This window comes from Aminobacter sp. GW821-FHT11F06 (genome assembly GCF_058808215.1).
This window is the reverse complement of the sequence record NZ_JBXARL010000008.1, coordinates 1-55,258: the sequence shown is the minus strand read 5'-3', so window position 1 is coordinate 55,258 and position 55,258 is coordinate 1. Positions and strand designations below refer to the sequence as shown.

At 62.8% G+C, this 55,258-nt stretch carries 56 protein-coding genes and 2 tRNA genes (1 of these 58 cut by a window edge); 32 read left to right on the top strand and 26 right to left on the bottom strand.

Translation table 11 applies throughout. The features are described 5' to 3' along the window. From aceA to AC1RTB_RS19405, 3 genes are all read left to right on the top strand, one after another. Positions 1–980, top strand: partial view of an isocitrate lyase gene (aceA, locus tag AC1RTB_RS19415; protein WP_492880703.1) — the 3' portion only. Its footprint begins 310 nt before the window's first position; 980 of the gene's 1,290 nt are visible here — the last part of the coding sequence; the start codon falls outside the window, past its left edge; its stop codon occupies positions 978–980. A gap of 91 nt (positions 981–1,071) precedes the next feature. Then, positions 1,072–1,314: an SMc00767 family acetate metabolism repressor gene (locus tag AC1RTB_RS19410; protein ID WP_067965227.1), complete on the top strand. Its 243-nt coding sequence runs from the start codon at positions 1,072–1,074 to the stop codon at positions 1,312–1,314. Positions 1,315–1,555: 241 nt separating this feature from the next. Next, complete coding sequence (locus tag AC1RTB_RS19405) at positions 1,556–2,002, top strand: ANTAR domain-containing protein (RefSeq protein ID WP_492880702.1); 447 nt, start codon at positions 1,556–1,558, stop codon at positions 2,000–2,002. Positions 2,003–2,004: 2 nt separating this feature from the next. Here the strand turns inward: AC1RTB_RS19405 and AC1RTB_RS19400 are convergent, their stop codons facing one another. Beyond that, the gene (locus tag AC1RTB_RS19400) at positions 2,005–2,715 is read right to left on the bottom strand and encodes an HAD family hydrolase (protein WP_492880701.1); all 711 of its coding nucleotides are present in this window, start codon (positions 2,713–2,715) and stop codon (positions 2,005–2,007) included. A 140-nt stretch (positions 2,716–2,855) separates the two neighbouring features. Between AC1RTB_RS19400 and AC1RTB_RS19395 the strand changes: the two genes are divergently transcribed. Both AC1RTB_RS19395 and AC1RTB_RS19390 read left to right on the top strand, forming a co-directional pair. Further along, positions 2,856–4,289, top strand: coding sequence for a glutamine synthetase family protein (locus AC1RTB_RS19395; protein ID WP_492880700.1), 1,434 nt, complete (start codon positions 2,856–2,858; stop codon positions 4,287–4,289). A 109-nt stretch (positions 4,290–4,398) separates the two neighbouring features. Next, positions 4,399–5,685 carry an NAD(P)/FAD-dependent oxidoreductase gene (locus AC1RTB_RS19390; protein ID WP_492880699.1) on the top strand — a complete coding sequence of 429 codons (1,287 nt, stop codon included), beginning with the start codon at positions 4,399–4,401 and terminating at the stop codon, positions 5,683–5,685. On the opposite strand, the gene AC1RTB_RS19385 is transcribed toward AC1RTB_RS19390, so the two are convergent. From AC1RTB_RS19385 to AC1RTB_RS19375, 3 genes are all read right to left on the bottom strand, one after another. Further along, on the bottom strand, positions 5,654–7,138 hold the full coding sequence (locus tag AC1RTB_RS19385) for a sensor histidine kinase (RefSeq protein WP_492880698.1): 1,485 nt from the start codon (positions 7,136–7,138) through the stop codon (positions 5,654–5,656). The genes AC1RTB_RS19390 and AC1RTB_RS19385 overlap by 32 nt on opposite strands. Then, positions 7,135–7,809, bottom strand: coding sequence for a response regulator transcription factor (locus AC1RTB_RS19380; RefSeq protein WP_492880697.1), 675 nt, complete (start codon positions 7,807–7,809; stop codon positions 7,135–7,137). Before AC1RTB_RS19380 ends, AC1RTB_RS19385 begins: the two co-directional genes overlap by 4 nt. Positions 7,810–7,901: 92 nt before the next feature. Continuing rightward, the gene (locus tag AC1RTB_RS19375) at positions 7,902–8,285 is read right to left on the bottom strand and encodes a hypothetical protein (protein WP_492880696.1); all 384 of its coding nucleotides are present in this window, start codon (positions 8,283–8,285) and stop codon (positions 7,902–7,904) included. Between the two features lie 186 nt (positions 8,286–8,471). On the opposite strand from AC1RTB_RS19375, the gene AC1RTB_RS19370 reads away from it, so the two are divergent. Genes AC1RTB_RS19370 through AC1RTB_RS19360 form a run of 3 tightly spaced genes read left to right on the top strand, consistent with a single transcriptional unit; the run spans position 8,472 to position 10,126 of the window. Continuing rightward, positions 8,472–8,882 carry a DUF5602 domain-containing protein gene (locus AC1RTB_RS19370; protein WP_492880695.1) on the top strand — a complete coding sequence of 137 codons (411 nt, stop codon included), beginning with the start codon at positions 8,472–8,474 and terminating at the stop codon, positions 8,880–8,882. Further along, entirely contained in the window at positions 8,879–9,406 is a 528-nt protein-coding gene (locus AC1RTB_RS19365) for a plastocyanin/azurin family copper-binding protein (protein WP_492880694.1), read from the top strand. Before AC1RTB_RS19370 ends, AC1RTB_RS19365 begins: the two co-directional genes overlap by 4 nt. A gap of 27 nt (positions 9,407–9,433) precedes the next feature. Further along, complete coding sequence (locus AC1RTB_RS19360; RefSeq protein WP_492880693.1) at positions 9,434–10,126, top strand: RNA polymerase sigma factor; 693 nt, start codon at positions 9,434–9,436, stop codon at positions 10,124–10,126. A gap of 7 nt (positions 10,127–10,133) precedes the next feature. On the opposite strand, the gene AC1RTB_RS19355 is transcribed toward AC1RTB_RS19360, so the two are convergent. Beyond that, positions 10,134–11,258 carry a beta-ketoacyl-ACP synthase III gene (locus AC1RTB_RS19355; protein ID WP_492880692.1) on the bottom strand — a complete coding sequence of 375 codons (1,125 nt, stop codon included), beginning with the start codon at positions 11,256–11,258 and terminating at the stop codon, positions 10,134–10,136. Between the two features lie 109 nt (positions 11,259–11,367). Beyond that, complete coding sequence (locus AC1RTB_RS19350; protein ID WP_492880691.1) at positions 11,368–12,114, bottom strand: SDR family oxidoreductase; 747 nt, start codon at positions 12,112–12,114, stop codon at positions 11,368–11,370. Positions 12,115–12,371: 257 nt separating this feature from the next. Between AC1RTB_RS19350 and zwf the strand changes: the two genes are divergently transcribed. The 5 genes from zwf to AC1RTB_RS19325 all read left to right on the top strand — a co-directional run bounded on the left by zwf (position 12,372) and on the right by AC1RTB_RS19325 (position 17,128). Beyond that, entirely contained in the window at positions 12,372–13,841 is a 1,470-nt protein-coding gene (gene zwf / locus AC1RTB_RS19345) for a glucose-6-phosphate dehydrogenase (RefSeq protein WP_492880690.1), read from the top strand. Positions 13,842–13,846: 5 nt separating this feature from the next. Then, on the top strand, positions 13,847–14,542 hold the full coding sequence (pgl, locus tag AC1RTB_RS19340; protein ID WP_492880948.1) for a 6-phosphogluconolactonase: 696 nt from the start codon (positions 13,847–13,849) through the stop codon (positions 14,540–14,542). A 64-nt stretch (positions 14,543–14,606) separates the two neighbouring features. Beyond that, positions 14,607–16,430 (top strand): phosphogluconate dehydratase, encoded by a 1,824-nt coding sequence (gene edd, locus AC1RTB_RS19335; protein WP_492880689.1) that lies wholly within the window; start codon positions 14,607–14,609, stop codon positions 16,428–16,430. A 51-nt stretch (positions 16,431–16,481) separates the two neighbouring features. Further along, on the top strand, positions 16,482–16,733 hold the full coding sequence (locus tag AC1RTB_RS19330) for an AbrB/MazE/SpoVT family DNA-binding domain-containing protein (RefSeq protein ID WP_492880688.1): 252 nt from the start codon (positions 16,482–16,484) through the stop codon (positions 16,731–16,733). Next, positions 16,730–17,128, top strand: a complete 399-nt coding sequence (locus AC1RTB_RS19325; RefSeq protein ID WP_492880687.1) for a type II toxin-antitoxin system VapC family toxin — start codon at positions 16,730–16,732, stop codon at positions 17,126–17,128. Before AC1RTB_RS19330 ends, AC1RTB_RS19325 begins: the two co-directional genes overlap by 4 nt. Positions 17,129–17,134: 6 nt before the next feature. On the opposite strand, the gene AC1RTB_RS19320 is transcribed toward AC1RTB_RS19325, so the two are convergent. The 6 genes from AC1RTB_RS19320 to AC1RTB_RS19295 all read right to left on the bottom strand — a co-directional run bounded on the left by AC1RTB_RS19320 (position 17,135) and on the right by AC1RTB_RS19295 (position 25,407). After that, positions 17,135–17,485 (bottom strand): MliC family protein, encoded by a 351-nt coding sequence (locus AC1RTB_RS19320; RefSeq protein WP_492880686.1) that lies wholly within the window; start codon positions 17,483–17,485, stop codon positions 17,135–17,137. A 90-nt stretch (positions 17,486–17,575) separates the two neighbouring features. Beyond that, positions 17,576–19,102, bottom strand: a complete 1,527-nt coding sequence (locus tag AC1RTB_RS19315; protein WP_492880685.1) for an ABC-F family ATP-binding cassette domain-containing protein — start codon at positions 19,100–19,102, stop codon at positions 17,576–17,578. A gap of 309 nt (positions 19,103–19,411) precedes the next feature. Beyond that, a complete protein-coding gene (locus AC1RTB_RS19310) occupies positions 19,412–21,064 on the bottom strand; it encodes a vWA domain-containing protein (protein WP_492880684.1) in 1,653 nt (550 codons plus the stop codon). Between the two features lie 74 nt (positions 21,065–21,138). Continuing rightward, positions 21,139–22,101, bottom strand: a complete 963-nt coding sequence (locus tag AC1RTB_RS19305; RefSeq protein WP_492880683.1) for a GlxA family transcriptional regulator — start codon at positions 22,099–22,101, stop codon at positions 21,139–21,141. Positions 22,102–22,172: 71 nt separating this feature from the next. Then, positions 22,173–23,069 (bottom strand): bifunctional methylenetetrahydrofolate dehydrogenase/methenyltetrahydrofolate cyclohydrolase FolD, encoded by an 897-nt coding sequence (gene folD, locus AC1RTB_RS19300; protein ID WP_492880682.1) that lies wholly within the window; start codon positions 23,067–23,069, stop codon positions 22,173–22,175. Positions 23,070–23,181: 112 nt separating this feature from the next. Continuing rightward, positions 23,182–25,407, bottom strand: a complete 2,226-nt coding sequence (locus tag AC1RTB_RS19295) for a GNVR domain-containing protein (protein ID WP_492880681.1) — start codon at positions 25,405–25,407, stop codon at positions 23,182–23,184. Positions 25,408–25,570: 163 nt separating this feature from the next. On the opposite strand from AC1RTB_RS19295, the gene AC1RTB_RS19290 reads away from it, so the two are divergent. Then, positions 25,571–26,866, top strand: a complete 1,296-nt coding sequence (locus AC1RTB_RS19290) for a lipopolysaccharide biosynthesis protein (RefSeq protein ID WP_492880680.1) — start codon at positions 25,571–25,573, stop codon at positions 26,864–26,866. A gap of 3 nt (positions 26,867–26,869) precedes the next feature. On the opposite strand, the gene AC1RTB_RS19285 is transcribed toward AC1RTB_RS19290, so the two are convergent. Genes AC1RTB_RS19285 through AC1RTB_RS19275 form a run of 3 tightly spaced genes read right to left on the bottom strand, consistent with a single transcriptional unit; the run spans position 26,870 to position 29,696 of the window. Next, positions 26,870–27,760: a DUF6492 family protein gene (locus AC1RTB_RS19285; protein WP_492880679.1), complete on the bottom strand. Its 891-nt coding sequence runs from the start codon at positions 27,758–27,760 to the stop codon at positions 26,870–26,872. Then, positions 27,757–28,524 (bottom strand): WecB/TagA/CpsF family glycosyltransferase, encoded by a 768-nt coding sequence (locus AC1RTB_RS19280; RefSeq protein ID WP_492880678.1) that lies wholly within the window; start codon positions 28,522–28,524, stop codon positions 27,757–27,759. Before AC1RTB_RS19280 ends, AC1RTB_RS19285 begins: the two co-directional genes overlap by 4 nt. Further along, a complete protein-coding gene (locus AC1RTB_RS19275) occupies positions 28,521–29,696 on the bottom strand; it encodes a glycosyltransferase (RefSeq protein WP_492880677.1) in 1,176 nt (391 codons plus the stop codon). Before AC1RTB_RS19275 ends, AC1RTB_RS19280 begins: the two co-directional genes overlap by 4 nt. Positions 29,697–29,856: 160 nt before the next feature. Here AC1RTB_RS19275 and AC1RTB_RS19270 point away from each other — a divergent pair, with 160 nt between their 5' ends. From AC1RTB_RS19270 to proC, 4 genes are read left to right on the top strand one after another with little or no spacing between them, the layout of a single operon-like run. Beyond that, positions 29,857–30,855: a glycosyltransferase family 2 protein gene (locus AC1RTB_RS19270; RefSeq protein ID WP_492880676.1), complete on the top strand. Its 999-nt coding sequence runs from the start codon at positions 29,857–29,859 to the stop codon at positions 30,853–30,855. Further along, positions 30,824–32,137, top strand: coding sequence for an O-antigen ligase family protein (locus AC1RTB_RS19265; RefSeq protein ID WP_492880675.1), 1,314 nt, complete (start codon positions 30,824–30,826; stop codon positions 32,135–32,137). The genes AC1RTB_RS19270 and AC1RTB_RS19265 overlap by 32 nt, the downstream gene beginning before the upstream one ends. Positions 32,138–32,181: 44 nt before the next feature. Then, positions 32,182–33,297 carry a metallophosphoesterase gene (locus AC1RTB_RS19260; RefSeq protein ID WP_492880674.1) on the top strand — a complete coding sequence of 372 codons (1,116 nt, stop codon included), beginning with the start codon at positions 32,182–32,184 and terminating at the stop codon, positions 33,295–33,297. Between the two features lie 59 nt (positions 33,298–33,356). Beyond that, complete coding sequence (gene proC / locus AC1RTB_RS19255) at positions 33,357–34,172, top strand: pyrroline-5-carboxylate reductase (RefSeq protein WP_492880673.1); 816 nt, start codon at positions 33,357–33,359, stop codon at positions 34,170–34,172. Between the two features lies 1 nt (position 34,173). Here proC and AC1RTB_RS19250 read toward each other — a convergent pair whose 3' ends face one another. The 4 genes from AC1RTB_RS19250 to modA are packed head-to-tail and all read right to left on the bottom strand — an operon-like array spanning position 34,174 to position 37,166. Beyond that, positions 34,174–34,515: a winged helix-turn-helix domain-containing protein gene (locus AC1RTB_RS19250; protein WP_492880672.1), complete on the bottom strand. Its 342-nt coding sequence runs from the start codon at positions 34,513–34,515 to the stop codon at positions 34,174–34,176. A gap of 12 nt (positions 34,516–34,527) precedes the next feature. Next, positions 34,528–35,643, bottom strand: coding sequence for a molybdenum ABC transporter ATP-binding protein (modC, locus tag AC1RTB_RS19245; RefSeq protein ID WP_492880671.1), 1,116 nt, complete (start codon positions 35,641–35,643; stop codon positions 34,528–34,530). Next, positions 35,640–36,341 (bottom strand): molybdate ABC transporter permease subunit, encoded by a 702-nt coding sequence (gene modB / locus AC1RTB_RS19240; protein ID WP_492880670.1) that lies wholly within the window; start codon positions 36,339–36,341, stop codon positions 35,640–35,642. The genes modC and modB overlap by 4 nt, the downstream gene beginning before the upstream one ends. An 18-nt stretch (positions 36,342–36,359) precedes the next feature. Then, the gene (modA, locus tag AC1RTB_RS19235; RefSeq protein WP_492880669.1) at positions 36,360–37,166 is read right to left on the bottom strand and encodes a molybdate ABC transporter substrate-binding protein; all 807 of its coding nucleotides are present in this window, start codon (positions 37,164–37,166) and stop codon (positions 36,360–36,362) included. 278 nt (positions 37,167–37,444) lie between these two features. On the opposite strand from modA, the gene AC1RTB_RS19230 reads away from it, so the two are divergent. Continuing rightward, positions 37,445–38,296, top strand: a complete 852-nt coding sequence (locus tag AC1RTB_RS19230) for a sulfite exporter TauE/SafE family protein (RefSeq protein WP_492880668.1) — start codon at positions 37,445–37,447, stop codon at positions 38,294–38,296. Between the two features lie 58 nt (positions 38,297–38,354). Here the strand turns inward: AC1RTB_RS19230 and pcaF are convergent, their stop codons facing one another. From pcaF to AC1RTB_RS19215, 3 genes are read right to left on the bottom strand one after another with little or no spacing between them, the layout of a single operon-like run. Beyond that, complete coding sequence (gene pcaF / locus AC1RTB_RS19225) at positions 38,355–39,560, bottom strand: 3-oxoadipyl-CoA thiolase (protein WP_492880667.1); 1,206 nt, start codon at positions 39,558–39,560, stop codon at positions 38,355–38,357. Beyond that, positions 39,553–40,362 (bottom strand): CoA-transferase subunit beta, encoded by an 810-nt coding sequence (locus AC1RTB_RS19220; RefSeq protein WP_492880666.1) that lies wholly within the window; start codon positions 40,360–40,362, stop codon positions 39,553–39,555. The genes pcaF and AC1RTB_RS19220 overlap by 8 nt, the downstream gene beginning before the upstream one ends. Beyond that, the gene (locus AC1RTB_RS19215; RefSeq protein WP_492880665.1) at positions 40,359–41,216 is read right to left on the bottom strand and encodes a CoA transferase subunit A; all 858 of its coding nucleotides are present in this window, start codon (positions 41,214–41,216) and stop codon (positions 40,359–40,361) included. The genes AC1RTB_RS19220 and AC1RTB_RS19215 overlap by 4 nt, the downstream gene beginning before the upstream one ends. 143 nt (positions 41,217–41,359) lie before the next feature. Between AC1RTB_RS19215 and AC1RTB_RS19210 the strand changes: the two genes are divergently transcribed. Next, entirely contained in the window at positions 41,360–42,133 is a 774-nt protein-coding gene (locus tag AC1RTB_RS19210; protein ID WP_492880664.1) for an IclR family transcriptional regulator domain-containing protein, read from the top strand. A gap of 2 nt (positions 42,134–42,135) precedes the next feature. On the opposite strand, the gene scpC is transcribed toward AC1RTB_RS19210, so the two are convergent. Together scpC and AC1RTB_RS19200 are read right to left on the bottom strand one after the other, a co-directional pair. After that, a complete protein-coding gene (gene scpC, locus AC1RTB_RS19205; RefSeq protein ID WP_492880663.1) occupies positions 42,136–43,650 on the bottom strand; it encodes a succinyl-CoA:acetate CoA-transferase ScpC in 1,515 nt (504 codons plus the stop codon). Positions 43,651–43,770: 120 nt separating this feature from the next. Beyond that, on the bottom strand, positions 43,771–44,547 hold the full coding sequence (locus tag AC1RTB_RS19200) for an endonuclease/exonuclease/phosphatase family protein (RefSeq protein ID WP_492880662.1): 777 nt from the start codon (positions 44,545–44,547) through the stop codon (positions 43,771–43,773). A 172-nt stretch (positions 44,548–44,719) separates the two neighbouring features. Here AC1RTB_RS19200 and AC1RTB_RS19195 point away from each other — a divergent pair, with 172 nt between their 5' ends. Both AC1RTB_RS19195 and AC1RTB_RS19190 read left to right on the top strand, forming a co-directional pair. Beyond that, complete coding sequence (locus tag AC1RTB_RS19195; RefSeq protein ID WP_492880661.1) at positions 44,720–46,270, top strand: phospholipase D family protein; 1,551 nt, start codon at positions 44,720–44,722, stop codon at positions 46,268–46,270. 176 nt (positions 46,271–46,446) lie between these two features. Then, positions 46,447–47,433 (top strand): DUF535 family protein, encoded by a 987-nt coding sequence (locus tag AC1RTB_RS19190; protein WP_492880660.1) that lies wholly within the window; start codon positions 46,447–46,449, stop codon positions 47,431–47,433. A gap of 120 nt (positions 47,434–47,553) precedes the next feature. On the opposite strand, the gene AC1RTB_RS19185 is transcribed toward AC1RTB_RS19190, so the two are convergent. Both AC1RTB_RS19185 and AC1RTB_RS19180 read right to left on the bottom strand, forming a co-directional pair. Further along, positions 47,554–48,312 carry a hypothetical protein gene (locus AC1RTB_RS19185; RefSeq protein WP_492880659.1) on the bottom strand — a complete coding sequence of 253 codons (759 nt, stop codon included), beginning with the start codon at positions 48,310–48,312 and terminating at the stop codon, positions 47,554–47,556. 577 nt (positions 48,313–48,889) lie between these two features. Next, a tRNA-Thr gene (locus AC1RTB_RS19180) sits at positions 48,890–48,964 on the bottom strand. A gap of 158 nt (positions 48,965–49,122) precedes the next feature. On the opposite strand from AC1RTB_RS19180, the gene AC1RTB_RS19175 reads away from it, so the two are divergent. The 10 genes from AC1RTB_RS19175 to AC1RTB_RS19130 all read left to right on the top strand — a co-directional run bounded on the left by AC1RTB_RS19175 (position 49,123) and on the right by AC1RTB_RS19130 (position 55,022). Beyond that, positions 49,123–49,311 (top strand): hypothetical protein, encoded by a 189-nt coding sequence (locus AC1RTB_RS19175; RefSeq protein WP_492880658.1) that lies wholly within the window; start codon positions 49,123–49,125, stop codon positions 49,309–49,311. A 130-nt stretch (positions 49,312–49,441) separates the two neighbouring features. Beyond that, entirely contained in the window at positions 49,442–50,731 is a 1,290-nt protein-coding gene (gene murA / locus AC1RTB_RS19170; protein WP_492880657.1) for a UDP-N-acetylglucosamine 1-carboxyvinyltransferase, read from the top strand. 154 nt (positions 50,732–50,885) lie between these two features. Then, entirely contained in the window at positions 50,886–51,320 is a 435-nt protein-coding gene (locus tag AC1RTB_RS19165) for a DUF2948 family protein (RefSeq protein WP_492880656.1), read from the top strand. Between the two features lie 10 nt (positions 51,321–51,330). Next, positions 51,331–52,623 carry a histidinol dehydrogenase gene (gene hisD / locus AC1RTB_RS19160; RefSeq protein ID WP_492880655.1) on the top strand — a complete coding sequence of 431 codons (1,293 nt, stop codon included), beginning with the start codon at positions 51,331–51,333 and terminating at the stop codon, positions 52,621–52,623. A gap of 6 nt (positions 52,624–52,629) precedes the next feature. Then, a complete protein-coding gene (locus AC1RTB_RS19155) occupies positions 52,630–53,115 on the top strand; it encodes a UPF0262 family protein (RefSeq protein ID WP_067965312.1) in 486 nt (161 codons plus the stop codon). A 42-nt stretch (positions 53,116–53,157) separates the two neighbouring features. Further along, entirely contained in the window at positions 53,158–53,577 is a 420-nt protein-coding gene (locus AC1RTB_RS19150) for an arsenate-mycothiol transferase ArsC (protein ID WP_492880947.1), read from the top strand. An 89-nt stretch (positions 53,578–53,666) separates the two neighbouring features. After that, positions 53,667–53,885 (top strand): translation initiation factor IF-1, encoded by a 219-nt coding sequence (gene infA, locus AC1RTB_RS19145; protein ID WP_006200926.1) that lies wholly within the window; start codon positions 53,667–53,669, stop codon positions 53,883–53,885. Between the two features lie 52 nt (positions 53,886–53,937). Further along, positions 53,938–54,567, top strand: a complete 630-nt coding sequence (locus AC1RTB_RS19140; protein WP_492880654.1) for a Maf-like protein — start codon at positions 53,938–53,940, stop codon at positions 54,565–54,567. Next, the gene (yacG, locus tag AC1RTB_RS19135; RefSeq protein ID WP_492880653.1) at positions 54,564–54,782 is read left to right on the top strand and encodes a DNA gyrase inhibitor YacG; all 219 of its coding nucleotides are present in this window, start codon (positions 54,564–54,566) and stop codon (positions 54,780–54,782) included. The genes AC1RTB_RS19140 and yacG overlap by 4 nt, the downstream gene beginning before the upstream one ends. Positions 54,783–54,946: 164 nt before the next feature. Next, a tRNA-Phe gene (locus tag AC1RTB_RS19130) sits at positions 54,947–55,022 on the top strand. Positions 55,023–55,258 lie beyond the last annotated feature (236 nt).

Here is a 55,258-nt window from a genome sequence, read left to right as displayed (position 1 = left end):
TCTATCCGGCCAACGCCGCCCCGGAGCTGGTCAAGCGCATCAACCGCACACTTCAGCGCGCCGACCAGATCGAGACCTCCGAGGGCAAGGGCCTGTCGGTCGACACCTGGTTCGCGCCGATCGTGGCTGATGCTGAAGCCGGCTTCGGCGGCCCGCTCAACGCTTTCGAGATCATGAAGGCCTTCATCGAGGCCGGTGCTGCCGGCGTCCACTTCGAAGACCAGCTCGCTTCGGAAAAGAAGTGCGGCCATCTCGGCGGCAAGGTGCTGATCCCGACGGCGGCGCATATCCGCAACCTCAACGCCGCGCGCCTCGCCGCCGACGTGATGGGCACGGCCACACTGATCGTTGCCCGTACCGACGCCGAGGCTGCAAAGCTTCTGACCTCCGACATCGACGAGCGCGACCGGCCCTTCGTCGACCATGACGCCGGCCGCACGGTGGAAGGCTTCTACCAGGTGCGCAACGGCATCGAACCCTGCATCGCGCGTGCCATCGCCTATGCGCCCTATTGCGACCTGATCTGGATGGAAACAGGCAAGCCGGATCTCGCCCAGGCCAAAAAGTTCGCCGAAGCGGTGCACAAGGCGCATCCGGGCAAGAAGCTTGCCTACAATTGCTCGCCTTCGTTCAACTGGAAGAAGAACCTCGACGACGCAACGATCGCCAAGTTCCAGCGTGAGCTGGGCGCGATGGGCTACAAGTTCCAGTTCATCACGCTGGCTGGCTTCCACCAGCTCAACTTCGGCATGTTCGAGCTGGCTCGTGGCTACAAGGAGCGCCAGATGGCGGCCTATTCGGAGCTGCAGGAAGCGGAATTCGCTGCCGAGGTCAACGGCTACACCGCGACCAAGCACCAGCGCGAGGTCGGCACCGGATACTTCGACGCTGTCTCCATGGCGATCACCGGCGGCAAGTCGTCGACCACCGCGATGCATGAATCGACCGAGCACGAACAGTTCCGCCCGGCCGCAGAATAGGCCCGGCGACAGACGATAGCTCCGGAGGCATGAGCCTCCGGACAGAGGCAACGCCCCAGTGGGGCAAGGCAACACTCCGAGGAGAACCACAATGGCACCGCGCACCCGCGTCAAGGAAAGAGCCGAAGAACAGGCGACGACCATGAGCGCTGACCAGCAGGCCGTGATCCGTATCGTCGCCAACGACCTGCACCGGCTCAACCAGTCGGTCATGAAGGCAGTCGAGGCAGGCGTGTCGGTGGAACTGGTCCGCTCGGCCCGCCACCACGGTGGCGACGGCAACTGGGGCGACCTGCTGATCCCCGTCATCGTGACCCAGCAGCCGCACGGCTGACAGTCAAAACATCCCTGCCCTGCCCCCCGGACCCCGTTCGCAGCCCCGGCTGCGGGCGGGGTTTGTCTTTGGTGATACTGCGCCTTTGCCTGCGAACAACGTGCCGAAATGCTATGGTCTAAGACTAAAGTCGTACGCCTTTTTGAGTGTATTACTTGACACAACTCGCAGTTGACGCGAACGTAAGACACCGAACGCAACCACGCATTGAACAGACGCCCCCCAGCTGTCGGCTAAGCCAATGAAACGCAATGAACTAAATTCGGGCCAAGGCCCGGATACGAATGCGCGCACTCCTGACCGCCTTGTCGCTGATCTATCGAAAGTTCTCATCGTTGGCCGCTCGCAGATCAACCGCGTCGTCGTCGCCAAGATCGTCGAGCGCGCGGGCCTCAAGACAATCTCGGAAGCGCCCGATACCGCCATGGCCATGCTGCGCAAGATGGCGCCGGGCACGATCATTCTCGATGGTGGCAGCGACAACACGGATTGCGATGCGCTGCTGCCTTCGATCTTGTCGCTCAGGCTCGCCTCGGACGCGAACCTGCCTGCTGTGATCTTGCTGTCCAACCGTCCCGGAACAGTTGAGAGCCTTTCGCTGTCGAGCGCCGTCGACGTCGTGGTGGCCAAGCCGATCACACCGGAGCGGCTGCAGCCAGTCGTCGAAAAACTCGTCGGACGAGCCTGACTTCAATCCAGGGCTTTCAACAGGCCGGACAGCTCGCCGAGATGCTGCAACTTGCGGAAACGCTCGGCCGCTGTCGGTTCGTCGACATGTTCGTAGGCCCAGGTCAGGTCGTGGGGAATGTAGACACCCCAGCTGCCGGCCTCGATCGCCGGCACCACGTCGGACTTCAGCGAATTGCCGATCATCATGCTGCGGGCCGCACCGTCCCCGTGGCGAGCGAAGATGCGCTCATAGGTCGGCCGGGACTTGTCGCTGACGATCTCGACAGCGTCGAAGAAATCGCCAAGGCCCGACTGCGCCAGCTTGCGCTCCTGGTCGAACAGGTCGCCCTTGGTGATCAGCACCAGGCGGTAGCGCCCGGCCAGCGCCTCGAGCGTGTCATGGACGTGCGGCAGCGTCTCGATCGGATGGCTCAGCATCTCGCGGCCGGCGGCGAGTATCTTTTCGATCACCGAGGCCGGCACGCGGCCCTCCGTCACTTCGATCGCTGTTTCGATCATCGACAAGGTGAAGCCCTTGATGCCGAATCCGTAGGTGCCAAGGTTGCGCTTCTCGGCATCGAGCAGCCGCGCCATCAGTTGCTCCTGCTCGCCATGTTCGGCGAGCAGTTCGGCAAAGTGTTTTTCCGTCATGCGGAAGAACTGTTCATTCTGCCACAGCGTGTCGTCGGCATCGAAGCCGATGGTGGATAGTTGGGTCGAATTGGAGGTCATTGCGATCATCTAGGTCAGAAATCGGCTCAAAACTAGCGGCTTGGACCTATCGGTTCGCCAGAATCGCCTGCCAGCCCCCCTTTTCTTCCTTCATGCGGCACGGCTATAGTCGGAAATCTGCAACCACAACCTGGTGATTGATGCCGCCTGCAAAGAAGGAAGTCCGTCCGACCACTCGGGGGGCTCGCGCCCGCACGCCCGCTTTTGTGAAAAACACACGTGGTGTTCGCAATTGGAAAGAAGCCTCCGAATGGCTGGAATGGCGCGGTATCGAAGACATAGAGTGCATCACGCCCGACCAGGCGGGCGTCGCCCGCGGCAAGATGATGCCGTCGTCCAAATTCACCTCCAACACCTCGCTGGCGCTGCCCTCGGCGGTGTTCATGATGACGATTTCGGGTGGCTACCCGGAAGACGGCAACGGCTTTGCCTATCCCGAAGATGACGGCGACCTGAAGCTGGTGCCCGATCTTTCGACACTGAGTGTCGTGCCGTGGGAAGACGATCCAACAGCGCAGGTGATCTGCGACCTCGCCCATCAGGACGGGCGCCAGGTCGAGTTCACGCCGCGCAACGTGCTCAAGCGCGTGGTCGCCGCATATGAAAAACGCGGGCTCAGGCCGGTCGTAGCACCCGAAATCGAATTCTACCTCGTTCGCAAGAACCCCGATCCCGACTATCCGTTGACGCCGCCCGTTGGCCGCTCGGGTCGCGCGATCGGCGGCGGTGCCGGATATTCCATCGCCGGCGTCAACGAATTCGACGAACTGATCGACGACATCTACCATTTCTCCGAGGCTCAAGGCCTGGAGATCGACACGCTGATCCACGAAGAAGGTGCTGGCCAGCTCGAGATCAATTTGCGCCATGGCGACCCGATCGAACTCGCCGACCAGGTGTTCCTGTTCAAGCGCACAATCCGCGAAGCGGCGCTGAAGCACGACATCTACGCCACCTTCATGGCCAAGCCGATTCAGGGCCAGCCGGGTTCGGCGATGCACATCCACCAGTCGATCATCGACAAGAAGACCGGCAAGAACATCTTCTCGGCCGAAGATGGTTCCGAAACCGAAGCCTTCTTCCACTTCATCGGCGGCATGCAGAAGCATGTGCCGAACGCGCTGGTGATGTTTGCGCCTTACGTGAACTCCTATCGCCGGCTGACCCAGGCGGCCTCCGCCCCGGTCAACAACAAGTGGGGTTACGACAACCGCACCACCGCCTTCCGCGTGCCTCGTTCCGATCCGGGCGGTCGCCGTGTCGAAAACCGCATCCCCTCGTCGGATGCCAACCCCTATCTGGCGCTGGCGGCGTCGCTTGCCTGCGGGCTGATTGGCCTCACCAACAAGCTGCAGGCGGAAGCGCCTGTTTTGACCACCGCCAATGAGGACGAGATCGACCTGCCGCGTGGCCTGCTCGAAGCAGTCGACCTGTTTGAGGGCGATGAAGAGCTGACGTCACTTTTGGGGCAGTCGTTTACGACCACCTATGCAGCGATCAAGCGGGCCGAGTTCGAGACCTTCATGGAGGTCATCAGCCCCTGGGAGCGGGAGTATCTGCTGCTGAATGTGTGAATGAGCGAGTAGGGAATAGTGAGTAGCGAATAGAGGGCATCTTCTTTTCCCTACTCCCTACTCCCTGTTCCAAATCCATCCGAACATCTCCCGGAGCCCTCTCCGCATCATGCCCTACCAATCCCCCATCTCTCCCGGCCTTTCCTGGTACGAAGACACCGCCGGGCCGCGGCCTGAATATCCGGCGCTTGATGGCGACAGGCAGGCGGATGTCGTCATCATCGGTGGTGGCTTCACCGGGCTTTCGGCGGCGGCGCATCTCGCCAAGGCGGGCGCGGACGTCGTGCTGATCGAGGCGCATCGCTTTGGCGACGGCGCGTCGGGCCGCAATGGCGGTCAACTCGGCACTGGCCAGCGCGCCTGGGCGGAAGAGCTGGAGGGCGAATACGGCTTCACCCGCGCCAAGGCACTGTTCGACCTTGCCGAGGAGGCCAAGGCGCATCTGTTCGACTTCGCTGCCACCCATGGCATCGACATCGACTATATGCCGGGGCAGATGTCGGTGGCGCACAAGCCGCGCTTTGTCGATGACTACAAGGCCCATGCCGAGATCATGGCGAGCCGTTTCAACTATCCGCACGTCAAGTTCATGGATGCGCAAGAGACCGCCGAGCGGCTGGGCTCGACGCACTATTATGGCGGCACGCGCGACACCGGCACCGGCCATATTCACCCGCTCAAGCTGGTGATCGGCACAGCCCGGGTTGCCGCCGCTTCAGGCGCCCATCTGTTCGAAAACACGCGGTCGACCGGCATCACCTCACAAGGCGGCAAGGTCCGCGTGACAACGCCGCGCGGCACGATCACCACGCAGAAATGCCTGATCGCCGTCAACGCCTATGGCGGCAATCTGGAACCGATAAGTGCGTCTCACATCATGCCGATCGGCTCATTCATCGGTGCGACCGTGCCGCTGGGTGCCGACTCCAAGGTGATCCCCGGTGGCGAGTCGGTCGACGATTCCCGCTTCGTGGTGCGCTACTTCCGCAAGTCGCCGGACGGCCGACTGCTGTTCGGCGGGCGAGAAATCTACGGCGTCAACGACCCCAAGGACATCCATATCCACATCCGCAAGCAGATCGCCGAGATCTACCCCGCGCTCAAGGATATCGAGATCACCCATGGCTGGGGCGGCTATGTCGGCATCACCATGCCGCGCAAGCCCTTCGTGCGCGAGGTGATGCCCAATGTCATCTCGGTCGGCGGCTATTCCGGCCATGGCGTGATGCTGTCCAATTTCTTCGGCAAGCTCTATGCCGAGACGGTGGCCGGCAACCGCGACAGGCTCAAGCTGATCGAGGACCTGAAGATACCGCCCTTCCCCGGCGGCCGTCGCTTCCGCGCGCCACTGCTGTTTCTTGCGCTCAACTGGTTTGCGCTGAGGGACAGGATCTAGCTGAGGCAGGCATAGTCTTTGCTTCAATGAGCGGCAGTCGCAGCCTGATGCGTGCCCCGCGCCACGGGCCGCTCAGGATTTCGATGCTACCGCCATGCAGGCGGGCGATTTCGCGGGCAAGATTGAGCCCAAGGCCAGCGCCACTGTTGCGCGGGCGCAGGCGATAGAACGGCTGGAAGACGCGTTCGTGTTCTTCGTCCGGGATGCCGGGACCTTCGTCCTGGACTTCCAGGCTTCCACTCGCATGGACTAGTATCGTGATGGTCCCCTCGCCACCGCCATGGTCGATGGCGTTGCGCACCAGATTGGTGACGGCTTGCTGGATCTGCGAGGGTTGGATGCTGACAAGGACGCTCGACGCTGCCGGCTCGAAGGAAAAATCATAGCCTGCCGACAAGGCGAGCGGCGCAAAATCGGCGGCAAGATGCCGAGCGAACTCGACAAGATCGACGACCTCGCGCGCACCGGCTGAGTGGTGGTCGAGCACCTGCCGGTCGAGCAGTTGCTGCGCCAGATGCGACAGACGTTCGATGTCTTTGAGCAGGCGCGCGCTTTCGGGTTCCTCGCGCAGCAATTCGGCGCGGGTACGTAGGATGGCGATCGGCGTGCGCAGTTCGTGCGCCGCGTCGGTGAGGAAGCGGTTGCGCTGTTCGTAGCCTTGCCCAAGACGCGACAGCGCGTTGTTGAAGGCCTGCACCAGCGGCCCGATCTCCGCCGGCACATCGGCGGTCGGCAGTTGGACTCCACGGTTGTCGATATCGATCTGCTTGGCGTGGCTGGCGGTGGCGACAAGGCCGGCGAGCGAACGGCGGACGACCGCAGGTGTGGCAACGAGGGTCGTCCCGCCCATGACGATGAAGAAGGGCGCCACGAAGGCCACGATGATCAGTGCGACGGCGGGACCGATCTTCATCCAGTCGATCTGGCCGGTCGCGTCGCGCGTGCCGTCGAGACTCAGCTGAAAAGTAACGTCGATGCCGTTCGTTTCGGTGCGAGACATAATCGTCGAGGTGAGTATCTGAACCCGACCGGCAGCGCTTGGGCGATTGGCGAGCATCGCGTCGGGCCGAACATCGTAGACAGGGAAGCGCAGGTACGCGTAGTCGAGACCCCACGGCAGTCCGATGTCTTCCTCAGCATAGGCGTCCGGTATCTTTCCCTCTCGCAGCATCTTGCCCGCCTGGTCGCGGACAATTAGCCATAGATTCGGATAGTTCTGCCGCGCCGAGCGCATGTCCTCAGTATCGAGCAAGACGAGGTTGCCGCTGGCATCCCTGGATATGGCGCCCGCAACGGCCTCCACGGCAGTTTCGTTGTCGCTGAGCAGCCGCGGCTCGAGCAGGAAGAGAATCAGCCAGATGAGACCGACAAAGGCGGACAGTGTCGCCGCCTGAAGCAGGATCAGCCTTCGCACCAGCTGCCATTGCAACGAAATGGGACGCAGCTTTTTCATGCCACGGCGCGCAGGAGATAACCGAGGTTGCGGATGGCACGGATTTCAACGCCGGCGGCGACGTCGTCGAGCTTGCGGCGCAGGCGCGAGACGTGGGAATCGAGCGCATTGGAGCCGATCTCGTCGCCCATGGCATAAACCGACTCTTCGAGCGTCGCGCGCAGGACGGTGCGGCCGGGCCTGCGGAGCAGTGCCTCCAGCGCCAGCTGCTCGCGCCGCAAAAGTTCCAGCGGCTTGTCGCCGACGGAAGCTTCGCGATGGTGGAAATCGTAGGTGAGACGGCCGATCACCGTCTGCTCGGCCTTCAACGCGATGGGGCGCCGGTGCAGCGCGCGAAGCCGCGCCATGAGCTCTTCCATGGCAAACGGCTTGACCAGATAGTCGTCGGCACCGGCATCAAGTCCGGCGACACGGTCGTTGATGCCGCTGAGCGCGGTCAGCATCAGGACCGGCGCATCGACACGCAGCGCCCGCAGCTTCGGGATCAGATCGAGCCCCTCGCCATCAGGCACGCGCCGGTCGAGCACGATCGCGTCATAGGGCCCGAACTCAGCCGCAGCTTCCGCGTCGGCAAGTGTCGCGACATGATCGACGATCACATTACGGCGCGCGAGTGCTGACTTCAGCACCGAAGCCATCTCCGGCTCGTCTTCGAGCAGCAAAATGCGCATGGGCGGTTTCTTTCAAAAGGGCCAGGGACCGATAATCGCAACGCTGGCCGGCGCGGCGTCCATACCACCGACACAGCGAAAGGTGGACTTGCTCACTCGCATTCAAGCTTTGGCTTGCGGAAATTGGTGATGTACCAACGGCCGCCTGACATGCTGGCGTAGAATGTGTAGAAGCATTCCTGCTCCTCGACATAACCTGGCGTCGTCATCTCCTCGTATCGCGTGCCGCGCCTGGTGTCCCTGATTTCGCCGCTCGTCGAACCCGGCACGACATTCGTCGATATTTTCCGCCATTGATAGGCGCGTTGGCCACGGCCCAGCTCAAGCACGGCAACCGGCGGACCGTAGTCGATGATGACCGATTCCAGCGGCTGGCCAACATAGTTCTTCATGATGTCCGACTGGCAGCCGGCGAGAAAAACCGTCGCAGCGGCGACGAAAACGCCGACAGCGCGGCTGGCATTGCTGAAGGACATGTCTGATCCCAATTCTGGACGATATGCCCGCAGCTACGCCGCCAAGATTGCACTTACATTGCAGGCCTTGGCGGGGAATCGATCCGGAGGCTTGCCGCCACGATTTCCGGGAACCTTTTCGGCCACACCGCATCCAATGGTTCGAAGCCGCCGCGCCACGCGGGGCGTTCACAGGGAGATGCTCCAATGAAAATGGTTTCCGCCGCACTCGCTCTCATGCTCGCCGGCACCTTGCCCGCGCTCGCCCAAGATGTGGCGAAGGCCCCGCCCCCAGGCGCATTCAAGGCGGTGAGCAGCCTGGTCAAGCTGCCGGACTTCTTGCCCGGCATGGGCCAGCTCTTCGTCGATCCGGCAACCCTGCCGGCTGGCCCGTTCCTCGCCTACGACCATGACGGCAAGCTGGTCAGCACCATCTATATGCTGCCGATCAAGGACCTCAATCCCAACAAGCGCTTCGACGACCTCGCCTCGCCCGGCGGCAATGTCGACCATGTCAGCGTCTACTACAATGCCGGCCATCCCGGGGTAGAGGAGCCGCATGTCCATGTCGTGCTGTGGCATGTGGCCAAGGCTGACGAGGCGCGGGTGGCGAAATGATCGCCACGCGCCGACAGATGATCGGAGCCGGCGGGGGATTTTTCCTCGCCGCGCTTTTCTCCCGGCAAGCGCACGCCGCAAGCGGTGACATCGTCGATGTCGAGATGCACGGTAAGGACGATGGCGCGCATGTCTGGTTCGACCCTGCCGGCATACATATCGAGCCGGGGCAGACTGTGCGCTGGACCAACCGCGACCCGGGCAATTCGCACACGGTGACGTCTTATCATCCTGATATCTTCGACCGGCCGCTGCGTATCCCGGCAAACGCCAAACCCTGGAATTCCGACTATCTGCTGCCGGGCCAATCCTTCTCGGTGACGCTGACGGTGCCAGGGGTGTATGACTATTACTGCGTGCCGCATGAGCACGCCGGCATGGTTGGACGCATCGTGGTCGGCACGCCGCAGCCGGTGGCGCCGAGTGCAGCGGACCCCTCGCTCACGCCGCTGCCAGATGTGGCGCTGAACGGGTTTCCGCCTGTCGATGAGATCATCGCCAAGGGCATCGTGCGCCGCGTCTGAATGGCGGCGGCAAATGGAGGCGACAGCATGCAACTGGCAATCTTGCGGCAACAGGTCGATCTCGACGGACGCCGCGACGAGGAACTGGTGGCACTCGCGCGCCAAGGCGGCGAGAACGCCATCCGCGCGCTCATCAAACGCAACAACCAGCGGCTCTTTCACGTCGCCCGCGCCATCATGCGCAACGACGCGGACGCCGAGGATGTGGTGCAGGAGGCCTATGTCAGGGCCTTCACCAGGCTCGACAGCTTCAAGGGCGATGCGAAGTTTTCGACATGGCTCACACGGATCGCGCTCAACGAGGCGCTCACCCGCATCCGCAAGAGGCGACCTGTGGCCGAGCTGGACGAACTGGATAGCGCGGCCAACGGAGGCCAGGTGATCATGTTCCCGACATCGCTGACACCACCAGGTGCGGATGCCGAGCTTGGCCGCAGGCAGGTTCGCGCTCTGCTCGAACAGGCGATCGACGAATTGCCGGCGGCCTTTCGCATCGTCTTCATCCTGCGCGACGTCGAGGAGATGAGCATCGACGAGACCGCGACACAGCTCGCGCTCAAGCCGGAGACGGTGAAGACGCGGCTGCACCGCGCCCGCAAATTGATGCGGGCGACAATCGAAAAGCGCCTGTCGAGCGGCTTTGCCGAATTGTTCCCGTTCAACGGCGCGCGCTGCGAACGCATGGCCGATCAAGTGGTCGAGCGGCTGCGCGGGCAGTAGTGCCCTTTCACATCTTCCTGACGATGACGCTGCCGGCGGAATAGCCGGCGCCAAAGGAACAGATCACACCCAGGCTGCCCGAAGGCAGGTCGTCGGAGAATTTCGAAAACGCGATGATCGAGCCGGCCGACGAGGTGTTGGCATAGTCCTGCAGCACGTTGGGCTGTTCGTCGCGCGTCGCTTCGCGTCCCAGGACCCGGGAGCCGATCAGGTCGTTCATGGCCTTGTTGGCCTGATGCAGCCACAGCCGCGACAGGCCCGCCGGCTCGATGCCCTGATCGGACAGATGACCAAGCATCAGTTCGGCGACCATCGGCACCACCTGCTTGAAGACCTTGCGGCCTTCCTGGTGGAACTGCATGTCGCGGCGGTCGGCCATGTGGCCTTCACGCGTGCGGCGAAGGAAGCCGTTATTGTTGCGGATGTTGTTGGAGAACTCGGTCAGGCAGCGTGTCGACACGACCTCATAGAGGTTTTCCGCCTTGGCCTCGTCGGCGCGCTGCAGCACGACCGCCGTGCAGACATCGCCGAAAATGAAGTGGCAGTCGCGGTCGCGCCATTCCTGGTGGCCGGAGGTGATCTCGGGATTGACCATCAGGATCGCGCGGGCCGAGCCGGTGCGGATCATGTCAGTGGCAAGCTGGATGCCGAAAGTCGCCGAGGAGCAGGCGACGTTCATGTCGAAGGCAAAACCCTTGATGCCGAGCGCCTGCTGCACCTCGATGGCGATCGCCGGATAGGCGCGTTCATGGTTGGAGGCAGCGCAGATGACGGCATCGATATTGGCAGCGGTCAGCCCCGCCTTCTTCATCGCCTTGTCGGCGGCGTTGACCGCGATCTCGGCCATCAGCGACAGCTCGTCCTCGGCGCGCTCGGGCAGAACCGGATGCATGATGCCCGGATCGAGGATGCCGAACTTGGAGATCACGTGACGGCGCTCGATGCCGGACGCCTTGACGATGAACTCTTCCGACGACATCGCCATCGGCTCGCGCTCGCCGGCCTCGATGGCGTCGGCGTGAAGCTTGTTCTGGCGATGGGCATATTCATTGTAGGAGGCCACCAACTCGGCGTTGGTGATGACTTCCTCCGGCGTGAAGATGCCGGTCCCGCTGATCGCGACCCTGTGCATGGCGTTTCCTGCTGGTTTTGAGCCATTGGAATAGGGTTCCGGCATCGCCGGTCAAGCGTAAACGCCACGATTCAGGATCGAAACGGCGGTTACCTCGGGGAATAATCGCCTAAATACAGCGCCCGCCGTCGACTTCCATCGCCACGCCGGTGATCAACGAAGCCTCGTCGGAGACGAGGAACAGAGCTGCGTTGGCAATGTCGAGCGGCGTCGAGAAACGGCCGAGCGGGATCGACGCCCGGAACTTTTCGCGAATTTCCGGCGTGTCCTTGCCCATGAATTTTTCCAGCATGCCGGTTTCGCCGGCCACTGGGCAGAGACAATTGACACGGATGTTCTTCGGCGCCAGTTCAACCGCCATCGACTTGGTGGCGGTGATCGCCCAGCCTTTTGAGGCATTGTACCAGGTCAGGCCTGGACGCGGGCGCAGGCCCGCGGTCGATGCCGTGGTCAGGATCGAACCGCCGCCCTGGCGCTCCATGATCGGCACGACCGCACGCGCCGCATGATAGATCGCCTTCATGTTGACGGCAGTGATGAGATCGAAGACGTCTTCCTCGACATCAAGCAGGTCGCCGTTGCGGTGGGTGTAGCCGGCATTGTTGACCATGATGTCGATGCGGCCGAAAGCACTCTTGGCGGCATAGACAAGTTCGTCGAACTCGGATCGCAACGAGACATCGGTGGTGACGGCAATCGCGTCCTTGCCGATCTCGGCGACAACGCGCTCGGCCTCCCTGGCATTCAGGTCGGCGACGACAACCTTGGCGCCCTCCTCGGCAAAGCGCTTGGCCATGCCCTCGCCAAAACCGGCCGCAGCCCCTGTTATGATCGCAACCTTGTCCTTGAGACGCATGATCTTTCCGCCTTGTCGATTTCTTCCTGATCGATCTAGCCGCCGCCACAGTTGACCGCAATGCTCGCCACGAGGCAGAGCAGCCGATGTATCGGGCCAGCGGCTTCTTCTTGGATTTCCAAACGCCGAAGCCTTATGTTGGGCTGGCGTGATCGCCGTGTCGGAAACGAAACTGTGACACCAAAGCACTGGCATTTTTAAATCGATTAGCATATATCGGGCGGCGACATCACGGCCGTCTTGGAAACGGATAGAACATGACCAGCCAGATCATCCCAGTCGATCCCTTCGACTTCATCATTTTCGGGGGCACCGGCGATCTGTCGGAACGCAAGTTGCTGCCGGCGCTCTATCATCGCCAGCGCGACCACCAGTTTTCCGAGCCGACGCGCATCATCGGCGCGTCGCGCACCAAGATGGACGACAAGGAATTCCGCGCCTTCGCCAAGAAGGCGATCTCGGATCACGTCAAGCCGGAATATATCGAAGAAGCCGAGCTCAAGACCTTTCTCGACCGGCTGAGCTACATCACCGTCGACGCCAAGTCGGGCGACGGCTTCGCGGAATTGAAGCAATCGATCGGCGACAGCAAGCGCATCCGCGTCTTTTATCTCGCCGTCGCGCCCAGCCTGTTCGGCGACATCTCCGACAATCTCAAGGCGCACAAGCTCGTCACCCCGGATTCGCGCATCGTCGTCGAAAAGCCGATCGGCCGCGACCTCGATTCGGCCAAGGCGCTGAACGACACGATCGGCGACGATTTCGGCGAGCACCAGATCTTCCGCATCGACCACTATCTCGGCAAGGAGACGGTGCAGAACCTGATGGCACTGCGCTTTGCCAATGCGCTTTACGAGCCATTGTGGAACTCGGCCAATATCGACCACGTCCAGATCACCGTCGCCGAAACCGTCGGCCTCGAGGACCGCGTCACCTATTACGACAAGGCTGGTGCGCTGCGCGACATGGTGCAGAACCACATGCTGCAGCTGCTTTGCCTCGTCGCCATGGAGGCACCCGCCTCGATGGAGGCGAATGCGGTGCGCGACGAAAAGCTGAAGGTCTTGAACGCGCTGAAGCGCATCAACGGCAACGAAGCGCCCAAGCATACAGTGCGCGGCCAATATCGCGCCGGTGCTTCCGCCGGCGGCCCGGTCAAGGGGTACATCGAAGAACTCGGTGCCGAGAGCACCACCGAGACCTTCGTTGCCATCAAGGCCGAGATCGCCAACTGGCGCTGGGCCGGCGTGCCGTTTTACCTGCGCACCGGCAAGCGCCTGGCCTCGCGCGTCTCGGAAATCGTCATCGAGTTCCGTCCCATCCCGCATTCGATCTTCGACGAAAGCGCTGGGCCGATCTTCAACAACCAGCTGGTCATCCGCCTGCAGCCCGACGAGGGCGTCAAGCAGTTCATCATGATCAAGGATCCAGGTCCGGGCGGCATGCGCCTGCGCCAGATCCCGCTCGACATGAGCTTCGCCCAGTCCTTCGACGGACGCGCGCCGGATGCCTATGAGCGGCTGATCATGGATGTCGTGCGCGGCAACCAGACGCTGTTCATGCGTCGCGACGAGGTCGAGGCGGCATGGAAGTGGATCGACCCGATCCACCACGCCTGGGAAGCCAGCCGCCAGGAAGCCCAAGGTTATACCGCCGGCACCTGGGGACCGTCGGCGTCGATCGCGCTGATCGAACGCGACGGCCGCACCTGGCACGAGAGCAATTGAGCACCATGGCCCTGCCCCGCTGGAACGAGTTTGCAACTGGCGATGAACTGGCGGCAGCGCTTGCCGCCAAGGTCGCCGACGCGCTGCGGGCAGCGATCGCATTGCGAGGTGAGGCGTTCCTCGCCGTATCAGGCGGCACTACGCCTGGTCGTTTCATGGCGGCACTGTCGCGGGAAGAGCTCGACTGGAGCAAGGTCATCTTGACGCTTGTCGACGAGCGGTTCGTGCCCGAGAGTTCTCCGCGCTCCAACGCATCGCTGGCCAAGGCGAACCTGCTTCAAAACAATGCAAGCGCGGCACGTTTCGCACCGCTCTATCATGAGGCAGGCACCGTCGAAGAGGCAGCGGTACTTGCCGATGCGGAATTCCGCGCCCTGCCCTGGCCGCTCGATGCCGCAATCCTGGGCATGGGCGGCGACGGACACACGGCGTCGTTCTTCCCCGACGCGCAAGGCCTCGGAGCCCTGCTCGATCCGGCTTCCGCGCGCATCGTCATGCCGGTGCATGCCGAAAGCGCCGGCGAACCGCGTCTGACCTTGACGCTTGCAGCGCTGGTCAATGCGGGGCTGTTGGCCGTGCACATCGAAGGCGCTGAAAAGCGCGCCGTGCTTGAAGCGGCAATGGCGGCGGAAAAGGCGCTTCCGATCCGCACCGTGCTCGACCGGGCGCCGCGCGCCGCCGAGATCTACTGGGCGCCGTGAGCGGACGTCCATTGCCCGAAGCATCCTCCCAGGCTTCGGGCGCCGAGTTGAAAGGACTAGGGCCATGACCGCCAGGAACGACATCCAAGCCATCACCGAGCGCATCCGCGAACGCTCGAAGGTCAGCCGCGAGATCTATCTCGGCCGCCTCGCCGAGGCAGCGGGCAAGACGGCCAACCGGGGCGTGCTGTCCTGCGGCAACCTCGCGCATGGCTTTGCCGTGTGCAGCCCCTCGGAAAAAGTGGCGCTCGGCGGCGACAAGGTCGCCAATATCGGCATCATCACCTCCTACAACGACATGCTGTCGGCGCATCAGCCGTTCGAAACCTTCCCGCAGCTGATCAAGGACGCAGCGCGCGAAGCCGGCGGCATCGCCCAGGTGGCGGGCGGCGTTCCGGCGATGTGCGACGGCGTCACGCAAGGGCAGCCGGGCATGGAGCTGTCGCTGTTTTCGCGCGACGTGATCGCCATGGCGGCCGCCGTCGGGCTCAGCCACAACATGTTCGATGCGGCGGTCTATCTGGGTGTCTGCGACAAGATCGTGCCGGGGCTGGTGATCGCGGCACTCACATTTGGCCATCTGCCGGCGATCTTCGTTCCAGCCGGGCCGATGACGACAGGCCTGCCGAATGACGAAAAAGCCAGGATCAGGCAGCTTTATGCCGAGGGCAAGGTCGGCCGCGCAGAGCTGCTCGAAGCGGAGTCGAAGTCCTATCACGGCCCGGGCACCTGCACCTTCTACGGCACGGCGAACTCCAACCAGATGCTGATGGAGATCATGGGCCTGCACACGCCGGGCGCTTCCTTCGTCAATCCGGGCACGCCGCTGCGCGAGGCGCTGACGCGCGAAGCCGCCAAGCGCGCGCTGGCGATCACCGCACTCGGCAATGAATACATTCCCGCCGGGCGCATGATCGACGAGCGCTCGGTGGTCAACGGCGTCGTTGGCCTGCACGCCACCGGCGGGTCGACCAACCACACAATCCACCTGATCGCCATGGCGGCCGCCGCCGGCATCCGGCTGACCTGGCAGGACATTTCCGACCTGTCCGACGCTGTGCCGCTGCTGGCGCGGGTCTATCCGAACGGCCTTGCCGACGTGAACCACTTCCAGGCGGCGGGCGGCATGGGCTTTTTGATCCGCGAACTGCTCGACGTCGGCCTGTTGCATGAAGACGTGCAGACAGTATGGGGCGAAGGGCTGCGCCCCTATGCGGTCGAAGCCAAGCTCGGCGCCGACGGCTCGGTTGTGCGCGAGCCAGCACCCAAGCTAAGCGGCGACGAAAAAGTGCTGGCGCCGGCATCCAAGGCGTTCCAACCGCACGGCGGGCTCAAGGTGCTGGGTGGCAATCTCGGCCATGCCATCATCAAGACCTCGGCGGTGAAGCCCGAGCGGCGCATCATCGAAGCACCGGCCTTGGTGTTCGACAGCCAGCAGGGTCTCAACGACGCCTTCAAGGCTGGGCTGCTCGACCGCGATTTCGTTGCCATCATCCGCTTCCAGGGGCCCAAGGCCAATGGCATGCCGGAACTGCACAAGCTGACCACCGTTCTCGGCATCCTGCAGGACCGCGGCCACAAGGTGGCACTGGTCACCGACGGGCGCATGTCGGGCGCGTCGGGCAAGGTTCCGGCAGCGATCCACGTCACGCCGGAAGCACTCGAAGGCGGGCCGATCGGCCGTGTCCATGACGGCGACATCGTCCGGCTCGACGCCGAGGAAGGCACGCTCGAAGTGCTGGTGCCTGCCGGCGACCTGGCGCTGCGCCCTGCCCCGGTCTGCGACCTCTCCGGCAACGAATACGGCTTTGGCCGCGAGCTGTTTGCCGGCTTCCGCCAGATGGCCGGCCGCGCCGACCACGGCGCGAGCGTGTTCGGGACGGCCTGACCAGCTTGAAAGTAAGGCAATATTGCCTTACTTTCTGGTCAGAGGTTCGCCATGACCATTTTGACCGTCACAGCCAAGGGCCAGGTCACGCTTCGCAAGGAGGTGCTGCAGCATCTCGGCGTCAAGCCCGGAGACAAGATTGCTGTCGACGTCTTGCCCGACGGCAAGGCAAGTCTTAGCGCAGTGAGACCCAAGGATGCGCTGAAGGGCTTCATCGGGAGCCTGCACCAACCTGGAGAGGCCGCCCGCTCGCTCGAAGAGATAAGCCAAGCCATTCGTGATGGCTGGGCTGGCAAACGGTGAAGATCACGCCCGATACAAATGTGCTTGTGCGGATCGCGGTCATGGATGACGAAATCCAGAGCGCAACTGCGCTGCAGGCTCTGGAGCAGGCAGACAGCGTCGTCGTTCCGCTCACCACGCTTTGCGAGTTGGTATGGGTTCTGAGGCAGAGCTACAAACGTCCGGCAGCAAATGTGGCAGCGTCGCTTCGGGAACTGCTCGCCTCCAGCATCGTAGAGACGAACCGGCCAGCCGCCGATGCTGGTATTACCGTGTTGCTCGCCGGCGGCGACTTTGCCGATGGTGTCATCGCCTTCGAGGGCGCGCAAGCTGGCGGCTCAACGTTCCTGACCTTCGACAAGAAGGCCGCGAGCCTGGTCAAGAAGATCGGTGTCGAGGCAAAACTTCTGGTCTGACCAACTCTACTTCTGCGCAGAACACGAGAACACCGGCGGAGCATCTTCGCCCTTGGTCAGGTCGTAGAGGTCGGCGTTGTCGCCCTTGGTCCACCAGACATATTGCTGGCCGGCATATTTGGCGCCGGACCCGCTGAGTACCGTCACTGCAATGACCGTCTCGTCGCCGAGACCGAGCACGACCAGCGAGTTGTTCGCCGTGTTGATGTATTCGGCCTTCACTTCGCGGTCGCCGCATTTATAGGTCACCGCCTGACGCTCGACCGCCGCATCGCCGGGCAAGTCGATGGTGACGGCCGAGGCCGCTGCGCCGCTCAGAGCAGACACCAGGAAGATTGCCGTCAAAATCAAACGCATATGGGCCTCCATCCAAGCCGAAATCCAAAAACCGAATGACATGCGGCGACAGCTTGCCGAAGCTGGTGTGCCTCGGCAAGCTGGCGGCGTTTAAGCGGCGCCCGCCACATCGGTGAAAAAGTCCTCCGGCCCCTCGACCTCGACCAGGCGCTTTTTCTCGATCTGCCAGAACCGGTTGCCAACGACGCGCACGAAGCTGCGGTCATGCGACACCAGCAGGCAGCTCGCCTCGTGCTTCAACAGTTCGGTTTCCAGTGCTTCCTGCCCGTCGATATCGAGATGGTTGGTCGGCTCGTCGAGCAGATAGAAGTTCGGGTTGGTCAGCCTGAGCACCAGCATGCCGAGGCGCGCCTTCTGCCCGCCCGACAGCCGGCCGATCTGGCTTGCCTGCATATCGATGCCCATGCCGGCACCGGCCAGCAAGGTGCGGGCGCGCTGTTCACCTAGCTCGAAGCGACGCGTAAGCACGCCGAGCGGCGTGTCGCGGTCTTCGAGATCGGACAGGCCCTGGTCGCCATAGCCAAGCACCAGCGACGGCGTCGCCTTGACGGCATCGCCAGCATTTTCGGGGGCGCCGATGGCCTGACGGACCATGTTGACGAGGCGCGTCTTGCCGGTACCGTTGCGGCCCAGCAGCACGACACGGTCGCCCTGGCGCAGCCACAGCCTGCCGGTCCGAAACAACAGCGTACCGTCCGGCGTGGTGACAGCCGCATCGTCGAGCGTGACCAGCACCTTGGCGTGCGTGCCGCGATTGGCGAGCCTGATGGCGCCAGCCGAGCGTTCCAGATGGGCGGGCCGCGCCGCATCCTCCAGCTTTTCAGCCCGTTCCTTCAGTTGCTTGGTTTTTACCACCAGAAGGTCGCTGCCCGAATTGATGCCGATATTGTTGAGCTTGGCGGCTTGGCGCCGCAGTTGCTGCGCCGTTTTCATGTCCTTCTGGAACCGACGCTCGTCGGAGGCATCGATTTCATCGAGTGCCGCCCTTGCCCTGGAGTAAGGCAGCGAGAAGACCTGCGAATTTTCCGGTCGCAGGAACAGCGTCTTGTTGGTCACGGCATCGAGGAACGCGCGGTCGTGACTGCAAATGATGACTGGCACATCGCGCGGCAGCGCGTTCAGCCAGTCTTCGAGCTGGCTGATCCTGGCGAGATCGAGGTGGTTGGTCGGCTCGTCGAGCAACAGCACGTCAGGCTCCGTCACCCACACGCGGGCGAGCATCGCCAGCCGCTGCCAGCCGCCGCTCAGCTGCGACAGCGGGCGTTCACGCATCGCTTCGGGCACATCGAGCGAGTCGAGCACGATGTCGACGCGCCAGCTTTCGCTCTCGGCCTGATCCTCGGTTAGCGCCCGGAGGACCGCCTCATAGAATGCCACATCGCTCAGGCTGGCCGGCACGTCCTGCTCGACATGGCCGACGCGCAGGCCGCGCGCGCGGGTGATGTCGCCCGACGTCGGTTCGAAACCGCCTGACATGGAGCGCAACAGCGTGGACTTGCCACGGCCATTGGCGGCGACGATGCCGAGGCGGTCGCCCGGCTCGACGGAAAGGTTGAGATTGGAAAAAAGCGGCGCGCCAAGGGTTACGCCAAGCGACCTCAGATTGATCAATGCCATAGTCGTTCTCTGGTCTGTCCGGACCGTCGTCCCGCATCCTGTCAAGGGATGCATCTGGGGAGGCTGGGCCCGGTGGATTGTCACTGTGCAGGCGCGAGCTCAAAGCTCAGCGCTGCATCACCACGAAGGGCAGACCAATAAAGAGATACGCTTTGGCGATCGTCTGTGGTCAGCCCTGCAAACTTGTTTGCAGGGCGTGGACGGGGCCGCGCTGACGATGGTGACGAAAAAACGTGTACACGCAGCCCTCCTTTGTTTGTTTGACGCGTTGCGCTGCCTAAATAGCCGCGCCCGCTGCAAGTTGCAATCCTACTGGATGGTGACTTCGCTGCGTTCGCCGGCATGGACGGTGGCCGTGCCCTCTTTCTTGCCGCCATTGGCCTCGCGGTCGACTTCCACCGCGTAGTCGCCGGCAGGCAAGGTTGCCTGATGCTTCTCGTCGTAACCTACCCCGAAGTCCTTGCGTTCACCCTGGATGTCCTTCTTGGCCGAGAATACCTTGATCGTCCTGGCGCCCGGGGCGCTGATCGCCAGCACGCCGGCGTCGAGAACCGCCGTCACGTCGCCACGCTCGCCGACCTTCACGCTGAAAGGCTGCTCGACCTCGGCCTGGTCCATCCTCACGACAGCGACATAGTCGCCCGCCGACAAGTCGAACTTGGCGTCGGGGCCGAAGGCGTAGGTCACCTGCTCGCGGGTGCCGTCGATCTTTTTCTTGGCCTTGTAGATTTTCACGTCGAGGCCTGACGCGTCGACCTTCTCGCCACCTTCGGCATAGAGCGCATTGACCAGCACATGGCCGACGCCGACGACGACATCCTTTTCAATGGTCTGTCCGGCGGCAAGCTGGATCGTCTCGCTCGCTTCGCCTTCGCCGATCTTGACCGTCAGCTTCTGCTCGCCAGCGGGCAGCACAATCTTGATCTGGCCATAGTTGGTGGCAGGGCCGGTGCCGCCAGGATATTCGACAACGACGGTTGCGCCATCGTTGACGTCGGCACCTTCGCTGGGGCGTGGGCGGACAACCAGCGTGCCGGCATTGAGCACATAAAGCGGCTTGTAGACCTGGCCAGCCTCGACCTTCAGCGGCTGCTCGGCTGCCGCCTCGCCGAGCGTGGCGCGGATGATGTAGTCGCCGGCTTCGAGCGAACCCTTGTAGTTGTTGTATTCAGTGGTGACACGTTCGCCCTTGGTGCCATCCGCATTGGCCTTGTAGATCTCCCAAGTGTTGCCAGCATCCTTGAGCGGATCGCCGCCGGCAGCCATCGTCACTTCAGGCACGAAATTGAACTCGGGCTTGGCCGGCTCGGCTACAGGCGTTGGGGCCGGCGCGGGCGCAGGTGCGGCAACCGTCTGCACCAGCGCTTGCTCCAGCGCCTTGGCGTCCGAGGCCTGGATGTATTTGCCGCCGGTGTTTTCGGCGAGGCAGGCGACCTGCCGGCCCTCTTCCGCCGTCAGGCCGAAACCGACGACATGCGCGGTGAAGTCGACGCCCGACTGCTTGAGCTCCTTGCCGAGCGCGCACGGATCGGCGTTGCAGGTCTCGAGCCCGTCGGTGATGAGGATGACCGTCGCCTTCTCCTCGGTGTATCTGAGGTCTTCGGCGGCCTGCTTGACGGCGGCGGTCAGCGGCGTCTTGCCGAGGAATTTCATGTTGTCGGCGGCGGCGGTGATCGCACTTGCCGAACCGGCGGCGGGCGGCACGACAAGCTCGATATCGGTGCAGCTGCCCTTTTCGCGGTGACCATAGGCCATCAGGCCAAGCTCTGCATCCGCCGGCACAGTCTTCAGCACGGTGCGCAGCGCCTCGCGCGCGATCTCAAGCTTCGGCTTGCCGTCGATCTGGCCCCACATCGAGCCCGAGGCGTCGAGTATGATGATGGTACGGTCGGCGGCATGCGCAGTTGCCATTGCCGAGAGCATGAGCGCAGACGCCAGGATGCCTCGTGTAAACGCCTTCATGCCGTCCCTCGCCGATTCAGGTTGATGGCAGCGAGGCTAACCAAGGGGCCTCGGACTGACAACCCTGGGACCGATCAATAGGTGGTGCGGCGCTCTTCGCTCGGGGGGCGGCCAAACTGCAGCCGGTAGCTCTGGGCGAAATAGGAGTGCGAGGTGAAGCCGGTGGCGATCGCCACATCGAGGATCGGCAAATTGGTCTGGCGCAAAAGTTCGCGGGCGCGTTCGAGCCTGAGCCGCATGTAGTAGCGCCCCGGCGTTACGTTGAGATGGCGCAGGAACAGGCGCTCGACCTGACGGACGGACAGCCCGGCAGTCTTGGCGAGCTGTACCGCAGACAGCGGCTCGTCGAGGTGGTCGGCCATCAGCTCGACGATGCGCTTGAGCTTGTCCGACTTGCCGGTGAGATCGCGCTCGGGTCCGACACGCTGACGGTCGCCGGCCGAGCGGATGCGCTCGTGCTGGAACTGGTTGGCGACTTCGTTGGCAAGGTTGGTGCCGAAGTCGCGGCGGATGATTTCGAGCATCAGGTCGATCGAGGTGGTCACGCCAGCGCAGGTGTAGCGCTTGCGGTCGATCTCGAAGACATTGTTGGTGCACTCGATGTCAGGGAATTTCTCCATGAAGCCGGCACGGTTTTCCCAATGGATCGTGCAGCGGTAGCCGTCGAGCTGACCGGCCTCGGCAAGCAGATACGAGCCGACCGACAGCGCGCCGAGTGCCGCCCCGCGCCGTCCCCATGAACGAAGCGCGCCGAGCACCTTGCTCTTGCCGGGAAATTCGGTGGCGACACCGACGCAGACGAACATGATGTCGACCGCCGGCACATCGGCGACCGAATAGTCGACCTTGAGCGGCAGCCCATTGGAGGCGATCACCGACTCGCCGTCGGCCGAAACCGTGGTCCAGCCATAGACATCGCGGCCGAGCAGCCGGTTGGCCGACCGACAGGTGTCGATAGCGGCAACAAGCGAGAACATCGAGAACTTGTCGACCAGCAGGAAAGCGAACTGGCGGCCTTCGGGGTGGGGCTCTGACATGGAGGCCAAATCTACAGAAAGCGCCGAGTTGGGCAAGGAAGCGGCGCCGGTTTCAACAACGCCGCTTTCACTCAGAACCCCCGATATTCGAGGCCGGCGTGGCGATAGGCCGACACCAGCGTATTGGCCATCAGCATGGCGATTGTCATTGGGCCGACACCGCCGGGCACCGGTGTGATGGCGCCCGCGTTCTTGGCGGCCGAAGCAAATTCGACGTCGCCGACAAGACGCGACTTGCCCTCGCCCTTTTCAGGCGCGGGGACGCGGTTGATGCCGACATCGATGACGGTCGCGCCCGGCTTGACCCAGTCGCCCTTGACCATCTCCGGCCGCCCGACGGCGGCAACGAGAATGTCGGCGGTGCGGCAGAGCGCGGGCAGATCCTTGGTGCGGCTATGGGCGATGGTGACGGTGGCGTTGGCGGCAAGCAGGAGATTGGCCATCGGCTTGCCAACGATGTTGGAGCGACCGACCACGACAGCGTTGAGACCGGAAAGGTCCTTGCCGTGCTTGCGCTCGATCAGCAGCATTGAACCGAAGGGCGTGCAAGGCACCAGCGCCGTGTCGAGTTCACCTGTCGCGAGCTTGCCGACATTGATGAAATGGAAGCCGTCGACATCCTTGTCGGGCGCGATCGTCTGGATGATCTTGCCGGCATCGATGTGGCCGGGCAGCGGCAGTTGCACAAGAATGCCGTGGATATCAGGATCGGCATTGAGTGCTTCGACCAGGGCCACCAGTTCGGCTTCCGAGGTTTCGGCGGCGAGCGTGTGCTGGACCGAATGGAAGCCGCATTCCTTGGCGGTGCGCGACTTGTTGGCGACATAGACCTGGCTGGCGGGATCCTCGCCGACAATGACCACGGCCAGACCCGGCTTCACGCCATGCTCGGCAAGTTTGGCCGACGATTTCTTGACGCCCTCGACGACCTCGGCCGCGACACTCTTTCCGTCAATGATCTCAGCCATGGTCTACTCCGTCTGCTGCAGCGTTCGAGGCGGCATTGTCATCAAATTTCCGACCAGCAACCTCGCCATTGCGGCGTCCGGTGCCGTAAACTCGAAACCGCCCGGGAGAATTTCAGAAGTAGCGGCGCGAGCGGCGCGCCCTGAGTTGGTTCAACTCCTTGCGAACCTCGCGCAGGCTCTCGCTGATTTCGTCGATCTGGTTTTGGGGTGCCTGCGGCTCGGCATGCGGTGCCTGCGCTGGCACTGGCTGCCAAGGATAATGGCCCGCCGGCTGCGGCGGATAGGCCTGCGGATAGAGATATGGTGCGGGATAGCCAGACTGCTGCGGCGCGGCTGGGCCATAGCCTGCTTGCGGAGCGGGCGGATTTGCCGGCACGAAGGCGCCTTGCTGCGGGGCCTGCTGACCGGCCGTCGGCTGCGGCAGAGCCTGCGACGTCACCGGAGCTGCTTCGGCCTTGGGCGCAGACGCCGCGGGACGCGCCTCCGGCTCGCTTCCAGTGATCTCCTCCGGCCTGCGGCGTGACACGGGCTTGGCGCGGGCGCGGCTGTTGGCTGTATCGCGCAGGCTTTCGAGCGCGCCGCGCAAGGCGCCGACGCCAACGCCTGCTGCAAAGCCAAGCAGCATGCCGGCGATCGAGATCATGGCACGCGACGGTCCGGTCGATTCAAGCGGCGGCGAGGCCGTCGAAATGACCGTCACATTGGCCGAATTGATGTCTTTTTGCTCACCCGTTTCGCGTGCCCTGAGCAGGAACCCTTCATAGACAGCGCGCTTGGCGGTAACGTCGCGTTCGAGTTCGCGCAGCGTGACAAGCTCATCACCGACACTGCCCTGGCGCACCTTCAACTGGGCAAGGCGAGCGGCAAGCTCCTGCTCCATCTGGACGGCGCGCTTGAGTTCAACCTGAATGGAAGCCGCGACCCGGCGCAGCTCCGTCGCGATGCGCTCACGGGCACCGGTCAACTGGGCTTCGACAGCCAGGCGCTCGGGATGACGCGGACCAAGCTTCACGGCTGCCCGGTCGGCCTCCTGGGTCAGCGCTGCATATTGCGCCCGCAATTCGGTGATCGCAGGTGAGGCGATTGCCTCCGGCAACGTGCCGCTCAGCACCGAGTCGACGCCGAGATCGCGTGTCGATGCGGCCCGGGCGTTGAGTTCCAACGTACGCGTGCGCGCAGCCGTCAGCTGGTCGTTGACGCGCTGGATCTCGTCGTCGGTGATCAGCCGTCCTTGCGGATTGATGAGTTCATTTTCGGCTTTGAATGTCTCGACCTTGCGCTCGGCGGCTTCAACCGACTTACGCATCTCATTCAGCCGGGCATTGAGCTCGTCGGTCGCGCGCCCCGCGGTTCCCGCCTGCAGCTCGCCAAAGGTCTGCATGAAGACCTGGGTCATCGTATTGGCGATGACTGCCGATTTTTCGGCGTCCTCGGTCTTTGCTCCAATCGAGACGACGAACGTATTTGCGCCTCGCTCGATGGTCAGCGCTTCGGCGAGATGCGTCGTTGCCAGCGTATGCTTGCGACCGGTCGAATCTCCTGTTGCCGCGTCATCGCGCGAGATCAGCGAACGCAGGAAAGAACGAACGCTGAAACCGCCTCCAGCGGTGCCATTGAACTCCGGATCCTCAGCGAGGTTGAGCTTGTCGACAACCTTGGTCAGAACCGACCCCGACGTCAGCACCCGCACCTGGTTTTCGACAATGGCAAGCGTCGCGTCCGAAGGCAGGTCGCCAACGGTCAGTTCCTTGTCGGAGAGCTTGAGGTTGCGCGGATCGACGATCATCTCGGTCCACGCCTGGTACATTTTGGGTGTCGACAGCGCGATTGCAACGCCTATGAGCGCGCCCACCAAAGTGGTTGACGCGATCAGCAGCTTCGAGCGGGTAATGCCGCCGATGACCTTCATCGGATCGATCAGCGGCTTCCAGCGGACGTCGTCGTGGTCGCCTTGATCCTGGTATGACGCCACATCCGGGGCCGCGGGCTGAACCATCGCGGCAACGGGAACCGTGGGACCAAGCAAGCGGTCACGCCAGGTGCCGGTCATCGAGGACGGAGCCGACGCTGCCTTGATTGCCGGACGGTCGTTGTTTGATCGTACGTCCGCAGCAGGCTGGGCCTCGGCGGCTGTATCATGCGCGGCGCGGTCGGCTTCGCGACGCAGGCGAGCCATGCGATGTCGAGTCACCGGATCCTGCACCCTGGGCTCCGCGGGCTCATCGACAGAGATCGAAAGAAGCGAGGCCGCCTTGGACTTGGGCGTGGCGTCGTCCTGGTCCAGCGCGAGCAGCGAGCGCTTGCGCCTCCAGTCGTCGCGATTTCCAGATTCGTCCATGATTCGGGCAGCTTCCAACAGGATAGTCCGGATCATCGTCCGGTCGTTAACCCAAGCTAAACAGGCGTGGGAAACAAAAGGTTAATTGTCTGCCTTCATGGCTTTTTTTGCATCCGCCGCGGAACCGCACATTAAGCTTTGGGGGCTATCGTCCGGACAGATCATGACCCGGGCAAATGACATACCGCGCATGCCGTTGCGCGAGCGTATCGGCAGTTTCCTGTCGGATCGGCGCACGGTCCTGCGAGACTATTTCTCGGCGATCAGCGGCTCAGCGGGACGACTTGTCTTTTCGCTGATCTATTTTGTGGCGCTCGCCAACACGCTGTCGATCGCCGATTTTGGCCTTTTCGCCACCGCATCTGCCGCCGGCGTGATGCTGTCGCGCACGCTTGCCTTTGGCTTCATCTCAGCACTTTACCGGACGGCGACCATCCGCCCCCGGCTGATCGGCAGCTACACCGCAGGCTTCCTGATGCTGGCGCTGCTGTCGCTGCCGTTGCTTGCGGCGGCCTCGGCGCTGACCTGGTTCCTGTTTTTCAAAAGCACATTGCCGGCCGCGATTTTCGCCACCGTGATCTTCGCCGAAGCCTTGCTCTGGCGGCCGGTAGAGGTGGCGATGATCGTCAACAACGGTCTCGGACGCTTCGGCAAAGCGGCGGTGCTGGCGATCCTGACGTCGGCGATAAAAGCTGTTGCGGCAGCACTGTTCATTTTCTGGCCCAGCCACACTGTCGAAGCCTGGGCCGGATTCTACGTCGCCTGCAATCTCGTCTCGCTGGTCCTGGCTTTCGGCATGTTCTACCCGCGCCAGCGGCTCAGGCTCATGCCGGACCTCTATTGGCGCCGGCTGTCGGATTCGATCTATGTCGCCGGTGCCGAGGTGCTGTTTTACCTGCAGATGGAGTTCGACAAGCTGCTGGTGCTGGCCATAGGCGGCCCGCATCTCGCCGGCATCTATGCCATCGTCATGCGGCTGGTCGACCTCACGGCCATCCCGATCCGTACCTTTTCGATGATGCTGGTGCAGCGCATGATGCGCGCGCCGCAGATGCTGGCCAGGCTGAAGGTCAAGATCGGCATCGAAGCCGGCATCCTGATCGTCTCCACCTCGGCCCTGCTGTTCCTCGCCGTGGTGCTGTATTTTTATCCCAATTTCCTCGGTCGCAATGTCTCGGAGGCCGCACCGCTGGTTGGCCTCGCCCTGTTCGTTCCGGCCTTGCGCAATCTCGTCGAGTATCATGCCGAGCTGTTGTTCGCGCGCGGCCAGACGCTGATCCGCGCCGGCAACCTTGCCATGCTCGCAGGATTGAAGGCTGCGCTACTTTCGATGCTGCTGCTTCGGGTCGCCGACACCGAGACGCTGGTGTGGTCGCTGAACGGGATGTTCGCGCTGCTCTATCTCGCCTCGGCCGCGGTGACCTATACGGCGCTGCGTCGGCCAGCCCGGGCGATCTGAGCGTCAGGCCGCGACAAGCCTGCGGATACGGCCGAGGTCGGTACCGATAAAGGATTGCATGCCGATCGCCACCTGTTCCGGCGACATTTCAGCGACGAAAGCTTCGAACTGTGCGTCCGAAAGCGCCGTTCCGGTCCAGTGGACCCGACAGAACTCCTCCGAGCCGTGGTAATGCCCGGCACCGTCGACGACCTCGTCGACGAAGCGGCCATAGATCATGCATTCGGAGAATTTGCGCCGGGCGCACACCGCTTCGACCCAATGCCGGCCGCTGATCTTTTCGATAAGCGCGAGCATCTCGCGCACGCTTGAGCGGCGCCAGGCGATCAATGTCGAGATATAATCGTGCGGGGAAACTTCAGGCGCAGCGATGCCAAGCACTGCGGCCGCATTCGCAGACCAGATGCGATGATTGTCATGCCCCGGGGCAAGCAGCGCGTCGTCGCGGCGAAACAGCCGCAGCTTGCCGTCGCGCCAGAACCGGGCGCAATCGAAGGGTCTCAGGAACGCGACGTCGGAGTCGACATAGACAAGCGTTTCCTGCTCGATCCGATCGGCGATGGCCATGCGCCGCAACTGCTGGACATGCCAGCCACGCAACGGTGGCGCCTTGAAGCTCAGCCAGACGCGTCGCTTAAACAGGCTTGTCGGGTCGGGTATGTCGCGCAGCCAGGACGGCAACAGATCGCGCTCGTCGATCACGGTGCGGCGGCTGCCTTCCAACTGGTGAAACAGCGCCACGTCGCGGTGCTCGACCAGCAGATAATGATGCGAGGCGCCGACGACATGACGGTCGACGGTCTCGCACAGCAGGCGGCAGCGCTCGAAATCGGCGGCATAGCTGGCCGTCACCAAGGCGGCATCCGGAGCCGTCGATGTTCCCTGAGCGTTCAAGAGCGGTCCCCGGCGAGCTTCTGGCGCAGCACGCGAAGCAGGAAGAGCGGGTTGCCGACGATATAGCGCCGCCACAGCCGGCCCGGTTCGATCAGCAGGCGAAACAGCCATTCGAGACGCAGCCGGCGCATCCACTCCGGCGCGCGCGGCACCGAGCCGCTAAGGAAATCGAGCAGCGCGCCGACGGCGATCGGCAGCGTGCAATGTTGTGGTCCCAGGTTGCGCGCGATCCAGAACTCCTGGCGCGGGACCCCCATGGCGACGAGCAAGATGTCCGGGCGAAGCGCACCAATGTCGGCGACTATCCTGGGCTCTTCCTGAGCGGTGAAGAAACCATCGTGAACAACGACGAAACGATGCTGGGGCGCGATCTTCGCCAGCCGCTCCGCGGCGCGCTCGGCATTGGCACGTTTTGCGCCAAGCAGAGCGACGGTCAGCGGCGTCTGAGACGCTTCGAGCAAGGCCGGCACAAAATCGGTGCCGTTGAGATTGTCGGGAAAGGGCGCGCCATAGAGCCAGCGCGCGGCGACATCGACACCGACGCCGTCGGCGAGAACCAGGAAATCGTCGAGTGCCGCGGCAAATTCCTTGTCGGAACAGGCGACATTGGCGTTGTGGGCATTGAGGAAGGTTACCTTGGTGAAGGTCTTGTCCCTGAGAACCCGCAACAAATGGGATACCGCCTCGTCGCGACGCAGGCTGGCGACCCGAACGCCGAGAATGCGCCGGACCGGTATAGCTGCGCTGGAAACAGTGACGCTCACGCCGCCACCTCACACGCGCCGGCACCAAGCTTCGCGAGGCCAAGCGCAATCGCGCTGTCGAGTGCTGCGATCTGCCGGCGGTGGAAATCGCTGCCATCGACGTCGGCGACCCGCTGATCGACGGTTTGTTCGAGCGCTCTGGCGAAGGCAGCGGGATCGTCGGTCATGATGCAATTCTGAGGCTTGTGGGCGATGCCGCGCAGCGAGTGTGCAGTTGCCACCGAAGGCAGGCCCAGTTCAAAGGTCTCGATGGTCTTGAGCTGGACACCGCTGCCGGATGTGCTGACGAGCGGGATGACCGCAGCACTGCGTACGAAGGCCTGGGCATCCGGTACCCGGCCGACGAACTTGACGCCGGGATGCGGCGAGGACACGGCGGCCGGAACACTGCCGGCGATATGAATACGAAAATCATTGCGCAGATGCGGCACGACCTTGCCCAGAAACCAGTCGAGGCCGATACGATTGGGCTCCCAGGTCCAGGTGCCGATCAGCGCCGCCTCGCACTCGATATCCCGCTTGCCGTGCCCGGTCGAAAGCTCCGAGCGGGTGACCAGCGGCAGCGCCACCGAGCGTTTGTCGGAGGCAACGCCGAGCTCGGCGCGATCCTCCTCGGCCAGCGTGAAGACGAACCGTGCCTTGCGGCACAGCCGCTTTTCGATGACTTCGAGCAGTCTTGCTTCCCGCCGAAACAAGGCGCGTTGAAATGCACCATTGGCGGCTTGCGCGTTCTCCGCCGCCGAGCGGAACTCGACATTATGCGCGACGAAGATCGACGGCCTGTCCTGAAAGGCGCTTTCGAAGGCAGCGGCCATCTGCACCGAATTGAGGATGTAGCCGTCGAACGGCCCCGCGGCCGCGATTGCCTGGCGCACGGTGTCATCGGAGACCACGCGCAGCTTGGCCGACGCGAATGTCAGGCCCGAGGCAACAGCGCTCGCCAGCCAGGCCAGTTTTCGCGGCAAGGGTGCCGCGTCTGTGCGCACATCGATCGAGCCAAGCAGAATGGTGTTTTCGGGATCGGACGGCGCCTTGTCAGGCCAGCCAAAGCCGAGCACGGTCACGCGCACGCCGGCCCGGCGCAACGCATCGATGATCGCCTGATTGGCGATCTCGTAGCCCGAGGAAAGCGCTCCGTCAGGCACGATGGATGTGGCAAACAGCAGATGCATCAACTAATTCCTGCCCATGCCATAGCAGCGCGCAGTGAAGTCTTCTTTAAGCAATTCGGGCCTGCTGCGGAATACGCCTGACCGGCGGCACTCACCGGTTATTTAACCGACCGTTATCGTGCCGGTGGTAGGGAGGGGCATCAAGAACGGCGCCCTTTTCATGAATGCTCTACCACCCCTCAAATCCGTGACCATTGCAGGCATGTCGCCCGCGTTGGAGGTGGATGATGTGGAGGTGGTGGTCACGCTGCCGACTTTCCGCCGGCCTCAGCAGTTGCTGGCAACGCTCGATTCGCTCGCCAAGCAAAAAACCGCGCGGCGATTCGCTGTCATCGTCATGGAAAACGACGCCGAGGGCGGCGAAGGCCTGCGCGCCGCGCTGCCGTTGTTTGAAAGCGATGCGATGGCGGGGCTGGTGATCGTCGCGCATGAGCGCGGCAATTGCAGCGCCTACAATGCCGGCTGGCACACGGCACTCCTGCACTTTCCCGACTTCACCAAGCTCCTGGTCATCGACGACGACGAACTGGCCGATCCGCTGTGGCTTGAAACCATGTGTTCGGCCGCCGAAAGCCTTGGCGTCGACATCGTCGGTGGGCCGCAGGTGCCCGTCTTCACCGATGCCGCACATCAGGTCTGGGCGACACATCCGGTCTTCGCACCGCCCTATTCCACCACCGGGCGCGTCGCTGCCCTTTATTCGTCGGGCAACCTGCTCGTCGGCCGCCACGTGCTTTTGGCCATGGGCCCGCCCTTCCTCGACCTGCGCTTCAATTTCATGGGCGGCGGCGACTCCGACTTCCTGAGCCGGGCTGCGCAAAAGGGTTTCAAGCTCGGCTGGTGCGCGGAAGCAAAACTGTTCGAAACGGTTCCGGCACGTCGCCTCGAGGCCGACTGGATCCGCGCCCGGTCCTTGCGCAATGGCGTCATCTCAACCCTGGTAGCGAAGAAGAAATACGCCGGTACGCCGTTCGCCAATACGCGCGTCTTCCTGAAAAGCCTGGCACTTCTTGCCGCCTCGCCCCTGCGTGCCTTGAAGCGCCTTGTCGTCACCGGCTCGCCATCGGTCGCGATCTATCCGATCCATGTGGCGCTCGGTCGCGTGATGGCCGACTTCGGTTATGCCAATGAGCAATACCGGCAGCCTGAAAAGAACTGACGCCGCGCCGCTTTCGGCGGCGTTCACCCCTGCGGGCGTCGCCACGGCGGTCGCAGCGATGGTGCTGACCATCGTCGTCGTATCGTTCCGGCCGTTCCAGCCGGCGAGCGCCAACCTCGATGGCGGCGGCGATATCGTCAACCAGCTCGGTTTCGGATCGCTCGGCGCCTTTGCCATTTTTGCGCTGCTGACCCTGGCCGGTCCGGGCAGATTGCGCGCGCTGGCCGGCCTGCCTTGGCTGCTGCTTTTGTGCTTCTTCATGGTTTCGGTGGCGAATGCCATCGATCCCAATGCAGCGTTCCGCGCCGCCATATTCACCCTCATCGGCATCGTCGCCATGGCAACCGTGCTGGCGCTGCCGCGCGACGGCGAAGCCTATTCGACTGTACTCGCCTTCGCCGGCTTCGTGGTCGTTGGACTTTGCTACGCTGGTGTCATTTTCTATCCGAGCGTGGCGATCCACGGCTCCGGCGGCTTCGAGCCCGAACATTCCGGGTTATGGCGCGGCGCCTTCACGCACAAAAATATCGCAGCACCCGTCATGGCCTGTTTCAGCTTCGCCGGGATCTACCTGTTCCGCCGCGGCTGGCGCTGGTCGGGCGTGATCCTGTTTCTGCTGGCCATGTTCTTCATGGCGCATACCGGATCGAAAACCACGGCGGGCCTGGTGCCGCTGTCGATCCTGCTGGTGCTTTTGCCGGGAATGATCGGCATGCGGCTTGGCGTGACCTTGGTGTTTGCGCTTGCCGTGACCGGCACGGCCCTTGCCACGCTTGGCATCGTCTTCATCGATCCGCTCAAGCAGCTTGCCGCCCATCTTTTTCCGGACCTCACCTATACCGGCCGCACGACGATCTGGGAGTTTGCCGGCAAGATGATCGCCAGGCAGCCATGGTTCGGCTACGGCTATGAAAGCTTCTGGGGCACGCCCATTGTCACCGGGATCGACCAGACCTTCGACCAGCGCTGGGACATCAGCGGCATCGTACATGGCCACAATGGCTACATCGATCTTGCCGTGGCCATGGGACTTCCGGCACTTGTCGTGGCGATCTACGTCTTCCTGATCGCGCCGATGCGCGACTACATGCGCATCCCGCTCTACAAGGAAAACGTCTTCCTCGGCGACTTCTTCATGATGGTGGTGCTGTTCACCTCGCTCAACGCCTTCCTCGAAAGCTTCTTTTTCCGCCGCACCGACCCGGTGTGGATGTTCTTCGTCTTCGGCGTGCTCGGACTCAGGCTGGTCTCACGCACGGTCATCCACAAGTCGAGCGCCTGAGCGGCTCTCTTGATCATGCGCGGCGCGCCATCCATTCTCACGCCATGATCACCACTGTTTCCAGACGCCAGATGCTGGCCCAGACACTGGGCATCGGCCTCGCCTCGTTGCTCAAGGTGCCGGCGGCGCGCAGTGCAAGCTGGCCGGAGATCGACGCGACCTTCCTGTTTTCGGCCGACATCCATGCCTGCCGCATGGCCAGCGGCCTCAGTCCGCATTGCCAGACGGAAGGCAAGACCGACGAGAACCTGCGCCGGCATATTGCAGCACTCAATGAAGTCGGCGAGTTCGAGTGGCCACGCGAGATCGGCGGAGCGCCAAGCCGATTGGCGGGTGCCGGCCAAAGGATCGGACGTTCGCTTGGTTTGGTGATCGGTGGCGACATGACCGACGACGGCGGCGGCCAGGTGACAGAGCCTCATGAGGGCACGCAGCTTCTGCAATTCAGCCAGCGCTACCAGGAAGGCAACGGCCCCGACCGGGTGCATGTGCCTGTCTATGTCGGGCTTGGTAATCACGACCTCGACCAGGACGGCCCGCCACCGCAAGTCGACTGGTACCGGCGCGAGATGCGCGACTATGTCGAGATCAACCACCGACCAAGCGTGTTCTTCAAGCCGCCGGTGCCAGCCACCAACTACGACGCGGCGTCCGACTGCTATTCATGGGATTGGGGCGGACTGCATCTCGTCCAGACCCACAGGTTCGCCGGCGACACCGCCAAGGGCGCGATCAGCGGCCTCGACTGGCTGAAACATGACCTGAAAACATTCGCCGGCGACGGGCGGCCGGTAATCCTGTTCCAGCATTATGGTTGGGACCCGTTCTCAACCGAAAAATGGGACCCGAATGCCCACCAGTTCGACGACACCGGCAGCGGCAAGCCGCACTGGTGGAGCGATGACGACCGGCGCGCGCTGCTTGCCGCGATCGAAGGCTACAATGTCGTCGGCGTATTCCACGGGCACCAGCATGACACCGCGATGACCTACAAGCGCGACGGGCTCGACCTGTTCAAGCCCAAGGCGGCCTTCATGGGTGGCTTCGCCGTGGTCCGGGTGACCGATGCCTTCATCGACGTCGTTTTGGCGGAAGCCGGCCCACAAGGCAGCGTCACCTTCACCAACGCCTTCTCCAAGGCGCTGGACGGCACACGCTGAAGTGGCCCTTCCGCCTGGCCCCAAGACGGTCTATGTCAGTTGTGTTCGGAGGGCTTTGCATGACCATCAGACTGATCCTCGCCGGCTGCGGCAACATGGGCTACGCCATGCTCACGGGTTGGCTCAATTCAGGCAAGCTCGCGCCTGAAGAGACCTTCGTGGTCGAGCCCAACGCGGAGCTTCGTGCCCGCGCCGCTGAGCTCGGTAGCCGGGTCGCTTCGGAAGTTGGCGGCATACCGGTCGATGCCGACCCCGAGATCATCGTCATTGCGGTCAAGCCGCAGGTCATTCGCGAGGTCACATCAGACTATCGCCGCTTCGGCAATGGTCGCACGACCTTCGTCAGCGTGGCTGCGGGCACCCCGGTCGCCACCTTCGCCGAGATTCTCGGCAGCCACACACCGATCGCGCGCTGCATGCCCAACACACCCGCGGCCATAGGCAAAGGCATGATGGTTGTCTATTCCAACGAGCACGTCACCGAAAAGACCAAGGAGATCGTCGGCGACCTCTTGTCGGCCAGCGGCGAGGTCGCGACCATCGCTGACGAGGGCCTGATGGATGCGGTGACGGCGGTTTCCGGTTCGGGACCGGCCTACATCTTCCATTTCATCGAGTGCCTGACCGCAGCGGCGGAGAATGCGGGGCTTCCGTCGAAGACGGCATCGCTTCTGGCGATGCAGACAGTCTATGGCGCCGCCAGCCTCGCCGCCGAAAGCCGTGAAGACCCGGCCGTATTGCGCCGCCAGGTGACAAGCCCCAATGGCACGACGGCGGCAGCGCTCAGCGTTTTGATGGGCGAAGACCGGCTGAAGAACCTGCTCACGGAAGCCGTCGAGGCAGCGCGGGTTCGTTCGATCGAACTCGGGAAATAAACTATTTCGCGTCAGCTTCGGCTTGCAGCGCCTTGATGTGGGGCGCTGCGGCCTCGTTGACCGCGCGCTCCATGTCGCGGAACTGGCGCACGACCTCTTCGCCAACTGAGGTGAGCTCGGCGCCGCCGCCATGCTTGCCGCCGGTCTTGGCGGCAACCAACGGCTTGCCGAACATATCCTTCATCTCTTCGACCAGGTCCCAGGCGCGCTTGTAGGACATCTCCATGGCGCGCGCCGCAGCCGAGATCGAGCCGGTGACGGCGATCTGTTCGAGAAGTTCGACCTTGCCCGGCCCCAGACGGCCCTTCGGGTCGAGATACAAGCGCAAGGTCAGAGATGGCATCGGCTACTCCAGTCAGTCGCTGGTTAGCACAAGCGGCGCCCCTGGAGAAAGATTGGCGCGATCGAATGCGACAGTCTTGATGACGGCAAAGACGTCGCGGCCGACGGCAAGCTGAAGTGTTTCCAGCGACTGGCGGGTGATGCGCGAGACGAGCATGTCGCCGTGGCAGTCGAGCCGGAGATCGATCTGGGCACCGTTGACCTTGCCGATCTCGGCGATGCGTCCCGGCAGGACGTTGAGCGCGCTCAGCCCCTGCGGCCGTTCGGTGGCGATCATGACATCACGCGCCCTGATGCGGACACGAACCTTGGAGCCCACCGGCAAGGCAATGTTGGGCACCCGCATTTCGCCGGCGGCAGCACCCAGGACCGTCATCCCGAACATCTCGTCATGGCGCAGGACTGTCATGTCGAGCACGGCACCGCCCTCGCCCACCTCTTCGGGCGGCAACAGGTCGAGGCGCTGCATGATCTCGATTGTCGGCCCGGATGCGGCAACCTTGCCTTCGGCCATGACCACGATGTCGGTGGCGAGCCGCGCGACCTCCGATATGGAGTGGCTGACATAGACGATCGGGATCCTGGTCTCGTCGCGCAGGCGCTCGAGATAAGGCATGATCTCGGACTTACGGGCATCGTCGAGCGAAGCCAGCGGCTCATCCATCAACAGCAATCTCGGGCTGGCCAGAAGCGCGCGGCCAATGGCAACGCGCTGCTTTTCACCACCCGAAAGAAGCGCCGGTCGCCGCGCCAGCAAATGACCAATGCCGAGCATGTCGACGACGCGATCGAACTCGGCATAACGCTCCGTCCGTGGCGTGAACCAGCGGCCGTAGAGCAGGTTCGAACGCACGTTGAGATGCGGAAACAGCCGCGCGTCCTGGAAGACGAAACCGACCCGGCGCCTGTGGGCGGGCACGAACTTGCGAGCCGCCGTGTCGACCAGCGTCCTCTCGCCGATGGCGATGCGACCGGTATCGGGCCGGATCAGGCCCGCGATGATGTTGATGAGCGAGGTTTTTCCCGAACCGGACGGTCCGAACAATGCGGTCAGGTGGCCGGCACTTTCGAAGCTGGCCTCCAGGTTCAGCGCACCAAGCCTGTGGCGGATATCGACGAGTAGCGTCATCCGACATCCATGCGTTGGCCGATGCGGCGGGCGAAGATCTCGGAGACGATCAGTGCGATCATCGAAATGGCGATCGAGATCAGCGTCAGGCGCATCGCACCGGCGTCGCCGCCGGGCACCTGGGTGAAGGTGTAGATCGCCGACGGCAGCGTCTGGGTTTCGCCGGGGATGTTGGAGACGAAGGTGATGGTGGCGCCGAACTCGCCCATCGCCTTGGCGAAAGACAGGATCATGCCGGCAACGACGCCGGGCAGGATCAAAGGTAGCGTCACCGTGAGAAACACCCAAAGCGGGCTTGCCCCGAGTGTGCCCGCCGCCGACTCAAGGCGCCGGTCGACTGCCTCGATGGACAGGCGGATGGCCCGCACCATCAGCGGAAAGCCCATGACCGCGCAGGCAAGGGCGGCACCGGTCCAGCGGAATGAAAAGACGATGCCGAAATGCTCGTCGAGGAACGAGCCGATGGGCCCGCGCCGGCCGAAGCTTAGAAGCAGCAGATAGCCGGTGACGACGGGGGGAAGCACAAGCGGCAAGTGGACAACGCCGTTGAGCAGCGATTTGCCCCAGAATTTGCCACGCGCGAGCAACAAGGCAATGGCTATACCGAAAGGCAGGCTGGCGGCCATCGCCCACAGCCCGACCTTGATCGACAGGTGGACCGCATTCCATTCGTCAGGAGTGAGGTCCAGCCATGTCATGCGTCAGTCTGAATGCCTTTAGTTGGAAGCGACGGGCGCAAGCATAGTGAAACCTTGCGCCTCGAACAGCTCCTTAGCCTTGGCGGACTGAAGATATTTCACGTACGCAGCCGCGTCCGCGTTCTTCGAGTCCGCCGTCAGGCCTACCGGATAGACGATGGGAGGATGCGAGTCTTCCGGGAAAATGCCAACAATCTTCACGCCAGGCTCGGCGGTCGCGTCGGTCTGGTAGACGATGCCGAGCGGGGCTTCGCCGGTCGTGACCAGCTTGAGCGCTGCGCGCACGTTTTCAGCCTGGGCGATCTTGCCTTCGACCGACGACCAGACGCCGAGCTTTTCCAGTGCCGCCTTGCCGTACTTGCCGGCGGGAACGGCCTTGACATCGCCCATGGCGAGGCGACCGTCGCCGAGAAGTGCGGCGAGGTCGAAATTCGCAGCGATCTCGGCCTTGGCGGCGGAATCCTTCGGCGCGACGAGCACGATGCGGTTGCCAAGCAGCTTCACTTCCGAGCCGTCCTTGATGAGCTTCTTGTCGGAGAGATACTTCATCCAGTCGAGGTCGGCGGAGATGAACACGTCGGCCGGGGCGCCCTCTTCGATCTGCTTGGCGAGTGCCGAGCTTGCGGCATAAGAGGCGGTGGCCGACTTGCCGCCTTCAGCCTTCCAGGCGGCATCGACGGCGTCGAGCGCGTTCTTGAGGCTGGCAGCAGCGAACACGACAACGTTGTCATCGGCGCGCGCTGCCGGCAGGCCGAGCGACAGCACCGCTGCAAGGCCACCCACCATCGCGGCAAGCCGCACCCCAAATCCCCTGCGCGTGAACATCGTCATTCCTCCGTGATTGCCCTGCCGCAGCCAAGCCGCGGATTCGTTATATTCATACGGATATAACACATGACAGGCAACCACCCATCCGGGTGGTTTTCAGCAAAACAGTTGCGATGTTTTGACGGCCAATCGAACCGGATTCTAGCATGGCATACGGGGGGAGACTGGCCCGACGCTTCGTGCCATATGTGGCCCTCCTAACCCAAGGGGAGCCTTGAGAGGCGTATCTCGCAGACCCTGCTCCCACCATCCTTATCGACAAGAGTTTTCCAGACATGGCCGGCATATCGACGTTTGAAATCATCTGGCTCGCCGTAGCCCTTCTGGGCGCCGGCGCCATCACCGGCCTGCTGGCCGGCGTCTTCGGTGTCGGCGGGGGCACCGTCATCGTGCCGGTTCTGTATGAACTGTTCCAGGCGGTCGGCGTGCCGGAGGAAGTCCGCATGCCGCTGTGCGTCGGCACCTCGCTCGCCATCATCATCCCGACCTCGATACGCTCATTCAAGGCCCACCATGCCAAAGGCGCAGTCGATATGGCCATCCTGAAGCAATGGGCGGTGCCTGTGATCGTCGGCGTCATCATGGGCAGCGTGATCGCGCGCTACGCACCCGCCGACCTGTTCAAGGCCGTGTTCGTCGTTGTTGCCGGTTTCTCGGCGATCCGGCTTTTGTTCGGCAAGGATTCGTGGCGGCTCGGGCTCGACATGCCGGGCAAGCTGATCATGAACATCTATGGCTGGATCATCGGCGTGCTGTCGAGCCTGATGGGCATCGGTGGCGGCCAGTTGTCCAACCTGTTCATGACCTTCTATGGCCGGCCGATCCACCAGGCGGTTGCGACCTCCTCCGGCCTCGGCGTGCTGATCTCCATCCCCGGAGCGCTCGGCTACATCTATGCCGGCTGGCCCCGCGCGGCCGAGTACCCCGACGTCGCCGCCCTGCAGTTTCCGCTGTCGCTGGGCTATGTCTCGCTCGTCGGCCTGATCCTGTTCGTTCCAACCAGCGTGTTGACGGCGCCGTTGGGTGCGCGGCTCGCGCATGCGCTGTCCAAGCGCAAACTCGAAGTCGCCTTCGGCATCTTCCTGCTTTTGATCAGCCTGCGCTTCTTGATCAGCCTAGTCGGCTAAATGAAAAACGCCCGGCGATGCCGGGCGTTTTGATAATCGGCTGACGGAAAAGCTTGGCTCACGCTCTTTCGAGCGCGATCGCGATGCCTTGCCCGACACCGATGCACATGGTGGCAAGCGCCAGCTTGCCACCGCGCAAGCCGAGCTCCAGCGCCGCGGTACCAGCGATGCGGGCGCCTGACATGCCAAGCGGATGGCCCAGTGCGATGGCCCCGCCATTCGGGTTCACGTGCTCCGCATCCTCGGCAATGCCAAGGTCACGGAGCACGGCAATGCCTTGGGAGGCGAATGCTTCATTGAGTTCGATGACGTCGAAATCGGAAGGTGAAATGCCCAGCCGGGCGCACAGCTTCTTGGTTGCCGGTGCCGGGCCGATGCCCATGATGCGCGGCGCAACACCGGCAGCAGCACCGCCGAGCACACGCGCAATCGGCGTCAGGCCGTATTTCTTCACCGCCGCTTCCGAGGCGACGATCAACACTGCGGCACCGTCATTAACGCCCGAGGCGTTGCCGGCAGTCACCGTGCCGCCTTGCCTGAACGGCGTCGGCAGCTTGGCCAGCGTTTCGATGGTGGTGCCGGCGCGCGGATGCTCATCCTTGGCAACGACGATAGGATCGCCCTTGCGCTGCGGGATGGTCACCGGCGTAATCTCCTTGCCGAGACGACCGTTTTCCTGGGCGGCGACGGCCTTGTTTTGGCTGCGCACAGCAAAGGCGTCCTGATCGGCTCGGGAGACAGCAAAGTCTTCCGCCACGTTCTCGCCGGTCTCGGGCATCGAATCGACGCCGTACTGCTTCTTCATCACAGGATTGACGAAGCGCCAGCCGATGGTGGTGTCGTGGATTTCGGCATGGCGCGAGAATGCCGCGTCCGCCTTGGGCATGACGAAGGGTGCGCGGCTCATGCTTTCGACACCGCCAGCGATCATCAGTTCGGCTTCGCCTGATTTGATGGCGCGGGCAGCCGCAATCAAAGCGTCCATGCCCGAACCGCAGAGCCGATTGATGGTCGTGCCCGACACGTCCTGAGGCAGGCCAGCCAGAAGCAGCGACATGCGCGCAACGTTGCGGTTGTCCTCGCCGGCCTGGTTGGCGCAGCCGAAGATGACGTCGTCTACAGCCGCCCAATCGACGGCGGCATTGCGCTCCATGAGCGCCTTGAGCGGCACCGCCCCCAGATCGTCGGCGCGAACCGACGACAAGGAACCGCCAAAGCGGCCGATCGGCGTGCGGATATAGTCGCAGATATAGGCCTCAGCCATCCTTCGATCCTCTCTTTGCGCCAACGGCCTCGCCCTTGTGGGCCGCATCAGTGCGTGCCTTGAGGTCACGCAGCGTCTTCAGCTCCAGCTCGGTGGGTGCTGGGGTTTCCTCCAGCGTGTCGGCAAATTTGACGGTCCAGCCGCAGGTCTCTTGCACCTTGTCGCGGGTGACACCGGGATGCAGCGAAACCACGGTGAACTCCTTGGTCACGGGGTCGGGCTTCCAGATCGCCAGATCGGTGATCAAAAGCGTCGGGCCCTTGGTGTCGATGCCGAGACGCTGACGGTGGTCACCGCCCTCGCCGTGGCCGAAGGAGGTGTAGAAGTCGATCTTTTCGACCATGCCGCGCTTGGTCTGCGCCATGGTGATGTAGATTTCCTTCGACGACGTCGCGATCTCCGGCGCGCCACCGCCGCCCGGCAGGCGGGTCTTGGGGTGGGCGTAGTCGCCAATGACCGTCGTGTTGATGTTGCCGAACTTGTCGAGCTGGGCGGCACCGAGGAAGCCGATCGAAATGCGTCCGCCCTGCAGCCAGTAGCGGAACATCTCCGGCACCGAGACGGTGGTGACGGCAGTGTCGCACAACTCGCCATCGCCGATCGACAGCGGCAGCACGTCGGGTGCGGTGCCGATGGTGCCCGATTCATAGATCAGCGTGATGTCGGGCGCATGCGTCAGACGCGCGACATTGCAGGCGGCCGAAGGCGCGCCGATGCCGACGAAGCAGACGTCGTCGCCCTTCAAGGCGCGCGAGGCGGCAATGGACATCATCTCATTGGGGGTGAAGCCGAGTTCGCTCATGCCACGTTCCTCAGGTGTTCGACGCGGGCCGCAAAATCGTCGGCGCTCTTTTCGATGACATTTTCCTGCATCCATTCGCGGAAGCGGTCGCGGTCGGCAGCGATCTCGTCCCATTCGAGATAAGAAGCATTGTCGCGGATGTAATAGCCATGCGCGTAGGACGGGTGCGCGCCGCCCGGCACGACGGAAATCGCGGTGACCGACCAGTTGGGCAGCACTGTCAGGTTGGGGTGCAGGTCGTCGAAATTGTCGACCACCTCCTCGACCGTGACCACCGCGCGCTTGGCGGCAAGGGCTGCTTCCTTCTGGATCCCGATGATGCCTTCGACGAGCACGTCGCCCTTCTTGTTGGCCTTCTGGGCATGGATGAAGGTGACGTCGGGACGAACCGACGGGACGGCGGCCAGCACCTCGCCGGTAAATGGGCAGGTCACCGACTTGATGTTCGGGTTGACCTTGGCGAGTTCAGCGCCGCGATAGCCGCGGAAGATCGCGCAAGGCAGGCCGGCGGCTCCCGCCTCATAGGCGTTGGCCATGGCGGCGTGGCTGTGCTCCTCAATCTCCAGCGCATGCGGAAAACCGTTCTCGACCGCGTCGCGCAGACGGCGCAGCAGGCCGACGCCCGGATTGCCAGCGTAGGAGAACACCGCCTTCTTGGCCATGCCCATGCCGATCATCTGGTCGTAGATCAAGTCGGGCGTCATGCGGACCAGCGTCAGGTCCTTGAAGCCCTGGCGAATCGCCTCATGCGCGGCGGCGGTGGGAATGAGGTGCGTGAACCCTTCGAAGGCGACTGTATCGCCATTGTTGAGATTGTCGGCGACCGCCTGCGACAGGGGGAGAAATTTGGCCATTTCGTTTCGTCCCGGTTTGTCTAAGTCCGCTCAAAAGTTCGTATTGCGAACATTTGTTTTCTATGCGATACATTTTTGAGCTAAGATGCGGCGAGAGTCAATGAGATGACTCTGCGGCGACGCTATTTCCCGAGGAATGCCGCATGAGCGATGACGACACCGGCCGCGATCACGTCACCTCGCTGGAGCGCGGTCTATCGGTAATGGAAATCCTGGCTGCCAATCCTGCCGGACTGACGCTGACCGAAACCGCCGAAAAGGCAGACCTCACCCGCGCCGGCGCGCGGCGCTTCCTGCTGACACTGGTGGCGACGGGCTATGCCGTCCAAGTGGGACGGAATTTCTCGCTGTCGCCCAGGCTTTTGGCGCAGGCCCGCATCTGGCTGCATGGCGTTCCGCTGTGGACCTTCGCCGAGCCCTTCATGCGTGAGACCGCCGCCAAGCTGCACGAATCCTGCTCGGCGGCGATCCTGTCGGGCGAAGACATGGTCTATGTCGCGCGTGTGCCGGGACCGCGCATCATCGGCGTCGACCTGCAGGTCGGGGCGCATCTGCCTGCCCACTGCACGGCCATGGGGCGCGTATTGCTTTCGGGTCTCGCCGAAAGCGACCTCGAAACATTTTTGGCACGCGCGACGATCACGCAGCGGACGCCGAAAACCACTGTCGACAGGACACGGCTTGCCGCCATCATCGCAAAAGTCCGGGCGGACGATTTCGCGATCGTCGACGAAGAGCTGGAAATCGGCCTGCGTTCGATCGCCGTGCCGCTGCGCGACCGCTCGAATGCGATCATCGCCGCGATCAACGTCTCGACGCAGACCTCACGTCACACGCCGGCCGACATGGAAGCCGAGATCCTGCCGATCCTCAGGCAGATGGCCTCGCGGATCAGCGACTTCTTCGTCGTGCAGTAACGCTATGCCCGCATCGAGCCGGTCTCGATGTAGCGCTGATGCCACGACAGCGCCTCGTTGAGCAGCGACGGCGACTGCAATCCATAGGAATGCTTCAACGCGCGCTCGAAATAATCGGCCAATGCCGGCCGATAGTCCGGATGAGCGCAGGTTTCGATGATGAGCCGCGCGCGTTGCTTGGGCGACAGGCCGCGCAGATCGGCCAGCCCCTGCTCGGTGACGAGCACCTGAACATCCTGGTTGATGTGGTCGACATGGCTCGCCTGCGGCACGATCGCCGAGATCTTGCCGCCCTTGGCCGTCGACGGCGTCATGAAGATCGAGACATAGGCGTTGCGGGCGAAGTCGCCCGAGCCGCCGATGCCGTTCTGGATGCGCGAGCCCATGATGTGGGTCGAGTTGACGTTGCCATAGATGTCGGCCTCGATCAGCCCGTTCATGGCGATGCAGCCGAGCCGCCGGATCAGTTCGGGGTGGTTGCTGATCTCCTGTGGCCTCAGAATCATCTTGTCGCGATAACGACCCATATCCGTGTTCAGCCGGTCGGCCGCCTCGGGGCTGAGCGAAAAGGCGGTGGCCGAGGCCATGCGCAGCTTGCCGGAATCGATCAGGTCCAGCATGCCGTCCTGGATCACTTCGGTGTAGGCGGTCATGTTTTCGAACGGGCCGTCGACAAGGCCGGTCAGCACCGCATTGGCGATGTTGCCGACACCTGACTGGATCGGCAGCAGGGAGGCCGGCAGCCGGCCCTTCGCGACCTCATGGCTGTAGAATTCCAGCAGGTGCCCGGCGATCGCATGGGCGACGCCATCGGGCTTGGAGAACGGCAGATTGCGGTCCGGCGCGTCGGTCTCGACGATGGCGACGATCTTGGCAGGGTCGCAACGGAAGACAGTCTCGCCAATGCGGTCGTCTGGTTTCACCAGCGGGATCGGCACGCGATGCGGCGGCAGTGCCGTGCCATAGTAGATGTCGTGCATGCCTTCCAAATGGCTGTTTTGCCAGCGGTTGACCTCGAGGATCACCTGGTCGGCACGGTCGAGCCAGGTCTTGTTGTTGCCGACCGACGACGAGGGGATCAGCGAGCCGTCCGGCAAGATGCCTGAAACCTCGACGACTGCGGTGTCGAGCGGGCCAAGAAAGCCCTGCCAGGCCATCGGCGCCACCTGGCTCAGATGCATGTCGAAATATTCCATCTCGCCGCGATTGATCTTTTCGCGGGCAATGGGATCGGAATTGTATGGAAGACGAAACTCAATGCCGTCGGCCTTGGCCAGCGCGCCGTCGAGTTCGGGGCCGGTCGAAGCGCCGGTCCAGACACGCAGGCGGAACGGATTGCCCTTGGCATGTTCGGCCTCGATGCGAGCGGCAAGCGCCAAAGGCACGGTCTTGGGATAGCCCGAGCCGGTGAAGCCGCTCATGCCGACAGTGGCGCCCGACTTGATCAGGGAGGACGCGTCCTCGGCGCTCATCACCTTGGACCGCAGGTTTTCGCAGCCTATCCGCGTTTGCACCATGTCTCGCCTCGCTCAACCGTTGCGCTTCGTTGCTCGCCCCCAATCGAGGCTACCTGATATGGCATCCGCCTGTCTGTGCAAGGGGTGATTGTGACGCGGCGCGGCTATGCGGCCGGAACGTCAGGCGGCCTCGGCGAGGCCGTTGCGCCTGGCGTTCAGCCGGATCACGGCCCGGATCGGCAGATGATCGGAGGCGATACGCGCAAGTGCCGTATCGTGCGCCTCGATCTCGGTGAGCAGATTGTGCGGCCTTGCCATGACGCGGTCGAGCGCCAACACCGGGAAGCGTGAGGGAAAGCTCGGCACGATCGCATGCATCGGCCCGAAGGCCGGTTCCAGGCTGCGCAGCGACGAACGTTTGCCCAACCGCCATTCGTTGAGGTCGCCGACAAGCACCGTCGGCTTGTCGCTGTGCAGCTCGGCGGCGGTCAAAAGCGTTCCAGCCTGCAGCTTGCGCGAGTGGCGCAACAGGCCGAAATGCGCCGCGATGATGCGCAAGGGGCCAGCCTCGAGTTCAAGATCGACGACGACCGCACCGCGCGGCTCGGCCCCGGGCAGAACGATTTGCCGCGCCGAAGTCACCGATCCCTTGCGAAACAGCACCACATTGCCGTGCCAGCCATGGCTCATGCGCCGGCCGGCAAGCGGAACCGGAACAAGCCCGGTCTCGCGCTCGACAGCATCGAGGTCGAGCAGGCCTGCACGCTCGCCAAAGCGCTGGTCGGCTTCCTGCAGCGCGATCACATCGGCGCCGATCTCGGAAATCACCTCCATCGTGCGCTGCGGATCGAAGCGACGATCCAGCCCGACACATTTATGGACGTTGTAGGAGGCGACGACGATTTCGCTGTGGGCACCTGCCCTATCGGGAATCTCAAAGCCTAGTGTGCTAGCCATCACTCGTCTGGAATCTCTGGGAAATTCATGTTCAGTTGCGGCATGCGTTGTTGCCAACTGTAACCTATATGGTCGAGGTGTTCGAGGTTTTCCACATGCGTCACGATGGCCTTCCACCGAAATGGTATCGCGAGGCTATGGTTCCATCCTTAACAGATTGGCCGCCCGACGCATGAAACTCATCGCAATTGCCATAGCTGTCGTTGGAACGCTGGTCCTCGCCTCCTTGCTTGCGGTCTATGCCTATGGCCGCTTTGCCAAACGCGCGCGCGGCGCACCCTCCCAGGCACTTCCGACGGCGGAAAACCAAACCCAGTTCGATTCGCTGGTTGCCCCGCTTTTAGCCAATCATCCCGACCAGAGCGGGATTGCACTGCTTTCCTCCAATCTGCATGCCTTTGCCGTCCGCGCCTATACCGCGCGCCATGCGCAGCGCAGCCTCGACCTGCAATATTACTATTGGAAAGACGATCTGACCGGCGGCCTTTTGGCGCGCGAGATCCTTGGCGCGGCCGATCGCGGCGTGCGCGTGCGCCTCATGCTCGACGACATCAATGCCAGGGGCTACGATCCGAACTACCTCGCCCTCGACAGCCACCCCAACATCGAGGTCCGGCTGTTCAACCCGAGCTGGGCGCGGGCCTTTGGCCTGCAGCGCGGGCTGGAACTTCTGCTGCGCGCGGTGCGCACGACACGGCGCATGCACAACAAGGCCTGGATCGCCGACGGCAGGCTCGCGGTCGTTGGCGGACGCAACATCGGCGATGCCTATTTCGACGCGTCGGAAGACGCCAATTTCCGCGACATGGACCTTTTGCTCGTCGGTCCCGTGGTCGACCAGACCGAAGTCATCTTCGACCGGTTCTGGAACAGCGAGGCCGTGCTGCCGATCCGTCATGTCACCGGCATGGCGAAAGGCGACCTGCCGGCACTGCGTGTCCGCCTCGAACGCACGGCGACCACTGGCCTTGCCGAGCCTTACATCCATCGTGTTACCGAGGAGAGCCGGTCATGGGCGTCGTCGGGCATGGGAAAACTGCGCTGGAGCAGCGAAGCGACGGTCGCCTCCGACCCGCCTGAGAAGGCCTATGGCGGGGGCCAGGACAGCTGGCTGATGACGGCGATCAAACCAGTATTGGCTTCGGCGCAGCGCGAACTGAAGATCGTTTCGCCCTATTTCATCCCCGGCGAGGCTGGCACGCATCAGTTGACGACGCTGGCCAAGGATGGGGTGGCCGTCACGGTGCTGACCAATTCGCTCGCCGCCACCGACGTCGCCGCCGTCCACGGCGCCTATGTCCGATACCGCAAGCCTCTGCTGAAAAGCGGCATCGACATCTACGAGTTGAAGCCCGACGACGAACGCACCGACATGTCGCTATTCGGCTCCAAGGGTGCCAGCCTGCATACCAAGGCGTTCATCGCCGACGGGCAGGCAGGCTTCGTCGGCTCGTTCAATTTCGACCCGCGCTCGACCTCGCTCAACACCGAAATGGGCGTGCTGTTTCGCCAAAAAGATCTGGCGGATGAAGTGGGAGCGGTGATTACGGCACAAATCTCGCCGCGCAGCAGCTTCAGACTTTCGCTACGTGGCGACAGACTGACCTGGACCGACCGGGCCGCCAACGGCCCCCGCGAGCTCAAGCACGAACCGCAGGCCAGCCTGCGACGCCGCCTGCTTGCCAAGGTCATCAGCTACCTGCCGATCGAATCGCAGCTATGAACTGACTGCTCCGCCAAACCCACCACCCAAACCCACCTCATCGTCACACGTCGCATGCGAAGCCGCGCGCTGCGCCAAAAGATGCAATGCAGGCGTAATGCGGCTGGCTCTTTAGATCGCTCAGTCGGTTCCAGGATTCTGCGGAACCGGCGTTAGCAGTCTGAAGGAGCCATCGCGTGCGACATGAATGGAAGCCGGAACTGGACCAGCGTGCCGCGCTGCCTGTCCAGTCATCACCGGTACGCGCTGCGAAGCACCCCTCGGTGTTCCTCCAGGCACTGGGGCTTGGCGCGCGCATCTCGCTCAAGCGCTCGGTGGTGTTTTGCCTGCGATTCGCCTGCCGTCCGATCAGCACCTTTGGCTGGATCAAATTCCTCGACGATTTTTCGTGGCAGCAATCACTTGGCCGTCCGCATGACGACCTGTTGCGCAAGGCGCTGGACGTCTTTTTCATCCAGGGAATCCCAAGCCCCACCCGTCTCAAGCTGATGACCGGGCATTTCCGAATCGCAGGCAAGATGCTGAGGCATGACGACCTCGCGGCCCTTTGGCGCGGCGAACGCCTCGATGTCGGCACCATCAGCGGGCGCAATGAAAACTACATCATGCAGATGCTGCTGGCCGACCATTGCGGCAGCCGCCATGAGGGCGTCTTCGCCCTCAAAATGTCGCGGGCGAGCGACGATTACAGCTTATGGACGGCCAGCTTCGTCTTCGTTCGTGGCGCAGACGGCACCCCCAGCCTGGCGATCGGCGGCATGCAAGGCCCCAAGGGCGCTGACGCGAAGCGCTCGGTCATCACCGCAACCCGTTGCCTTGGCGGCCTGCGGCCCAAGGATGCGATGTTGCTCGTGCTTCATGGCCTGGTTTCGGTGACCAATCCGCCGCACGTCATGGCCGTTTCCAATGAAACGCACGTCATCAACCAGCGCCGCCGCAAGCGCCGGCGCCTTATGCAGGCCGATCTCGACGAATACTGGACCGAGCGCGGCGGCATGCCCGCCGAACCGTTCGGCTTCCAGCTACCGACACCGCCTGCGCCGCAGATCGACAGCCCGAACCGACGCGAGCAGAGCAAACGTGCGTTCTGGGATATTGGAGCTGGGTTTTGCCGTGCGGTGAGCCGGAATGTGATGGCCAGCGTGCCGCGCGAAAAGGTGTAAAGCACCTTTAGCTCAAGAACGCAGCGCAAACCGTCTCGCTTTTTCTCAGTGTCCTGAAACGCTGGACACAGGAAGGCAGCGAGCGATTAACACAACGAGGACGACCCTCTAAAATATGGACTAAAAAGGAATCTCGTCGTCCAGCTCTCGACTGGCTTTCTTCTTGGAATAGTCGACTTCCGGAGCACGTGGAGGAATGAGGGCAAACCGTTCTGGGATAACCGGAATCTTACGCTGTTCGTCTTCTTCAGCTTTCGCTTCAGCGACAGTCTGATTGATGTTGTGAACGAGTTTGTTGACTACCTCTGCCGACCCCCAAAGCGCACCCGGAATCGCGAGAATTTCAAAAGTTAGTCGGGCAACGGCAAGTAAGTTGACTCGATTCTTTTCGAGGGCGGTTTCAAACTCCCCCACCTTCTTAAGCAGCGTTTCTTTTTTAGCATCTGTAAGATTCGCCTCGCTGATAGCCTGCCTCAGATGGTGGAGGTGCGTCTTTATGCGGTCCTTCGACTTCTCCGGAATACGTGTGGAATCCTGCTTACTGCGAATGCTGTGATCGATTGCCAATTGCGTCATGTAGTGGTCGAGGTCAGCAACAAGCTGACGATAATCGTCGCTGTCGAATCTGTTGACGCGAGGCACATCGATTGACTTGAAGGCATCAATTTGGAAGCGCTTGGCAGCGGCCAGGACGACGTTGGTAAAGCCGTGTCGTGCATCCTGAATTAGACGCCAATTCGCTTCTTCATCATCGTTGAGTGAGGCCGTCGCTTCCCGAAGCCGACGCTGCGCATGCTTCACAAAGATGGAAAAAGCTTGCTCGCCATTCTCAGGCAAGTCGTTCAATTCATCTTCTGTGATGAAGTCGAAGACGTTCATAGCTTACAAATAACTGCTGATCCTGAATCTGCAATGTTTCTGCCGGGTTCATGCGCTCGTGTTCACAGCATTCTTCCAGAAGATTGTCGCCGGGCTTCTGGTCGGTCGGCAAGGATCGACGACTATTCCGGGTGTTCACCATTCAATGCACGCAAGATTAAGGCCCTGAGTTCCTTCTTGGTTGCCTTCTCGAAGCCGAGCCGTGCCAAATCGGCCGTGAGGGGCAATGCCGGAATGGTCGCCTTGGGCAGGCTTGCCATACGCTCGCGAGCGGACCATTTCGTGAAGCGCGGGATTGAGCGCCATTATGCGGCCCTCCCTTCCATCTGCCGACGCGCGGCCTCCTGTGCCGGCCTAACCAGGCCCGAGCGGTGTTCGAAGCTCGGATTTGCCGCTCATGAAGGGGCGAAGCTCCTTCGGAATTACCAGCCGAGCGAAATAGCGCCCGTCGCGATTGAGCAAATTCCGGACCGCGCCCGCCATCGACTGCCACCTGATTTTGTTACGTGTTTTGTAACATCAGAATGGACAGAAGCCTTGTAGGTCAAGGGCTTCAATAATTTCAATGGGGAGAAAATGGTGCTGCCAGAGAGGATTGAACTCTCGACCTCTCCCTTACCAAGGGAGTGCTCTACCACTGAGCTACGGCAGCAACCGTGAACGGGGCGGCTTGTGCCACATGATTCCCGGCAGCGCAAGTTATCAGTTGCACCAAATCGTGTATCATTTTCCATAGGCCCGCTTGCGCCACAATACTGGCCATTTCCATTGCCAAGCCGTTATGAACGATCGACAAGCGGGGACCACCACATGTCGTCGAAACCAAAAATGCCCTCAAGCGGTGCCGACAAGCGTCAGGCGCGGCTCGCAGCCGAGTTGCGCGCCAACCTGATGAAACGCAAGGCGCAGGCGCGCTCGCGACGCACAGGCGAAGCCGATACGCGGCCGGAAGGCCTGGCCGCCGCCGAGGGAGAGACGGAAAAACCCGAGAAAGCCTGACCGGCAACGGCAGGCGCTTGGCGCCAATGACCGCAAGACCGGGTTTCTTGAACCTGAAAGCGCGATGGTCTAGACGGCGGCAAGAAAATTTCTCGCCAGAACCGGGTTTCCCCCGGAGAAACGACGGCCAATGGATCGCATCAGAATTGTCGGCGGCAACGAGCTGACCGGAATCATCCCGATCTCGGGCGCGAAGAACGCAGCCCTTCCCCTGATGATCGCCTCGCTGCTCACCGACGATACGCTGACGCTCGAAAACGTGCCGCATCTGGCCGATGTCGAGCAGCTGATCCGCATTCTCGGCAATCATGGCGTCGACTATTCCGTCTCCGGGCGCCGCGAGCGCCAGGGCGAAGGTTATTCGCGCACCATCTCGTTTACCGCCCGCAACATCGTCGACACGACAGCTCCTTACGAGCTGGTCTCCAAGATGCGCGCCAGCTTCTGGGTCATCGGCCCGCTGCTTGCCCGCATGGGCGAAGCCAAGGTGTCGCTGCCGGGCGGTTGTGCCATCGGCACGCGGCCGGTCGACCTGTTCATCGACGGCCTGCAGGCGCTTGGCGCCAAGATCGAGGTCGAAAACGGCTACATCCTGGCCTCGGCCAAGAACCGCCTCACCGGCAACCGCTACACCTTCCCCAAGATCTCTGTCGGCGCCACCCATGTTTTGATGATGGCGGCCACACTCGCGCGTGGCGAAACCGTGCTCGAAAACGCCGCCCGCGAGCCTGAAGTCGTCAATCTCGCCGAGTGCCTCAACGCCATGGGCGCCAGGATCACCGGCCAGGGCACCTCGACCATCACCATCGAGGGTGTCGATTCGCTGTCGGGCGCGCGCCACCGCGTCATCCCCGACAGAATCGAGACCGGCACCTACGCCATGGCGGTCGCGATGACCGGCGGCGACGTGCTGCTCGAAGGCGCCCGCGCCGACCTCTTGCAGAGCGCGCTCGACGTGATCTCGCAGACCGGTGCCGAGATCATCGAGACCAATTCCGGCATCCGCGTGCTGCGCAACGGCTCGGGCATTTCGCCGGTCGATGTCACCACCGAGCCGTTCCCGGGTTTCCCGACCGATCTTCAGGCGCAGTTCATGGGCCTGATGACGATGTCGAAGGGCAAGTCGAGGATCACCGAGACGATCTTCGAAAACCGCTTCATGCATGTGCAGGAGCTTGCCCGCCTCGGCGCCCACATCACGCTGTCGGGCCAGACGGCGATCGTCGAAGGTGTGTCCAAGCTCAAGGGCGCGCCTGTCATGGCGACCGACCTGCGCGCTTCGGTGTCGCTGGTCATTGCCGGCCTTGCCGCCGAAGGCGAGACGACGGTCAACCGCGTCTACCATCTCGACCGCGGCTTCGAACGGCTTGAAGAGAAGCTGTCGCGCTGCGGCGCGGTGATCGAGCGCATCAGCGGCTAAGTGCAAGGCAGTAGGGCATTAAGGCAGTACGGCAGTAGTTCTGACTGCCCTATTCCCATACTGCCCTACTCCCCTCACGCGCGGTTGCGCGCTGCATCAAGACCGCCTAACAAAGCCGGAAGCATCACCTTCCCGCACAGGCAGCCGACCAGATATGAATCAGCTCAAGCTAGTCGCCCTCGACGAAGAAGATCTGGAGATCGTCTCGGCCCATGTGCAGGACGCCGTGATCAAGGTCGGCGACCTGGCTTTCGATGCGCCCGCCAAGCGCTTTGCGCTGGCGATGAACCGCTTCGCCTGGGAAACCAAGAAGGGTTTCTTCCGCCCCAAATATGAGCGCCGGCGCTCGATTCTGCATTTCGACCGCGTGCTGTCGGTCAAGATGTTCGGCATTTCGCGCACCAAGACCGAGGAAGTGCTGGAACTTCTGGCCATCGGTTTTGCGCAAGGCGACGATCCCGCAGGCGAGATCGAATTGCTGTTTTCCGGCGATGCCGCCATCCGGCTCGAGGTCGAAGTTATCGAGGCCCGGCTGACCGACACCGGCGCGGCCTGGCAGGCCTCCTCCCGCCCCATTCACAAGACCTGAGCATTTTTCCATGGCCATCACGCTTAGCCAATCCGACGCAGACTTCGAGAAGCGCTTCGCTGCCTTCCTGACCACCAAGCGCGAGGTGTCGCCCGACGTCGATGCGACGGTGCGCGCCATCATCGACGACGTGCGCAGCCGTGGCGACGCGGCGCTGATCGACTACACACAAAAATTCGACCGCGCCGACCTCACCGCGCTCGGCATCGCCGTGACCCGCGCGGACATCGATCGGGCCTATGTCGACGCCGACCCGGAAATTGTCGAGGCGCTGCGCTTTGCCCGCGACCGCATCCGCTCGCACCATGCCCGCCAGATGCCCAAGGACGACCGTTATGTCGATCCGATCGGCGTCGAGCTTGGCTCGCGCTGGACCGCCGTCGAGGCGGTCGGGCTCTATGTTCCCGGCGGCACGGCGAGCTATCCGAGTTCGGTGCTGATGAATGCGGTTCCGGCCCAGGTCGCCGGCGTCGAGCGCATCGTCATCGTGGTGCCAGCCACCGGCGGCATCATCAACCCGCTGGTGCTGGTCGCGGCCGACCTCGCCGGTGTGTCCGAAATCTACCGCGTCGGCGGCGCGCAAGCGATTGCAGCCCTTGCCTATGGCACCGAAACCATCCGCCCCGTCGCCAAGATCGTTGGCCCCGGCAACGCCTATGTGGCGGCGGCCAAACGCCAGGTGTTCGGCACCGTCGGCATCGACATGATCGCCGGCCCCTCGGAAGTGCTGATCGTTGCAGACGCCGACAACGATCCCGATTGGCTTGCCGCCGACCTGCTGGCCCAGGCCGAACATGACGTGTCGGCGCAGTCGATCCTGATCACCAACGATGCCGCCTTCGGCAAATCCGTGGAAGAAGCGGTCGAGCGCCAGATCAAGCTCCTGCCCCGCGCCGAGACGGCCGCGGCCAGCTGGCGCGACTTTGGCGCGGTAATCCTGGTCAGCGACTTTGATGCCGCGATCCCGCTGATCGACCGAATCGCTGCCGAACATCTCGAACTTGCCACCGCCGACCCGGAGGCGCTGCTTGCGCGCATCCGCAACGCGGGTTCGATCTTCGTCGGCAAGCATACGCCCGAAGTCATCGGCGACTATGTCGGCGGTCCGAACCATGTGCTGCCCACGGCACGCTCGGCGCGCTTTTCCTCGGGCCTGACGGTGCTCGAATTCGTCAAGCGCAGCTCGATCCTGAAGCTCGGCCCCGAACAGCTCAGGGCACTGGCGCCTGCGGCGATAGCGCTGGCCAAGGCCGAAGGTCTCGACGCCCATGCGCGTTCCGTCGCCATCAGATTGAACATGTAGGCGGCGATGTCCGACAAAGGCCACGCACGCTCCCGCCTGGTCGACGTCGAACTCGACGAATCGATCGGCCGTTCGACGCCCGACGTCGAGCACGAGCGCGCTGTCGCGATCTTCGACCTGATCGAGGAAAACAGCTTCCACCCGATCAATGACGACGGCCATGGGCCCTACCGGCTCAAGCTGTCGCTTGTCGACGCCCGGCTGGTCTTCGCCATTTCGCGCGAGCATGGCGAAGCGGTGGTCACCCACATCCTGTCGCTGACGCCGTTCCGCCGCATCGTGAAGGACTACTTCATGATCTGCGAAAGTTATTACGAGGCGATCCGCTCTTCGACGCCAAGCCAGATCGAGGCGATCGACATGGGCAGGCGCGGCCTGCACAATGAGGGATCGCAAACGCTGCTCGACCGCCTCTCGGGCAAGATCGAGATCGACTTCGACACAGCCCGCCGCCTCTTCACGCTGATCTGCGTGCTTCACTGGCGCGGATGACATATGGCGGCAAACGGCACCTCACCGCGCTCTATCTTGTTCATGTGCCGAATGAATTCGGTTCGCTCGCCGATGGCCGAAGCGATTGCCCGCCACCATTTGCCGCCTTCGATCTTCGTCGCATCGGCCGGCGTGCGCGCCGGCGACCGCGACCCGTTCGTCGATGCCGTGCTTGCCGAAGAAGGCATGGGGTTCAAAGAGCATGAGCCGCGCACCATCGATGAGCTCGAAGACGACTATTTCGACCTGATCGTCACGCTGGCACCCGAGGCGCATCACGCCGCACTCGAATTCACCCGTTCGATGGCAATCGACGTCGAATACTGGCCAACACCCGATCCGACGGCCGTGACCGGCACACGCGACCAGATCATGAACGCCTATCGCGACGTGCGCGAGCGGCTGAAGGTCAGAATGGCCGAAAGATTCGCGCAAAAGGCAGCCAAAAACGACGCCGATTAAGCGTGTTCACAAAGCGCGGATTATCATATAGGTTCCGCGAAAATTCCGGCCGGATCGCCGGGAAAAGCCATCCAAACCAAAGGTACCGAATGCCGAAGGAAGAAGTCCTCGAGTTTCCGGGCGTTGTTACGGAATTGTTGCCGAATGCGATGTTCCGGGTCAAGCTCGAAAACGAACACGAAATCATCGCCCACACCGCCGGCCGCATGCGCAAGAATCGCATCCGCGTCCTCACCGGCGACAAGGTCCTCGTCGAAATGACGCCCTACGACCTGACCAAGGGCCGTATCACCTACCGCTTCAAGTAAGCCGCCACAGCCCAAGGGCGCGTCGGCCGGCCTCAGCCTACAGGATCTTGGATTGAGCGATCTGCAAAAGCTTGTGCTTGCCTCGGGTTCGCCGCGCCGCGTCGAGTTGTTGCAGCAGGCCGGCATCGAGCCGGACCGGCTGTTTCCAGCCGACGTCGACGAACGCCCGATGCGTGCCGAGCACCCGCGCTCGCTGGCAAAACGCCTGTCGGTGACCAAGGCGCAGAAGGCACACGACATCCTTTCCAAGGAAGCCGAACCGGCTTCCGGCTTCATCCTCGCCGCCGATACGGTGGTGGCCGTCGGTCGCCGCATCCTGCCCAAGGCGGAGACATCGGACGAGGCGCTGCATTGCCTGCAGCTGCTTTCGGGCCGCTCGCACCGCGTCTATACCGGCCTCGCGCTGGTGACCCCTGCCGGCAAGCTGCGCCAGCGGCTTGTCGAAACGCGCGTGCGCTTCAAGCGCCTGTCGCGCCAGGACATGGAAAACTATCTTGCCTCGGGCGAATGGCGTGGCAAGGCTGGCGGCTATGGCATCCAGGGCCTCGCCGGTACCTTCGTGGTCAAGCTCGTCGGTTCCTACACCAATGTGGTTGGCCTGCCGCTCTACGAAACGACATCGCTGCTCTCAGGCGAAGGTTACCAGATCCAGCTCAACTGGCAGGCTGGTGCCCGCATATGACCGACAAGCCCAACGACATCGTCACGCCGCTGCGAGCCAAGCACCCCTGCCCCGAATGCGGCAAGGCATCAGCACGCGACAGCTACCCGTTCTGCTCGCCACGCTGCAAGGCAGTCGACCTCAACCGCTGGCTTTCGGGCTCCTATGTCATTCCCGTCCGCGACGACGAGGAAGAGGATTCAACCAGCAGCAGCGAACCCGGCGAGCGAAGCTGAGGTCCTGTTTGAGCTTCCGCAACGGCCTGTGATTTCTTTGCAGAAAAAGACACCACAGGCGCTGGACAGGGGCAAATCTCGTGTTATAACCCACCCGCTTTCAGGGGTGCAGCGCACCACTCGAAGCGTCCGGATCAAGGCTTTTGGCGTGATCCTGGAAGTAGGCCCAGATAGCTCAGTTGGTAGAGCAGCGGATTGAAAATCCGCGTGTCCGTGGTTCGAATCCGCGTCTGGGCACCACTCCTTTTTCCCTTTCCAACGCAATCAACGGGTTAGACCCCACTCCTTTCCAAGTGGTCAGAAAGTGGGACAATTATCTGTTTCTGCTCGGCCGCATCGGGGCGCGGGCGGTCCCGGCGTGATCGAGAAAAGTTGTCGACCTGCCGGGGATGCGCTAGTTGTGGAGCCTCAACAGGTTGTCCCCAGACAGGCCGAGTCTGCTTATTGGTGTTTTAGATTTTAGGCTGCCGTGAGGC

Bases quoted from the DNA above. Each gene is read 5' to 3' on its own strand.
- AC1RTB_RS19410 (WP_067965227.1), top strand. From the start codon at position 1,072: ATGGCACCGCGCACCCGCGTCAAGGAAAGAGCCGAAGAACAGGCGACG.
- AC1RTB_RS19405 (WP_492880702.1), top strand. From the start codon at position 1,556: ATGAAACGCAATGAACTAAATTCGGGCCAAGGCCCGGATACGAATGCG.
- AC1RTB_RS19400 (WP_492880701.1), bottom strand. From the start codon at position 2,715: ATGACCTCCAATTCGACCCAACTATCCACCATCGGCTTCGATGCCGAC.
- AC1RTB_RS19395 (WP_492880700.1), top strand. From the start codon at position 2,856: ATGCCGCCTGCAAAGAAGGAAGTCCGTCCGACCACTCGGGGGGCTCGC.
- AC1RTB_RS19390 (WP_492880699.1), top strand. From the start codon at position 4,399: ATGCCCTACCAATCCCCCATCTCTCCCGGCCTTTCCTGGTACGAAGAC.
- AC1RTB_RS19385 (WP_492880698.1), bottom strand. From the start codon at position 7,138: ATGAAAAAGCTGCGTCCCATTTCGTTGCAATGGCAGCTGGTGCGAAGG.
- AC1RTB_RS19380 (WP_492880697.1), bottom strand. From the start codon at position 7,809: ATGCGCATTTTGCTGCTCGAAGACGAGCCGGAGATGGCTTCGGTGCTG.
- AC1RTB_RS19375 (WP_492880696.1), bottom strand. From the start codon at position 8,285: ATGTCCTTCAGCAATGCCAGCCGCGCTGTCGGCGTTTTCGTCGCCGCT.
- AC1RTB_RS19370 (WP_492880695.1), top strand. From the start codon at position 8,472: ATGAAAATGGTTTCCGCCGCACTCGCTCTCATGCTCGCCGGCACCTTG.
- AC1RTB_RS19365 (WP_492880694.1), top strand. From the start codon at position 8,879: ATGATCGCCACGCGCCGACAGATGATCGGAGCCGGCGGGGGATTTTTC.
- AC1RTB_RS19360 (WP_492880693.1), top strand. From the start codon at position 9,434: ATGCAACTGGCAATCTTGCGGCAACAGGTCGATCTCGACGGACGCCGC.
- AC1RTB_RS19355 (WP_492880692.1), bottom strand. From the start codon at position 11,258: ATGCACAGGGTCGCGATCAGCGGGACCGGCATCTTCACGCCGGAGGAA.
- AC1RTB_RS19350 (WP_492880691.1), bottom strand. From the start codon at position 12,114: ATGCGTCTCAAGGACAAGGTTGCGATCATAACAGGGGCTGCGGCCGGT.
- zwf (WP_492880690.1), top strand. From the start codon at position 12,372: ATGACCAGCCAGATCATCCCAGTCGATCCCTTCGACTTCATCATTTTC.
- pgl (WP_492880948.1), top strand. From the start codon at position 13,847: ATGGCCCTGCCCCGCTGGAACGAGTTTGCAACTGGCGATGAACTGGCG.
- edd (WP_492880689.1), top strand. From the start codon at position 14,607: ATGACCGCCAGGAACGACATCCAAGCCATCACCGAGCGCATCCGCGAA.
- AC1RTB_RS19330 (WP_492880688.1), top strand. From the start codon at position 16,482: ATGACCATTTTGACCGTCACAGCCAAGGGCCAGGTCACGCTTCGCAAG.
- AC1RTB_RS19320 (WP_492880686.1), bottom strand. From the start codon at position 17,485: ATGCGTTTGATTTTGACGGCAATCTTCCTGGTGTCTGCTCTGAGCGGC.
- AC1RTB_RS19315 (WP_492880685.1), bottom strand. From the start codon at position 19,102: ATGGCATTGATCAATCTGAGGTCGCTTGGCGTAACCCTTGGCGCGCCG.
- AC1RTB_RS19310 (WP_492880684.1), bottom strand. From the start codon at position 21,064: ATGAAGGCGTTTACACGAGGCATCCTGGCGTCTGCGCTCATGCTCTCG.
- AC1RTB_RS19305 (WP_492880683.1), bottom strand. From the start codon at position 22,101: ATGTCAGAGCCCCACCCCGAAGGCCGCCAGTTCGCTTTCCTGCTGGTC.
- folD (WP_492880682.1), bottom strand. From the start codon at position 23,069: ATGGCTGAGATCATTGACGGAAAGAGTGTCGCGGCCGAGGTCGTCGAG.
- AC1RTB_RS19295 (WP_492880681.1), bottom strand. From the start codon at position 25,407: ATGGACGAATCTGGAAATCGCGACGACTGGAGGCGCAAGCGCTCGCTG.
- AC1RTB_RS19290 (WP_492880680.1), top strand. From the start codon at position 25,571: ATGACCCGGGCAAATGACATACCGCGCATGCCGTTGCGCGAGCGTATC.
- AC1RTB_RS19275 (WP_492880677.1), bottom strand. From the start codon at position 29,696: ATGCATCTGCTGTTTGCCACATCCATCGTGCCTGACGGAGCGCTTTCC.
- AC1RTB_RS19270 (WP_492880676.1), top strand. From the start codon at position 29,857: ATGAATGCTCTACCACCCCTCAAATCCGTGACCATTGCAGGCATGTCG.
- AC1RTB_RS19265 (WP_492880675.1), top strand. From the start codon at position 30,824: ATGAGCAATACCGGCAGCCTGAAAAGAACTGACGCCGCGCCGCTTTCG.
- AC1RTB_RS19260 (WP_492880674.1), top strand. From the start codon at position 32,182: ATGATCACCACTGTTTCCAGACGCCAGATGCTGGCCCAGACACTGGGC.
- proC (WP_492880673.1), top strand. From the start codon at position 33,357: ATGACCATCAGACTGATCCTCGCCGGCTGCGGCAACATGGGCTACGCC.
- AC1RTB_RS19250 (WP_492880672.1), bottom strand. From the start codon at position 34,515: ATGCCATCTCTGACCTTGCGCTTGTATCTCGACCCGAAGGGCCGTCTG.
- modC (WP_492880671.1), bottom strand. From the start codon at position 35,643: ATGACGCTACTCGTCGATATCCGCCACAGGCTTGGTGCGCTGAACCTG.
- modB (WP_492880670.1), bottom strand. From the start codon at position 36,341: ATGACATGGCTGGACCTCACTCCTGACGAATGGAATGCGGTCCACCTG.
- modA (WP_492880669.1), bottom strand. From the start codon at position 37,166: ATGTTCACGCGCAGGGGATTTGGGGTGCGGCTTGCCGCGATGGTGGGT.
- AC1RTB_RS19230 (WP_492880668.1), top strand. From the start codon at position 37,445: ATGGCCGGCATATCGACGTTTGAAATCATCTGGCTCGCCGTAGCCCTT.
- pcaF (WP_492880667.1), bottom strand. From the start codon at position 39,560: ATGGCTGAGGCCTATATCTGCGACTATATCCGCACGCCGATCGGCCGC.
- AC1RTB_RS19220 (WP_492880666.1), bottom strand. From the start codon at position 40,362: ATGAGCGAACTCGGCTTCACCCCCAATGAGATGATGTCCATTGCCGCC.
- AC1RTB_RS19215 (WP_492880665.1), bottom strand. From the start codon at position 41,216: ATGGCCAAATTTCTCCCCCTGTCGCAGGCGGTCGCCGACAATCTCAAC.
- AC1RTB_RS19210 (WP_492880664.1), top strand. From the start codon at position 41,360: ATGAGCGATGACGACACCGGCCGCGATCACGTCACCTCGCTGGAGCGC.
- scpC (WP_492880663.1), bottom strand. From the start codon at position 43,650: ATGGTGCAAACGCGGATAGGCTGCGAAAACCTGCGGTCCAAGGTGATG.
- AC1RTB_RS19200 (WP_492880662.1), bottom strand. From the start codon at position 44,547: ATGGCTAGCACACTAGGCTTTGAGATTCCCGATAGGGCAGGTGCCCAC.
- AC1RTB_RS19195 (WP_492880661.1), top strand. From the start codon at position 44,720: ATGAAACTCATCGCAATTGCCATAGCTGTCGTTGGAACGCTGGTCCTC.
- AC1RTB_RS19185 (WP_492880659.1), bottom strand. From the start codon at position 48,312: ATGAACGTCTTCGACTTCATCACAGAAGATGAATTGAACGACTTGCCT.
- AC1RTB_RS19175 (WP_492880658.1), top strand. From the start codon at position 49,123: ATGTCGTCGAAACCAAAAATGCCCTCAAGCGGTGCCGACAAGCGTCAG.
- murA (WP_492880657.1), top strand. From the start codon at position 49,442: ATGGATCGCATCAGAATTGTCGGCGGCAACGAGCTGACCGGAATCATC.
- AC1RTB_RS19165 (WP_492880656.1), top strand. From the start codon at position 50,886: ATGAATCAGCTCAAGCTAGTCGCCCTCGACGAAGAAGATCTGGAGATC.
- hisD (WP_492880655.1), top strand. From the start codon at position 51,331: ATGGCCATCACGCTTAGCCAATCCGACGCAGACTTCGAGAAGCGCTTC.
- AC1RTB_RS19155 (WP_067965312.1), top strand. From the start codon at position 52,630: ATGTCCGACAAAGGCCACGCACGCTCCCGCCTGGTCGACGTCGAACTC.
- AC1RTB_RS19150 (WP_492880947.1), top strand. From the start codon at position 53,158: ATGTGCCGAATGAATTCGGTTCGCTCGCCGATGGCCGAAGCGATTGCC.
- infA (WP_006200926.1), top strand. From the start codon at position 53,667: ATGCCGAAGGAAGAAGTCCTCGAGTTTCCGGGCGTTGTTACGGAATTG.
- yacG (WP_492880653.1), top strand. From the start codon at position 54,564: ATGACCGACAAGCCCAACGACATCGTCACGCCGCTGCGAGCCAAGCAC.